This window comes from Streptomyces sp. NPDC088910 (assembly GCF_044749865.1).
Classification (GTDB): Bacteria; Actinomycetota; Actinomycetes; order Streptomycetales; family Streptomycetaceae; genus Actinacidiphila.
Window position 1 is genome coordinate 57,672 of sequence record NZ_JBIVIV010000019.1, and the last position, 56,355, is coordinate 114,026.

Annotated in this window: 51 protein-coding genes and 1 pseudogene (2 of these 52 running past the window's edge); 32 read left to right on the plus strand and 20 right to left on the minus strand. The window is 72.1% G+C overall.

The window, feature by feature from the left end; all coding sequences use genetic code 11:
* The 4 genes from ACIP4Z_RS33235 to ACIP4Z_RS33250 form a co-directional block, all read left to right on the plus strand.
* On the plus strand, nt 1-1,314 hold the 3' portion of the coding sequence (locus ACIP4Z_RS33235; protein WP_401314134.1) for a sugar ABC transporter ATP-binding protein. Its footprint begins 297 nt before the window's first position; only the last 1,314 of its 1,611 coding nucleotides appear in the window; the start codon falls outside the window, past its left edge; the stop codon is at nt 1,312-1,314.
* Nucleotides 1,311-2,330, plus strand: a complete 1,020-nt coding sequence (locus ACIP4Z_RS33240) for an ABC transporter permease (protein ID WP_401314136.1) — start codon at nt 1,311-1,313, stop codon at nt 2,328-2,330. Before ACIP4Z_RS33235 ends, ACIP4Z_RS33240 begins: the two co-directional genes overlap by 4 nt.
* Nucleotides 2,331-2,419: 89 nt before the next feature.
* Entirely contained in the window at nt 2,420-3,481 is a 1,062-nt protein-coding gene (locus ACIP4Z_RS33245) for a substrate-binding domain-containing protein (RefSeq protein ID WP_401314137.1), read from the plus strand.
* A gap of 68 nt (nt 3,482-3,549) precedes the next feature.
* Nucleotides 3,550-4,758: a Gfo/Idh/MocA family protein gene (locus ACIP4Z_RS33250; RefSeq protein WP_401314139.1), complete on the plus strand. Its 1,209-nt coding sequence runs from the start codon at nt 3,550-3,552 to the stop codon at nt 4,756-4,758.
* Between the two features lie 42 nt (nt 4,759-4,800).
* Here ACIP4Z_RS33250 and ACIP4Z_RS33255 read toward each other — a convergent pair whose 3' ends face one another.
* Nucleotides 4,801-7,035, minus strand: a complete 2,235-nt coding sequence (locus ACIP4Z_RS33255) for a glycogen debranching N-terminal domain-containing protein (protein WP_401314141.1) — start codon at nt 7,033-7,035, stop codon at nt 4,801-4,803.
* Between the two features lie 165 nt (nt 7,036-7,200).
* Here ACIP4Z_RS33255 and ACIP4Z_RS33260 point away from each other — a divergent pair, with 165 nt between their 5' ends.
* From ACIP4Z_RS33260 to ACIP4Z_RS33280, 5 genes are all read left to right on the plus strand, one after another.
* Nucleotides 7,201-8,286, plus strand: a complete 1,086-nt coding sequence (locus tag ACIP4Z_RS33260) for a LacI family DNA-binding transcriptional regulator (RefSeq protein WP_401314143.1) — start codon at nt 7,201-7,203, stop codon at nt 8,284-8,286.
* A gap of 221 nt (nt 8,287-8,507) precedes the next feature.
* Nucleotides 8,508-9,749, plus strand: coding sequence for an extracellular solute-binding protein (locus tag ACIP4Z_RS33265; RefSeq protein ID WP_401314145.1), 1,242 nt, complete (start codon nt 8,508-8,510; stop codon nt 9,747-9,749).
* A gap of 49 nt (nt 9,750-9,798) precedes the next feature.
* Complete coding sequence (locus ACIP4Z_RS33270; protein WP_355343533.1) at nt 9,799-11,016, plus strand: sugar ABC transporter permease; 1,218 nt, start codon at nt 9,799-9,801, stop codon at nt 11,014-11,016.
* A complete protein-coding gene (locus ACIP4Z_RS33275) occupies nt 11,013-11,930 on the plus strand; it encodes a carbohydrate ABC transporter permease (RefSeq protein ID WP_401314147.1) in 918 nt (305 codons plus the stop codon). Before ACIP4Z_RS33270 ends, ACIP4Z_RS33275 begins: the two co-directional genes overlap by 4 nt.
* A gap of 188 nt (nt 11,931-12,118) precedes the next feature.
* The gene (locus ACIP4Z_RS33280) at nt 12,119-13,390 is read left to right on the plus strand and encodes an isocitrate lyase/phosphoenolpyruvate mutase family protein (RefSeq protein ID WP_401314149.1); all 1,272 of its coding nucleotides are present in this window, start codon (nt 12,119-12,121) and stop codon (nt 13,388-13,390) included.
* Here ACIP4Z_RS33280 and ACIP4Z_RS33285 read toward each other — a convergent pair.
* The 3 genes from ACIP4Z_RS33285 to ACIP4Z_RS33295 all read right to left on the minus strand — a co-directional run bounded on the left by ACIP4Z_RS33285 (nt 13,370) and on the right by ACIP4Z_RS33295 (nt 15,301).
* Nucleotides 13,370-14,170 carry an SAM-dependent methyltransferase gene (locus ACIP4Z_RS33285; RefSeq protein WP_401314151.1) on the minus strand — a complete coding sequence of 267 codons (801 nt, stop codon included), beginning with the start codon at nt 14,168-14,170 and terminating at the stop codon, nt 13,370-13,372. The two genes, ACIP4Z_RS33280 and ACIP4Z_RS33285, sit on opposite strands and share 21 nt — an antisense overlap.
* Nucleotides 14,171-14,193: 23 nt before the next feature.
* Nucleotides 14,194-14,604 (minus strand): MazG nucleotide pyrophosphohydrolase domain-containing protein, encoded by a 411-nt coding sequence (locus tag ACIP4Z_RS33290; RefSeq protein WP_355343521.1) that lies wholly within the window; start codon nt 14,602-14,604, stop codon nt 14,194-14,196.
* Nucleotides 14,605-14,722: 118 nt separating this feature from the next.
* A complete protein-coding gene (locus ACIP4Z_RS33295) occupies nt 14,723-15,301 on the minus strand; it encodes a CGNR zinc finger domain-containing protein (RefSeq protein WP_401314153.1) in 579 nt (192 codons plus the stop codon).
* 56 nt (nt 15,302-15,357) lie between these two features.
* Here ACIP4Z_RS33295 and ACIP4Z_RS33300 point away from each other — a divergent pair, with 56 nt between their 5' ends.
* From ACIP4Z_RS33300 to ACIP4Z_RS33335, 8 genes are all read left to right on the plus strand, one after another.
* The gene (locus ACIP4Z_RS33300; RefSeq protein WP_401314155.1) at nt 15,358-16,557 is read left to right on the plus strand and encodes an MFS transporter; all 1,200 of its coding nucleotides are present in this window, start codon (nt 15,358-15,360) and stop codon (nt 16,555-16,557) included.
* Between the two features lie 43 nt (nt 16,558-16,600).
* Nucleotides 16,601-17,785 carry an NAD(P)/FAD-dependent oxidoreductase gene (locus tag ACIP4Z_RS33305; protein ID WP_401314157.1) on the plus strand — a complete coding sequence of 395 codons (1,185 nt, stop codon included), beginning with the start codon at nt 16,601-16,603 and terminating at the stop codon, nt 17,783-17,785.
* On the plus strand, nt 17,782-18,042 hold the full coding sequence (locus ACIP4Z_RS33310) for a (2Fe-2S)-binding protein (RefSeq protein WP_401314159.1): 261 nt from the start codon (nt 17,782-17,784) through the stop codon (nt 18,040-18,042). The genes ACIP4Z_RS33305 and ACIP4Z_RS33310 overlap by 4 nt, the downstream gene beginning before the upstream one ends.
* Entirely contained in the window at nt 18,029-19,585 is a 1,557-nt protein-coding gene (locus tag ACIP4Z_RS33315; RefSeq protein WP_401314161.1) for an FAD-dependent oxidoreductase, read from the plus strand. The genes ACIP4Z_RS33310 and ACIP4Z_RS33315 overlap by 14 nt, the downstream gene beginning before the upstream one ends.
* Complete coding sequence (locus ACIP4Z_RS33320) at nt 19,582-20,511, plus strand: dihydrodipicolinate synthase family protein (RefSeq protein ID WP_401314163.1); 930 nt, start codon at nt 19,582-19,584, stop codon at nt 20,509-20,511. Before ACIP4Z_RS33315 ends, ACIP4Z_RS33320 begins: the two co-directional genes overlap by 4 nt.
* A 75-nt stretch (nt 20,512-20,586) precedes the next feature.
* Entirely contained in the window at nt 20,587-22,035 is a 1,449-nt protein-coding gene (locus ACIP4Z_RS33325) for an aldehyde dehydrogenase (NADP(+)) (RefSeq protein ID WP_401314165.1), read from the plus strand.
* A gap of 57 nt (nt 22,036-22,092) precedes the next feature.
* Nucleotides 22,093-22,308 carry a hypothetical protein gene (locus tag ACIP4Z_RS33330; RefSeq protein WP_355343497.1) on the plus strand — a complete coding sequence of 72 codons (216 nt, stop codon included), beginning with the start codon at nt 22,093-22,095 and terminating at the stop codon, nt 22,306-22,308.
* Between the two features lie 64 nt (nt 22,309-22,372).
* Complete coding sequence (locus ACIP4Z_RS33335; protein WP_355343494.1) at nt 22,373-23,050, plus strand: GntR family transcriptional regulator; 678 nt, start codon at nt 22,373-22,375, stop codon at nt 23,048-23,050.
* A gap of 11 nt (nt 23,051-23,061) precedes the next feature.
* On the opposite strand, the gene ACIP4Z_RS33340 is transcribed toward ACIP4Z_RS33335, so the two are convergent.
* The 3 genes from ACIP4Z_RS33340 to ACIP4Z_RS33350 form a co-directional block, all read right to left on the minus strand.
* Nucleotides 23,062-23,598 (minus strand): TetR/AcrR family transcriptional regulator, encoded by a 537-nt coding sequence (locus tag ACIP4Z_RS33340; RefSeq protein ID WP_401314168.1) that lies wholly within the window; start codon nt 23,596-23,598, stop codon nt 23,062-23,064.
* The gene (locus ACIP4Z_RS33345; protein ID WP_188282846.1) at nt 23,595-23,918 is read right to left on the minus strand and encodes a multidrug efflux SMR transporter; all 324 of its coding nucleotides are present in this window, start codon (nt 23,916-23,918) and stop codon (nt 23,595-23,597) included. Before ACIP4Z_RS33345 ends, ACIP4Z_RS33340 begins: the two co-directional genes overlap by 4 nt.
* Before the next feature lie 182 nt (nt 23,919-24,100).
* Nucleotides 24,101-24,505: a MerR family transcriptional regulator gene (locus ACIP4Z_RS33350; RefSeq protein ID WP_355343487.1), complete on the minus strand. Its 405-nt coding sequence runs from the start codon at nt 24,503-24,505 to the stop codon at nt 24,101-24,103.
* Nucleotides 24,506-24,936: 431 nt separating this feature from the next.
* On the opposite strand from ACIP4Z_RS33350, the gene ACIP4Z_RS33355 reads away from it, so the two are divergent.
* Complete coding sequence (locus ACIP4Z_RS33355) at nt 24,937-26,439, plus strand: SulP family inorganic anion transporter (RefSeq protein WP_401314170.1); 1,503 nt, start codon at nt 24,937-24,939, stop codon at nt 26,437-26,439.
* Between the two features lie 48 nt (nt 26,440-26,487).
* Here the strand turns inward: ACIP4Z_RS33355 and ACIP4Z_RS33360 are convergent, their stop codons facing one another.
* Nucleotides 26,488-27,294, minus strand: a complete 807-nt coding sequence (locus ACIP4Z_RS33360; RefSeq protein WP_391051742.1) for a tat (twin-arginine translocation) pathway signal sequence — start codon at nt 27,292-27,294, stop codon at nt 26,488-26,490.
* Nucleotides 27,295-27,807: 513 nt separating this feature from the next.
* Here ACIP4Z_RS33360 and ACIP4Z_RS33365 point away from each other — a divergent pair.
* From ACIP4Z_RS33365 to ACIP4Z_RS33400, 8 genes are all read left to right on the plus strand, one after another.
* Entirely contained in the window at nt 27,808-29,040 is a 1,233-nt protein-coding gene (locus ACIP4Z_RS33365; protein WP_391164298.1) for an ROK family protein, read from the plus strand.
* Nucleotides 29,041-29,045: 5 nt separating this feature from the next.
* Complete coding sequence (locus ACIP4Z_RS33370; RefSeq protein ID WP_391051737.1) at nt 29,046-30,332, plus strand: extracellular solute-binding protein; 1,287 nt, start codon at nt 29,046-29,048, stop codon at nt 30,330-30,332.
* Nucleotides 30,333-30,348: 16 nt separating this feature from the next.
* A complete protein-coding gene (locus ACIP4Z_RS33375) occupies nt 30,349-31,329 on the plus strand; it encodes a sugar ABC transporter permease (protein WP_355343472.1) in 981 nt (326 codons plus the stop codon).
* A complete protein-coding gene (locus ACIP4Z_RS33380) occupies nt 31,326-32,168 on the plus strand; it encodes a carbohydrate ABC transporter permease (RefSeq protein ID WP_355343469.1) in 843 nt (280 codons plus the stop codon). Before ACIP4Z_RS33375 ends, ACIP4Z_RS33380 begins: the two co-directional genes overlap by 4 nt.
* Before the next feature lie 65 nt (nt 32,169-32,233).
* A complete protein-coding gene (locus ACIP4Z_RS33385; RefSeq protein WP_401314174.1) occupies nt 32,234-33,703 on the plus strand; it encodes a glycoside hydrolase family 3 protein in 1,470 nt (489 codons plus the stop codon).
* Complete coding sequence (nagA, locus tag ACIP4Z_RS33390; RefSeq protein WP_401314175.1) at nt 33,700-34,872, plus strand: N-acetylglucosamine-6-phosphate deacetylase; 1,173 nt, start codon at nt 33,700-33,702, stop codon at nt 34,870-34,872. Before ACIP4Z_RS33385 ends, nagA begins: the two co-directional genes overlap by 4 nt.
* Nucleotides 34,873-34,988: 116 nt before the next feature.
* Entirely contained in the window at nt 34,989-35,357 is a 369-nt protein-coding gene (locus ACIP4Z_RS33395) for a VOC family protein (RefSeq protein ID WP_401314177.1), read from the plus strand.
* A 218-nt stretch (nt 35,358-35,575) separates the two neighbouring features.
* Entirely contained in the window at nt 35,576-35,827 is a 252-nt protein-coding gene (locus ACIP4Z_RS33400) for a hypothetical protein (RefSeq protein WP_401314179.1), read from the plus strand.
* A gap of 222 nt (nt 35,828-36,049) precedes the next feature.
* Here the strand turns inward: ACIP4Z_RS33400 and ACIP4Z_RS33405 are convergent, their stop codons facing one another.
* Nucleotides 36,050-36,229 (minus strand): hypothetical protein, encoded by a 180-nt coding sequence (locus tag ACIP4Z_RS33405; protein ID WP_401314181.1) that lies wholly within the window; start codon nt 36,227-36,229, stop codon nt 36,050-36,052.
* A gap of 40 nt (nt 36,230-36,269) precedes the next feature.
* Between ACIP4Z_RS33405 and ACIP4Z_RS33410 the strand changes: the two genes are divergently transcribed.
* Nucleotides 36,270-36,803 (plus strand): AAA family ATPase, encoded by a 534-nt coding sequence (locus tag ACIP4Z_RS33410; RefSeq protein WP_401314183.1) that lies wholly within the window; start codon nt 36,270-36,272, stop codon nt 36,801-36,803.
* Nucleotides 36,804-36,952: 149 nt separating this feature from the next.
* Here the strand turns inward: ACIP4Z_RS33410 and ACIP4Z_RS33415 are convergent.
* Nucleotides 36,953-37,766 (minus strand): annotated as a pseudogene (locus ACIP4Z_RS33415) (transposase); the annotation flags it as partial.
* 176 nt (nt 37,767-37,942) lie between these two features.
* Entirely contained in the window at nt 37,943-38,443 is a 501-nt protein-coding gene (locus tag ACIP4Z_RS33420; RefSeq protein WP_401314185.1) for a hypothetical protein, read from the minus strand.
* 240 nt (nt 38,444-38,683) lie between these two features.
* Here ACIP4Z_RS33420 and ACIP4Z_RS33425 point away from each other — a divergent pair, with 240 nt between their 5' ends.
* The 5 genes from ACIP4Z_RS33425 (at nt 38,684) to ACIP4Z_RS33445 (ending at nt 46,219) form a co-directional block, all read left to right on the plus strand.
* On the plus strand, nt 38,684-39,265 hold the full coding sequence (locus ACIP4Z_RS33425; RefSeq protein ID WP_401314187.1) for a dihydrofolate reductase family protein: 582 nt from the start codon (nt 38,684-38,686) through the stop codon (nt 39,263-39,265).
* A 1,278-nt stretch (nt 39,266-40,543) separates the two neighbouring features.
* Nucleotides 40,544-40,786, plus strand: a complete 243-nt coding sequence (locus tag ACIP4Z_RS33430) for a hypothetical protein (RefSeq protein WP_401314189.1) — start codon at nt 40,544-40,546, stop codon at nt 40,784-40,786.
* 968 nt (nt 40,787-41,754) lie between these two features.
* Nucleotides 41,755-42,795, plus strand: a complete 1,041-nt coding sequence (locus ACIP4Z_RS33435; RefSeq protein ID WP_401314191.1) for a hypothetical protein — start codon at nt 41,755-41,757, stop codon at nt 42,793-42,795.
* A gap of 1,322 nt (nt 42,796-44,117) precedes the next feature.
* Nucleotides 44,118-44,537, plus strand: a complete 420-nt coding sequence (locus tag ACIP4Z_RS33440) for a hypothetical protein (RefSeq protein WP_401314192.1) — start codon at nt 44,118-44,120, stop codon at nt 44,535-44,537.
* A gap of 1,235 nt (nt 44,538-45,772) precedes the next feature.
* Nucleotides 45,773-46,219 (plus strand): hypothetical protein, encoded by a 447-nt coding sequence (locus tag ACIP4Z_RS33445; protein ID WP_401314194.1) that lies wholly within the window; start codon nt 45,773-45,775, stop codon nt 46,217-46,219.
* A 279-nt stretch (nt 46,220-46,498) separates the two neighbouring features.
* Here ACIP4Z_RS33445 and ACIP4Z_RS33450 read toward each other — a convergent pair whose 3' ends face one another.
* The 9 genes from ACIP4Z_RS33450 to ACIP4Z_RS33490 all read right to left on the minus strand — a co-directional run.
* On the minus strand, nt 46,499-47,212 hold the full coding sequence (locus tag ACIP4Z_RS33450) for a helicase associated domain-containing protein (RefSeq protein WP_401314196.1): 714 nt from the start codon (nt 47,210-47,212) through the stop codon (nt 46,499-46,501).
* Nucleotides 47,213-47,458: 246 nt separating this feature from the next.
* Complete coding sequence (locus tag ACIP4Z_RS33455) at nt 47,459-48,004, minus strand: hypothetical protein (protein WP_401314198.1); 546 nt, start codon at nt 48,002-48,004, stop codon at nt 47,459-47,461.
* Nucleotides 48,005-48,430: 426 nt separating this feature from the next.
* The gene (locus tag ACIP4Z_RS33460; protein WP_401314200.1) at nt 48,431-49,504 is read right to left on the minus strand and encodes a TniB family NTP-binding protein; all 1,074 of its coding nucleotides are present in this window, start codon (nt 49,502-49,504) and stop codon (nt 48,431-48,433) included.
* Nucleotides 49,498-51,654 carry a transposase gene (locus tag ACIP4Z_RS33465; RefSeq protein WP_401314202.1) on the minus strand — a complete coding sequence of 719 codons (2,157 nt, stop codon included), beginning with the start codon at nt 51,652-51,654 and terminating at the stop codon, nt 49,498-49,500. Before ACIP4Z_RS33465 ends, ACIP4Z_RS33460 begins: the two co-directional genes overlap by 7 nt.
* A 56-nt stretch (nt 51,655-51,710) precedes the next feature.
* Complete coding sequence (locus tag ACIP4Z_RS33470) at nt 51,711-53,225, minus strand: hypothetical protein (protein ID WP_401314203.1); 1,515 nt, start codon at nt 53,223-53,225, stop codon at nt 51,711-51,713.
* On the minus strand, nt 53,186-53,866 hold the full coding sequence (locus ACIP4Z_RS33475) for a hypothetical protein (protein ID WP_401314205.1): 681 nt from the start codon (nt 53,864-53,866) through the stop codon (nt 53,186-53,188). Before ACIP4Z_RS33475 ends, ACIP4Z_RS33470 begins: the two co-directional genes overlap by 40 nt.
* The gene (locus ACIP4Z_RS33480) at nt 53,863-54,531 is read right to left on the minus strand and encodes a TnsA-like heteromeric transposase endonuclease subunit (RefSeq protein ID WP_401314207.1); all 669 of its coding nucleotides are present in this window, start codon (nt 54,529-54,531) and stop codon (nt 53,863-53,865) included. Before ACIP4Z_RS33480 ends, ACIP4Z_RS33475 begins: the two co-directional genes overlap by 4 nt.
* A 193-nt stretch (nt 54,532-54,724) precedes the next feature.
* Nucleotides 54,725-56,134, minus strand: a complete 1,410-nt coding sequence (locus ACIP4Z_RS33485) for a DNA-binding protein (protein ID WP_401314209.1) — start codon at nt 56,132-56,134, stop codon at nt 54,725-54,727.
* Between the two features lie 205 nt (nt 56,135-56,339).
* Nucleotides 56,340-56,355: the 3' portion of a hypothetical protein gene (locus tag ACIP4Z_RS33490; protein ID WP_401314210.1), read on the minus strand. 1,058 nt of this gene lie beyond the right edge of the window; 16 of the gene's 1,074 nt are visible here — the last part of the coding sequence; its start codon lies beyond the right edge, outside the window; the stop codon is at nt 56,340-56,342.

A 56,355-nucleotide genomic window follows, 5' to 3' on the forward strand; every position in this document is an offset into this window, starting at 1 on the left:
GCCGGGATCGCCACCATCTACCAGGAACTCGACCTCGTCCCGCACATGACCGTCGCGGAGAACGTGCTGCTCGGCCACGAACCGCGCACCGCGGGATTCGTCCGCAGGCCCGGCATGCGCGAGCAGGCCCGCGCCGTCCTCGGCCGCCTCGGCCACGCCGAGATCCCCGTCAACCGCACCATCGACAAACTGCCCGCCGCCGCACGGCAGATCGTCAGCATGGGCCGCGCCCTGTCCCGCGAGGCCAGGCTGCTGGTCATGGACGAACCGAGCGCGGTCCTCGCCCACGACGAGGTCGCCAACCTCTTCCGGATCATCCGCGAACTGCGCGGCCAGGGCATCGCCGTCATCTACATCTCGCACCGGCTCGACGAGATCCGCGAGATCTGCGACCGCGTCACCGTGCTCAAGGACGGCCGCACCACGGCCGCCGACCTGCCCGCCTCGACCCCCACCAAGGAACTCGTCGGCCTGATGACCGGCCGCTCCCTGGAGTACGTCTTCCCGCGCCGCCCCACCCTCTCCAAGCGGTCGGCCGCCGAGCGCGCCGACCGCCAGGAGCCGGAGACCGAACTGCTGCGGGTGGAACACCTCAGTCGTCAGGGCGAGTTCAGCGACGTCTCGCTCACCGTCGCGCCCGGCGAGATCGTCGGCATCGCGGGACTCGTCGGCTCCGGCCGCTCGGAACTGCTGGAGACGGTCTTCGGCGCGCGCCGCCCGGACCACGGCCATGTCCTCGTACGGGGGCGGCGGTTGCGGCCCGGCAGCGTCCCCGCCGCCGTGCGCGCCGGGCTCGGCCTGGCGCCGGAGGAGCGCAAGAGCCAGGCGCTGCTGCTGGACGAGGCCGTCCAACGCAACATCGGCCTGGCCTCGTTGACCCGGCACACCACCGCGGGGTTCGTACGCGGCGGCGCCGAACGCACCGCCGCGCGCGGCATCGCCGACCGGCTCGACCTGCGCCCGCGCGACGTCGGACGCAAGGCCGGCACCCTGTCCGGCGGCAATCAGCAGAAGGTCGTCGTCGGCCGCTGGCTGCTCGGCGGCACCAGCCTGCTGCTGCTCGACGAACCCACCCGAGGCGTCGACGTCGGAGCCCGCGCCGAGCTGTACCGGGTGATCAGGGACCTGGCCGACGAAGGCGTGGGGGTGCTGCTGGTCTCCAGCGAGGTCCCCGAGGTGCTGGGCCTGGCCGACCGGGTCCTGGTGATGCGCGAGGGCCGGATCGTACGGGAGGCCCCGGCGCGCGAGCTGGACGAACACCTGGTCCTCGACCTGGTCATGGCGGGGGCACTGCTGGAAGGGACGGACCAGTGACGACCGACCTCACCTCGCCGCCGCCGGCGGCGAAGACCGAACCGACGAGTTGGTGGAGACGGGACGCGGCCGAGCCCGTACGGCGCAATCTCGGACTCACCGCGGTCCTGGCCGCACTCGTGGTGATCGGCCTGATCAGCGCCAACGACCGCTTCCTGACCAGCGGCAACATCCTCAATGTGCTCACCCAGGCGTCGGCGATCGGCGTGATCGCCATCGGGATGACCTTCGTCATCATCGGCGGCGGCATCGACCTGTCCGTCGGGGCGCTCACCGCGCTGGCCGCCGTGTGGTGCACGACGGTCGCCACCCAGGACTTCGGCGTGCCCGGCATGGTCTTCACCGCCGTGATCGTCGGCGCCGTCGCCGGTACGGTCAACGGCCTGCTGATCGCGTACGGCCGCCTCGTCCCCTTCATCGCCACCCTCGCCATGATGGTCAGCGCCCGCGGTCTGGCCGCCAAGATCTCCGACAAGAAGACCCAGGAGGTCGACGTCGGGGCCGTCAACCGCTTCGCGGAGAACAAGTTTCTCGGCATCCCGCTGCTGGTCTGGCTGTTCGCGGCCGTCGCCGCCGTCGGCTGGGTGCTGCTCAACCGCACCGCCTTCGGCCGCCGCACCGTCGCCGTCGGCGGCAACGCGGAGGCGGCCCGCCTGGCGGGCATCAACGTCCGCCGCCAGACGGTCTATCTGTACGCGCTGTCCGGCGTGTGCTGCGGCATCGCCGCGATCATGGTCGTCGCCCAGGCCAACGCGGGCTCCTCGGGCCAGGGCGACCTGTACGAACTCGACGCCATCGCCGCCGTCATCATCGGCGGGACCGTACTGACCGGCGGCCGGGGCACCGTCGTCGGCTCGCTGCTCGGCGTGGTGGTCTTCACCACCATCACCAATCTGTTCATCCTCAACAATCTGCCGACCGAAGTGCAGAACATCGTCAAGGGCGCCATCATCGCGGGCGCCGTCCTGGTCCAGCAGTTCCAGCCGAGCAAGCTGCTGCTGCGCCGCCGCCCCTGACCGCCACCGGCGCTCTCCTCCTTCCGGTCTCTCCCAGCCGCCCGCCGTACGCCACGCGCACGGCACCACCCACCCTCGCGGAGGACGAAATGTCTGAAAAGTCAAGAAGCTCCCGTGTCTCCCGCAGAAACATCCTCTTCAGCGGCGCGGCCGTCGGTGCCACCGCCCTGGTCGCCTCCTGCACCTCCAACAGCGAGGACAAGCCGTCCGCGCAGACCTCCTCCCCGGCCGCGCCCGTGGACAGCGGCGCGCCCGGCAAGGCCATCACCATCGGCTTCTCCGCCCCCGCCGCCGACCACGGCTGGCTCGCGGCCATCACCACCAACGCGCAGCGCCGCGCCAAGCAGTTCTCCGAGGTCACCTTCAAGGCCGTGGAGGCGGGCGAGGACGCCACCGCCCAGCGCGCCGCGATGGAGACGCTGATCCAGTCCAAGCCCGACGTCATCGTGGTGCTGCCCTTCGACGGCGCCCAGCTCACGGCCACCGGACGCAAAGCCATGCAGGCCGGTATCCCGGTGGTCAACCTCGACCGGCAGTTCTCCGACGAACAGGCGTTCCGGGTCCTGATCAAGGGCGACAACTACGGCATGGGCGTGGCCGCGGGTCACTTCATCGGCAGCCGCCTCAAGGCGGACGGGAAGACCAACGCGACGATCGCCGAGATCGCCGGGATCGACAATCTGCCGCTGACCCAGGACCGCAGCCGCGGCTTCAAGGAGGCCCTGGCCACGTACGGCATGAGCGTCAAGCACCGCGTCTCGGCGCAGTTCACCATCGACTCGGGCCACCAGGTCACCTCCGACCTGCTCCAGGCGGCGCCGAAGCTGGACGCGGTGTGGAACCACGACGACGACCAGGGCGTCGGCGTGCTCGCCGCGGTCAAGCAGGCCGGGCGGGACGAGTTCTTCATGGTCGGCGGGGCGGGCTCGCGCAAGGTCATGGAGCAGATCCGCGACGACAACACGGTGCTCAAGGCCACCGTCACCTACAGCCCGACGATGGCGGGCTCGGCCGTCTCGCTCGCCCGGCTGCTGGCCAACAACCGCGGCATGGCCGACCTGACGGAGCTGGGCGTGCCCAAGGAACTGCGGCTCGCCTCGGAGACCATCACCCAGTCCAACGTGGCGGACTACCTGCCGCTGGGCTTCTGACCACGGCGGCTCCCCTTCCTTTCACCGCGCGCTTGCGCGCACCGAACCCCGATGAGCAGGGAGACCACATGACCACTCAGCGGCTACGCGTCGGCATGGTCGGGCACGCCTTCATGGGCGCCGCGCACTCACAGGCCTGGCGTACCGTCGACCATGTCTTCGACCTGCCCGCCCGTGTCCATATGGCGGCGCTGTGCGGTCGCGACCCCAAGCGGGCCGCGACCGCCGCCGAGCGGCTCGGCTGGGCCGAAAGCACCGCCGACTGGCGGGAGTTGATCGCCCGCGACGACATCGACCTGATCGACATCTGCACACCGGGCGACAGCCACGCCGAGATCGCCGTCGCCGCGCTCGCGGCGGGCAAGCACGTCCTGTGCGAGAAGCCGCTCGCCAACTCGGTGGCCGAGGCCCGCGCGATGTGCCGGGCCGCCGACCGGGCGCGGGAGTCGGGCGTCCGCGCCATGTGCGGCTTCACCTACCGGCGGGTCCCGGCGCTCGCGCTGCTGCGCCGCCTCGTCGCCGACGGCCGGCTCGGCCGCATCCGGCACGTACGCGCCGTGTATCTCCAGGACTGGATCGTGGACCCGCGGTTCCCGCTGGTGTGGCGGCTGCGGCGCGAGCACGCCGGATCGGGCGCGCTGGGCGACATCGGCTCGCACATCATCGACCTCGCCCAGCACCTGACGGGCGACCGGCTGTCGGGCGTCGCCGCGCTCAGCGAGACCTTCGTGCCGACACGACTGCTGCCCGGCGCCGTGCCCGCCGCGCGGGGCGAGGTGACCGTGGACGACGCGACGGTGTTCCTCGGCCGTTTCCACGGCGGCGCGCTGGCCACCTTCGAGGCGACCCGTTTCGCCACCGGCCGCAAGAACGCCCTGCGGATCGAGATCAACGGCTCCCTCGGCTCCGCCGCCTTCGACCTGGAACGCCTCAACGAACTGGAGTTCCTCGACGCCGCCCAGCCACCGGCGGAACAGGGCTTCCGCCGCATCATGGTCACCGAACCCGACCACCCCTACCTGTCGGCCTGGTGGCCGCCGGGTCACGGACTCGGCTACGAGCACGCCTTCACCCACCAGGCCCGCGACCTGGTCACCGCCATCGCGGAGGGGCGCGACCCCGAGCCGTCCTTCGCGGACGCCCTGGAGGTCCAGCTCGTCCTGGACGCGGTCCAGCGCAGCGCCGAGCACGACGCCGCCTGGACCCCGCTCCCTGCCCGTACCGCCGAGAACACCGGCCCCGGACCGGGACCGAAGCCCACCGACCGGGGGCAGTGACCGAAGGAACGGCCCCTCGCGGCTACGCGGGCGCGGCGGCGCTCAGCCCGCCGCGCCGAAGCGGTCCGCGCCCTCCACCGTCAGGGTGTCCGGAGCGTCGGCCCCCGCCCGGCCGTCCGCGTCGAGCCGTACGGCCAGCGGCTGTTCGCCGACCCGCAGACCGCTCATGGTCAGCGGGCCGAGACGGCCCGCCGCCAGCGGGGACATCCGCAGCGACCCGCCGGGCACATCGGCCTCCAGCCCGAGCGCGGCCTGGACCAGCAGGACGGCGGAGGCCGCCGACCACGCCTGCGGACGGCAGGCCGCCGGATACGGGGCGGGCGCGCTGTCCAGCTCGGAGCCGTGTCCGGCGAAGAGCTCCGGCAGCCGTCCGTCGAAACCGGCGGACGCGGCGATCAGGCCCTCGGCCAGCTTGGCGGCCTCGCGGGGGAATCCGGCGCGGACCAGGCCGTGCACCGCGATGGCGGTGTCGTGCGGCCAGACCGAGCCGATGTGGTAGCCGAACGGGTTGAAACCGGTGGAGTCCGGGCTCAGCGTGCGCAGCCCGAAACCGCAGTCCAGCTCGGGTCCCGCGATCCGGGCGGCCAGCAGGGCGCTCTCCTGCGGGTCCAGCAGCCCGGTGCCCAGCAGGTGGCCGAAGCCGGAGGTCACGGCGTCCACCGGACGCTTGTCGGCGTCGAGGGCGACGGCCGGGTAGCGGCCCTGCTCGTCCTCGACCCAGAAGCTCTCCCGGAAGCGGCTGCGCAGCCGGTCCGCCCACTGCTCCCAGCGCTCGGCGCCCGGCCGGTCGAAGGCCCGCAGCAGCGCCGCGCCCGCCATCGCCGCCTCGTAGCCGTACGCCTGGACCTCGCACAGCGCGATCGGCGCCTTGGCGAGACGGCCGTCGCGCCAGCGGATCGAGTCGCCGGAGTCCTTCCAGCCCTGGTTGGCGAGCCCGTGGCCGGTGGTGTCGATGTACTCCAGCAGCCCGTCGCCGTCCGCGTCGCCATACGTGGCCAGCCACTCCAGGGCGGCCTCGGCGTGCGGCAGCAGCTCGCGCACCTGCTGCGGGTCGAGACCCCAGCGCCACGCGTCGTGCAGCAGGATCACCCACAGCGGGGTGGCGTCCACGGTGCCGAAGTACACCGGCGGGAGCTTCGCGCCCTCGGCCAGGTGCAGGGTCTCGCGGCGCACCTCGTGCAGGATCTTGCCGGGCTGCTCCTCGGTACGGGGATCGGTGACGGTGCCCTGGCGGCGGGCCAGCGTGCGCAGCGTCCCCGCGGCCAGGTCCGTGCCCAGCGGCAGCAGCATCCGCGCCGCCCACAGCGAGTCCCGGCCGAACAGCGTCAGGAACCACGGCGACCCGGCGGCCAGGAAACGGTCCTCGGGATGCAGCGGGTCCGACAGAAGCAGCCGCTCCAGGTCGCCCACCGACCGGGCCAGCAGCCGGTCCAGACGGCCGTCGGCGCTGCGCAGCTCGGTGGGCGACCACGGTACGGCGTCCCGTGCGACGGCCGGGAACTGGTCCGGCTCCGCGTCGCTGACACCGCACTCGACCGTCGCCCGCCAGGTGCCGCCCGACGGCAGCTCCACGGTGTAACGCAGCTCACCGCTGTCGGCGTCGACCAGCGGCTCGCGCGGTCCTGAACCGTCGCCGGAGTCCTGTTCCGGCATCGGCGCGCGGCCGGACGCCGGACCCGAGACCGTACCGGCACCGGCACCGGCACCGGGAGCGGTCACGGCCACCGACACCGGCCGCAGCCGTACGGTCAGCTCGTCGTCGCCCCAGGTCAGCCCGGTGTCCTCGGCCCTCGCGGGGAGCGCGGCGACCGTGCGCCCGGACTTGACGTCGGTCATCCGCGCCAGGTCCGTGGCCGCGGCGACCACCACGTCGAGACGGATCCGCCGCAGCCCCGCGTTGACGATCTCCAGCTCCTCGCGGAGCGTGCCCGGCGCCACCGAGCGGACCCGGCGCAGCGTGACCGCGGGGTCGGCGGTGTGTTCCCCGACACCGCGCAGGATCGCGCGGAAGGCGGTCCTGTCGGCGGGGCCGAGGGTGTGGCCGACCGGGATCAGGGGGACGCCCTCGACCCGGACCGCCAGGCTCGACAGCACCCGGCGGTCGCCGTGGAAGAAGCCGTCCGCACCGGCGGAGATGTCCCCGCCTGGTCGGGACAGCACCAGGCTGGGCGCGTAGAGCGTGGTGCAGGCGTCGTGCAGGAAGGGCTGCAAGCCCTCGGTGACGACGTCCGTGGGAGACGGGTTCGCGGTGCTGTGCCCTTGGACGGCCGTGTTCACAGGGTGGTGCCTCTCGTCGGTGGACCGAGATAGTGCCTCAGAATTTGGATCGATCAAAATTCACTCTAACCCTTGCCAACCAGCAGTGAAAGGGAGTTTTATCGATCCATCGAAGATGCAGCGCCGCATTTCGAGTGGTGCGGCGCATGGACAACGGAGGCCGTGGTGCCGCGTACGACCAGCTCAGGCGGGCGCAACAACAAGCCGGTGACACTGGCTCTGGTCGCCCAGCGCGCCGGCGTGTCCGTACAGACCGTGTCCAACGCGCTGAACTCGCCCGATCTGCTGGCGCCCCGCACGCTGGAGCGGGTCCGTGAGGCGATCACCGAGCTGGACTACCGGCCGCATCAGGCCGCCCGCTCGCTGCGCACCCGGTCCAGCCGGCTGATCGGCTATGCCATCCAGCCGACGTTCGCGGGGGAGTCCACCCCCGTGCTCGACGACTTCCTGCACGCGCTGTCGGACTCCGCGGACAAGGCGGGGTACCGTGTGCTGCTGTTCGCGGCGCGGTCCGGCGCGGACGACGAGGTCGACCGCTACGACGCGCTGCTGCGCGACCACTCGGTCGACGCGTTCGTGCTGAGCAACACCCACCGCGGCGACCGGCGCCCGGCCTGGCTGCACAAACGTGGCGTACCCTTCGTGGCGTTCGGCCGGTCCTGGTCGGCCCGTGACACCGGCGACTGGGTCGACGTGGACGGCGCGTACGGTACGTCGGCGGCCGTCGACCAGCTCGTGGCCGCCGGACACACCCGGATCGCCTTCCTCGGCTGGCCGCGTGGCTCGGGCGTCGGCGACGACCGGGCCGCGGGCTGGCGAGAGGCGATGCGGCGCCACGACCTGCCGGTGCGTGACCTGCGGGTCTCCTCGGTGGGTGACGTGAACGCGGCGCGGGACGCGGTGGCGCGGGTCCTGCCCCGCGTGACCGCGGTCGTCACGGCCAGCGACACCCTGGCACTGGGCTGCTACCGGGCGCTGCGCGACAGCGGCCGGACCCCCGGCCGGGACGTGGCGGTGGTCGGCTTCGACGACTCCCCGGCGGCCGGTCTGCTCAGTCCTGGCCTCAGCAGCGTCCGTCAGCCGCTGGAGGAGGTCGGCCGGGTCTGCACCCGGCTGCTCATGGCGCGCATCGGCGACCCGCAGGCCGATCCCGAGCATGTGCTGCTGACGCCGGAGCTGATCGTCCGGGAGAGCTCCGCGGCGGGACCGTCCGCCGCGACGTCGCCCGACGACCGGCCGTCGGCCCCCTAGTTCCCGACGGACCGCCTGGTCCGAAGGGTTGAAGGACCGTGGGGTGACATGGACCGCGCCCCACGGTCCTGACCTGGCAGACCGGACACGTCTGTCACGCCATAAAGCTACAAAGCGATAAAGCGGCACGGCCACGCTGGCCACCGCATCGGGCGCTCTCATCGCCCGGCTCGCGGAGTTCCGTAGGTTCCGGATGATCCGGACAGTCCTGGAGAGAAACGATGACAGTACGCAGAGCCGCGACCGCCACCGCCGTGTGCGGGGTGTTCTTGGTCGCCGGGTGTTCGTCCAACTTCGGCAGCGACAGCAGCGGCAAGCAGGACTCGGGCGGCAAGCAGAGCCTCACGGTGATGATCGGCTCCTCGGGCGACAACGAGACCAACGCCGTGAAGCAGGCCGCGACCGCGTGGGCGAAGAAGACCGGCAACACCGTCTCGGTGATCGCCGCCCAGAACCTCGACCAGCAGCTCGGCCAGGCCCTCGCGGGCGGCAAGCCGCCGGACGTCTTCTACGTCGGCTCCAGCGTCTTCGCCAACTACGCCAAGGGCAACTCGCTGTACGCCTACGGTGACCAGCTCTCCGACAAGGACGACTTCAACAGCGCGCTACGCGCGTCCTTCACCTACGACAACAAGTTCGTCTGCGCGCCCAAGGACAGCTCCACGCTGGCGCTCGCGGTCAACGCGGCCATGTGGAAGGACGCCGGGCTCACCGACGCGGACTACCCCAAGACGTGGGACGACCTGGAGAAGGTCGCCAAGAAGCTCACGACGAAGAAGACCACGGGTCTGGTCGTGAACGCCTCGTACAACCAGCTCGGCCCCTTCATGAAGCAGGCCGGCGGCTGGGTCACCAACGCCGACCAGAGCAAGGTCACCGCGGACAGCCCCGCGAACGTCGAGGCGCTGACGTATGTGAAGAAGCTGCTCAACGAGGGCGTGATGAAGTTCCCCAAGCAGGTCGACACGGGCTGGGGCGGTGAGGCACTGGGCACCCAGAAGGCCGCGATGACCATCGAGGGCAACTGGCTGACCGGCGCGATGACCGCGGACTACCCGAAGGTCGGCTACAAGGTCGTCCCGCTGCCCGAGGGCCCCAAGGGCAAGGGCACGCTGTCCTTCAGCAACTGCTGGGGCGTGGCCAACAAGAGCGCCCACCACGACGCGGCCGTCGATCTGGTGAAGGCGTTCACCACCGTCGACCAGCAGTTGTCCTTCGCCGACGCCATCGGTGTGCTGCCCTCGCGCGACAGCGCGCTGGCGACGTTCAAGGAGAAGCACCCGGCGAGCGTGGCGTTCGCCGACGGCACCGCCTTCGCGCAGGGTCCGGTGACCGTCCCCGGCTTCACCAAGGTCCTGGCCCAGTTCGACACCGACCTGTCCGGGCTGGCCACCGGCGATCCCAAGAAGATCCTGTCCAGCCTCCAGACCAACGGCGACCAGGTACTCAAGAGCGACAACTGACCGTACCGGCCGGGCAGCACCGCGGGGGCAGGAGCAGGAGGAGAAAGAGATGAGCCAGCACGGCAGCGGCGCCGTCGCCGCACCGGCGGGGCCGGGAGCCCCGCCGGGAGGCACGGGCACACGGGGCGCCCGCGGCGGCGGGACGGCGAGCGCCGGTACGCGCCGCGGTCCCCGCTTCGGCGGCGGGCGCCGCGACCGGGCGATCAAGGGGCATCAGGGCCTGTGGGGCTGGCTGTTCGTCAGCCCGATGGTGGTCGTGCTCGGCCTCTTCCTGCTCCTGCCCATCGGCATGGCGCTGTGGGTCAGCCTGCTGCACTGGAACGGGCAGTCGAACCCCTTCAGCGGCGCCGCCGACTTCGTCGGGGTGCGCAACTACTCCGATCTGCTGACCCGGCCGGGTCAGGACCGACAGCTCTTCATGACGTCGATCCGCAACAATCTGTACTACGTCCTGCTGGTCGTCCCCGTCCAGACGGCCCTGGCCCTGGCTCTGGCCGTGGCGGTCAACAGCCGCCGCGTCAAGGGCAAGAGCCTGTTCCGCACGGTCTTCTACTTCCCGTCCGTGACCAGCTCGATCGCCATATCCACGGTGTTCCTGTTCCTCTTCCAGGGCAGCGGCGCGGTCAACGCGCTGCTGAAGTGGGTGGGCATCACCGGACCGAAGTGGTTCACCGACGCGCACGGCCTGGTGTGGACCGTGCTCGGCGGCCTCGGCATCGTCGACCCGGACAAGCCCGTGCCCGCGCTCGCCGCGCACGGCTTCCTCGGACTGTCCTGGTGGGACTGGCTGGCCGGACCCTCCATCGCGATGTGCACCATCATCATCCTCGCGATCTGGACCAGCTCTGGCACGTACATGCTGATCTTCCTCGCCGCGCTCCAGGACGTACCCGCGGAGCTGGAGGAGGCCGCGCTGCTCGACGGCGCCAACCGCTGGCAGTCGTTCCGCAACGTGACGCTGCCCGCGCTGCGCCCGGTGCTCTTCCTGGTCGTCACCCTCGGACTGATCGGCACCTGGCAGGTCTTCGACGCGGTGTACGTCATGAGCCAGGGCGCACCCGCCAACACGACCCTCACCCCCGCCTACCTGTCGTACACGGCGGGATTCCAGGACGCCGACTACGGGCGCGCGGCGGCCATCGCCTTCCTGCTGCTGGCGATCATCCTGGTGATGACGCTGGTGCAGCGCGTCCTGCTGCGCGACCGCGACGCGGTCACACGATTCAGCCGACTGCGGGCGCGGCTGGTGCGAGGGAGGACGTCATGAGCGCCGGGACGATGGAACGACGCTCCTCCGGCCGGTCGGCGAAAGGCCGTCCCGGCAGCCGGTCGTCCGGCAGCCCGGTGCTGCGGATCGTGGTGTACGGGCTGCTGATCGGCATGGGACTGCTGTACGCCCTGCCGTTCTTCGTCCAGATCGCGACCTCGCTCAAGACGGACCCGGACGCGGCGGCCCATCCCCTGTCGCTGCTGCCGAACCCGTTCTCGCTGGACTCCTACCGGCGCCTGTTCGGCCTCGGCGGCACCGGCGACGCGGTGCCGTTCACCCGCTGGCTGGCCAATTCGATCGTGGTCACGGTCTTCATCACCGCCGGACGCGTCTTCTTCGACTCGCTCGCCGGATACGCCCTGGCCCGGCTGGACTTCCGGGGCCGCAACCTGCTGTTCAACGGGCTGCTGACGATCATGTCCGTGCCCGGCGTGGTCCTGCTCATCCCGAAGTTCCTGGTGCTCAACCAGCTCGGGATGTTCGACAGCTACGCCGGAATGATCGTGCCGCTGCTGGTCGACGCGGCCGGGGTGTTCATCATGCGGCAGTTCTTCGTGTCGGTGCCCAAGGAAGTGGAGGAAGCGGCGCGGATCGACGGCGCGGGCGTCTTCCGCACCTTCTGGTCGGTCGTCCTGCCGATGGCCAAGCCCGCGCTGATCACGCTGACCATCCTGTCGTTCCAGGGCTCCTGGAACGAGTTCACCCACTTCCTCGTGGCCACCCAGTCCCCGCAGTACGAGACCCTCACCACGGGCCTGGCCCACCTGGTCTCCGGCGGCCTCAGCGCGGGTACGCAGTATCCGCTGAAGCTCACCGCGGCTCTGCTGTCGACGATCCCGGTCGCGCTGCTGTTCTTCGTCTTCCAACGGCACTTCGTCCGCAGCGCGAACTCGGGCGCGGTCAAGGAGTAGCTTCCCGACCCGCACTCCGCACCCCGCCCACGGCCTTCGGGCCCCTCAGTCCCCCCGGCGGGCGCCCACCTGACAGGGCGCCCGCCGGGTGTGGTGTGCCGGCGTCCGCGTCGGGCCGCCGAGGGTGCCGCGGCGCGGCGGGGACGCTTCGGCCGGCGCCGAAACGATCCGGTCGTAGCGTCGGGGCCATGAGGCATCAGACGCATGAGTTCGACCGCTGGGCGGACGTGCGGGCGGCGCTCGCCGATCCGGCGCTCGTACCGGAACCGCCGGCCGGGGACGTCGGGTCCGCCGGGGCGAGCGTGGCGTGGCTGCGGTCCGCCGCCGCCCGCTTCAGCTCCGGGCGGACGCACCGCCGACGGCGCGCTCTGGTCGAGGCGGAACTCGCGCGGCTGGAACCCGTGACGCTACGGGACGCGGCAGCCGCCGAGGGCTCGGAAGGTTCGGACAGCGAGACCCGAGTGCGGGTGCTGCGGGAAGCCACGCCGGTGCGGGTCATGCGGCGCGTCGCCGTCGCGGCCACCCGGATCGCGGGCCGCGAGATCGCCGCGGGCGACACCGTGCTCCTCGACCTCGCGACCGCCAACCGCACCCACCCGGTACCCCTCACCTTCGGCGCCCCGCCCCGCGTCTGCCCCGGCCGCGCCCACGCGCTCGCCCTGGCAGAAGGGCTGCTCCGGCGCCCGCTCACCCCCTTCGCCCGCCTGCACCACCAGGCCGCCCCGCTGCTGCTGCCCAATGCCTGGGACTACGCCAGCGCCGCCGCCCTGGCGGCGGGCGGCTTTCCCGCCATCGGCACCACCAGCCTGGGCGTGGCCGCGGCCCTCGGCCTGCCGGACGGCGCCGCCGCCACCGCGGACGCGACCGTGGCCCTGGCCCGCCGACTCGGCCGCGGCTCCTTCCTGTTCACCGTCGACGCCGAGGGCGGCTTCAGCGACGACGTGGCCGAAGTCGTCGCACTGGCCGAGCGGTTGTACGCGGCGGGCGCGGCCGGGATCAATCTCGAGGACGGCCGCGCCGACGGCACGCTCGCCCTCGTCGCCCTGCACGCCGCGAAGATCGCCGCCGTCAAATCCGTCGTACCGGCGCTGTTCGTGAACGCACGCACCGACACCCACTGGCTCGGCCGCGAGCAGGACACGACCTCGTCCCGCCTCGCGGTCTACGAACAGGCCGGTGCGGACGGGGTGTTCGTCCCCGGACTGTCGGACCCGGACGAGATCACCGCCCTGACGTCGTCCCTCGTCGTACCGCTGAACATCCTGTACGCGCCGAGCGGACCGCCCCTCGCCGAACTGGCCGCGATGGGCGTACGCAGGGTCAGCCTCGGCTCCCTCCTCTACCGAGGAGCCCTGGCCTCGGCGGTCTCCGCCGCGACGGCCATTCGGGACGGGCGGCCGACGGATCTCACCGCCCCCTCGTACGCCGAGGTCCAGGGGCTAAGTGACCCGGGCGAGTAGCGCGTAGAGGTTGACCTGCTCGGCCGGTACGGGGGCGTCGCCGGGGCCGGGGCGCCAGTCGGCAGGATTGACGACACCGGGGGAGACAACGTCGAGTCCGCCGACGAGCGCTTCGATCTCGGCGCGCGAGCGGGCGCCGCCGTCCGTGACGTCCTCGCGGTACAGCCGGACGAGGGCGTCCATGACCTCCGGCGCCCAGTCGCGCGTGATGTGCGTGAGGGTGAGATGCGAGCCCGCCGCCAACGGCCCGGTGAAGGCTTCGACCAGCCCGTGCGCCTGGGCGTCGTCCGCGAAGAAGTGGAGCAGCGCGTTCATGCCGAGCGCGACGGGCCGAGTGAGATCGAGGACGCCGGTGATCTCCGGACGCTCGTACAGCGCCGCGCCGTCGGTGACATCGGCCTCCACGTACACCGCCCGGCCCCGCGGTGTGCTGGTCAGCAGCTCGGCCGCGTACGCGCGGACGGCCGGGTCGTTGTCGACGTACACGACACGGCAGGCGGGGTCGACGGCCTGCGCGCTCTCGTGCAGATTCGGGTATTCGGGCGTACGGGTCGGGATGCCCGACCCCAGGTCGAGGAACTGCGTGATCCCGCGGGAGCCGACCAGATACCGCACCGACCGGTCGATGAACCGCCGGTTCACGCGCGCGCTGGTGATCAGATGCGGATTGACCTCCAGCATTCGCCGCGCGGCGGCGCGGTCGGCGGCGGTGTGCAGGGTGCCGCCGAGATAGAAGTCGAGCATGCGTCCCGCGTGCGGCCTCGCGCTGTCGGCGTCCATGGACGGCGATTATGCCGGAGTCCTCAACTCGCGCCGCCGGGCGCCCAGCCCTGGCGGCGCAGCACCGCTGACACGTCCGGAGCTTCGTAGTGCTCCCCCTTGAGCACCTTGCCGTCGGCCCTGCGCGAGACCTGTCCGTCGGGGCCCAGCTTGGTCATGTTGGACCGGTGGATCTCGGCGATGACCGCGTCGAGGTCGATCCCGTGCACCAGGGCCGTGCCGTACGCGATGTAGACGACGTCGGCCAGTTCGTGCGCCAGACGGTCCAGCGGACCGGTCACCGAGACCTCGGCGACCTCCGTCGCCTCCTCGGCGAGCAACTCCCCGCGATGCGCGGCGAGAGCGGGCGACACCTCCGTCGGCGTATCGCGGACGTCGAGTCCGAAGGCGCGGTGGAACGCGCGGACCAGGTCGGCGGGTGAGGAAGCGCTCATGCGCCGACTCTAGCCAACCGCGTTGCCGACACGGGCTGTTGGTGTTCGCCGCCCGTCCGGGGCCGGTCCTCGCGCCCCGGAGCGCGCGGACGGTCCGCCGGTCGGCGCCCGCGACGCGCTACGTGACCTCGCCCGACTGTCCGGTGGCGTGCGCGCGCCGATGGGCCGCGACGCGTTCGCGGGTCGCGCATCGGCGGGAGCAGTAGCGGCGTTCGGGACCGCTGCCCTGCGCGAGGAAGACGTTCCGGCAACTGGGGGAGGCACAGGTCCCGCCGGGCGGGCGCTGGCGGTCCCAGACGAGAACGGTCAGGGCCATGCACGACGACGCGAGGAGCCATTCGTCCCAGGGGGCTTCGTCGTCGTGGTCGAGGTGCGGATGCCACGGCGTGCCGCCGCCGTGCGAGGACAGGCGCAGCGGTCCGGTGTGGTCCTTGAGCAGGCGGTTGAGGACGGCCGCGGCGGCGTCGGCGTCCTCGGCGGCGAAGGCGGGTCGCAGCAGGGCGGCGGCCGCGCGCATGGCCGCGACGTCGCCGGTGGTCAGGTCGATCGGCTCCGCCTCGCCGTACGCGCGGAGCGTGTCGGCGACCCCGGCCGGGTCGGGGCGCTCGTCGGCGAGGACGTTGAGCAGGGCGGCCGTCCGCCGCGCGGTGGCCAGCACCGAGTGCCGGGTGGACCAGTCGTTGCTGTGGGAGGACATCTGTCGAATGTAACGCATCTTGCCGACATTTGAGTTACGTGCGTAACGTCCTGGAGATGAGTAACCGTTACACGCTCCGTCGCTATCTCACCGGAGCGGTCGCCGCCCGTACCGGCGACGAGATGTCGGGACCGGCCCTGATGCTGGCGGGCTTCGCCCTCGCCGGTTCGACCACCGCCGCGTCCTCGCTGCTCGCGGGCATCACGGTCTCCGCCGCGGTCGGCGGGCCGCTGCTCGGCGCATTCCTCGACCGAGCCGTACGACCGGGACGCCTGCTCGCCTGGGCCCTCGCCCTCTACGCGACCGGGCTCGGCGTGATCCTCGCGGGGCTCGCCCGCCTGCCGTTCCCCGTCACCATCGTGATCGCCGTGGCGACCGGACTGCTGGGACCTGCCCTGTCCGGCGGATGGACGGCCCAACTCCCGCGCGTGGCAACGGGCGACCGCCTGCCCCGCGCGAACGCCCTCGACGCGATGACCTTCAGCGCCGCGAGCCTGGCCGGTCCGGCTCTCGCGGGCGGTGTGGCGGTGGCGCTCGGCGCCTCGACAGCCGTGGTCGTCTCCCTCACGCTCATCGCCCTGGCGCTGCCCGCCGCGTGTACACTGCCCGGCCGCCCGGGTCCGGCGCGTGGTGTCCGGGCCACGTCGGTGCTCCACGACCTCGCCGCCGGAACCCGGGTCATCCTCGGCCGACCCGCGCTGGCCCGGGCGACCCTCACCTCGGTGATCTCCTGCGTCGCCCAAGGCATGGTGACCGCCTGCCTCCCGCTCCTGGGCGAGCGGGTCCTGGGCGGCGCCGGCCGCGGCGCCCTCCTGCTGTCCTGCGCGGCGGTCTCCGCCCTGCTGGCCACCACCGCGCTCGCCCGCTTTCCCCGTGCGGCGGCCCCCGACGCGATCATCTGGGCCGGGGCCCTCGTCCAGTCCGCCGCCTGGGCCCTGGCCGTAGGGGGCCACCCGGCCGCGCTCGTCGCGGCCTTCCTCCTGGCGGGAATCGGCGAAGGCCCCCAACTCGCCGCCCTGTTCGCCGTCCGCCACCGCGAGGCCCCCGCGCACCTGCGAGGCCAGATCTTCACCACGGGCGCCAGTCTGAAGATCACCGCCTTCGCCCTGGGGGCGGCCACCGCCGGACCCCTGGCGAGCCGGTCCCTCTCCTGCTCGCTGACCCTCGCCGCGATCACGGCGCTGCTGGCCGCCCTGGCGTTCTCCGTCATCCCTGCGTCGGGCCGCGCGCCCGGTGGCCTGCGCGTATCGCCCTGAGCCACGTCTATCAATGACGCGTGACATGTGACATGCTACTGAAATGCGGAGTGCGGACGTCGTCATCGTGGGGGCCGGGATCATCGGGGCCGCCGTGGCCAGGAAGTTGGCCATGGGCGGATTCCGGGTGACCGTCCTGGACCGCGGCGCGTCCGCCGGAGGGACGTCGTCCAGCGGGGAGGGCAACATCCTGGTCTCCGACAAGGGCCCCGGCGCCGAACTCGACCTCGCGGTGCTGTCCGGCCGCCTGTGGACCGAATTCGCCGCCGAACTGGGGGAGGAGCTGGGGCCCGGCTTCCCGGACCTCGAGTTCGAGGCGAAGGGCGGCCTGGTGGTCGCGACGACGGGGGCGGGGGCGGACGCGCTCCTGGCATTCGCGTCCACCCAGCGGAAGGCGGGCGTGGACGCCCGTGCGGTGACGGCGGCTGAGGCCGCCGAGCTGGAACCCGACCTGACGCCGCGCGTCGAAGCGGCCGTCTTCTATCCCGGCGACGCCCAGGTCCAACCGGCCGTCGCGACGGAGGCGCTGCTCGCCTCTGCTCGTCGGCACGGCGCACGGGTACGACAGGGCGTCACCGTTCTCGGCGGCGTCGTGGACCGCGGACGGCTCGTCGGTGTGGAGACCACGGCCGGGCGCTTCGCCGCCGAGCACACGGTCGTGGCCGCCGGACCCTGGTCCGCCGAGGTCGCGGCCGGCCCCGGCGTCCGCCTCCCGGTGCTGCCCCGACGCGGGACCGTCCTGGTCACCGCGCGCATGTCGCACCGCGTCCGGCACAAGGTGTACGACGCGGATTATGTCGGAGCCGTCGAGTCGGGGGACGCGGCCCTCCAGACGTCCAGCGTCGTCGAGTCGACGGCGGCCGGGACCGTACTCATCGGCTCCTCGCGCGAGCGCCGGGGATTCGACGAGCGGATCGAGGCCGCGGTGGTCGGCGAACTCGCCGCCAAAGCCATGCTGCTCTTCCCCTTTCTGGCCGACGTTCCGGTCATGCGCGCGTACGGCGGCTTCCGGCCGTTCGTACCCGACCACCTCCCGGTCATCGGGCCCGACCCCCGGCTGCCCGGCCTGTGGCACGCGACCGGACACGAGGGCGCGGGCATCGGGCTCGCGCCCGGCACAGCGGAACTGATCGGCGCGCTGATGACCGGCGCGGAGCCCGAGATCCCGGCCGCCCCGTACGCCGTGACCCGACCGTCGCTGGGACTGAAGGAGGAGACCACCGGATGAAGATCTCCGTGACGCTGGACGGCGAACGGCTGTCCGCCCCGCAGGGACAGACCATCGCGGGACTGCTGATGACGCGGGGCCGGGTCTCCTGGCGCACCACCGCCGGCACCGGTCGGCCCCGCGGCCTGTTCTGCGGCATCGGCGTCTGCTTCGACTGCCTGGTGACGGTGAACGGCCTCGGTGACGTGCGGGCCTGCCAACGGCTGGTGGCCGACGGCGACATCGTCGAGACGGGGGCGAGCGATGTCGAGCGTTGACGTGCTGGTGATCGGAGCGGGACCGGCAGGGCTCGCCGCGGCTCGGGCGGCCCGGCTCAGCGGGGCGCGGGTCGTCCTGCTCGACGCGTCGGCCGTCCTGGGCGGCCAGTTCTGGCGACACGCGGCGACCGGGAATTCCGCCCCGGAAGGCCACGCGGTGGCTGGGTATCCCGACGAGGACAGCCACGCGGCGGCCGGGACTTCCGGCCCGGACAGCCACGCGCCGCAGCACAAGTGGTCCCGGTTCACCGCGCTGCGCGCCGCGCTGACGCGGGACGCCGACTGCGAGATCGTCACCGGCGCCCAGGTCTGGGCGGTGGACCGCCGAGACGCGGGGCCGCCGGTCGTCCACACGCTGGTCGGCCCGGCCGACGGCGCTGACCGGCGCCGCCGGGTCTTCGAACCCCGCGCCCTGGTGATCGCCACCGGAGCACACGAGCGCACGCTGCCGTTCCCGGGCTGGGACCTGCCGGGCGTATACACGGCGGGCGCCGCGCAGGCGATGGCCAAGGGCGACGGCGTCGCCGTGGGCAGGCGGGTCCTGGTCGCGGGCACCGGCCCGTTCCTGCTTCCCGTGGCCACCGGCCTCCTCCACGTGGGCGCGAGCGTGGTCGGCGTCGTCGAGGCGAGCAGTTGGCGGCGGATCGCCCGCGGCTGGCTGCCCCGCCCGTACGAGATGCGGCCGAAGGACGTGCTGTCCAAGTCCACCGAACTCGGCGGATACGTCGGCGCGTTGGCCGTACGGCGCGTCCCGTACCGCACCGGCGCGGCCGTCGTGGCCGCGCACGGCGACGACCGGGTGACAGCCGTCACCGTCGCCCGGATCACCGACGACTGGACACCGCGCGAGGGCACCGAGCGGCGTATCGAGGTCGACGCGGTGTGCGTCGGCCACGGGTTCGTCCCGCGCACCGAGATCGCCATCTCGGCGGGCTGCGCGCTCACCGTCGACGGAAGCGTGCGCGTGGACGACGAACAGCGGACCTCCGTACCCGGTGTCTACGCGGCCGGTGAGATCACCGGTATCGGCGGCGCGGATCTGGCCCTCGCCGAGGGCGAGGCGGCGGGACGAGCCGCGGCCGGTCGGGCTGCGGCCGGTCGGCCCGCTGCGGGCCGGGCCGGTGGCACCGCTGAGGTGACCCGCCACCGCGCCTTCGCCGACCGCATGCACCGCGCACACGGCATCCGGCCCGGCTGGCGGTCATGGGTCGACGACAGCACCGTCGTGTGCCGCTGCGAGGACGTGACCGCGGAGCGGTTGCGCGCCGCGGCCACCGCCACCGGGAGCTGCGGGCTGCGTTCCCTCAAGCTCAGCTCCCGCGCGGGTCTTGGCATGTGCCAGGGCCGCACCTGCGGCCGGAACGTCGAGGACCTTCTGCCGACCGCGCCGCTGGACCAGGGACGTATGGCCCAGCGCCCGATCGTCGTACCGGTCCGGCTCGGCGACATCGCCACGGTCCAGCCGGCGGCGGCCCCATCGACCACCACCCCCCTTCCCGCCGACCGACCTCAGAACACCCCACCGATGAAAGGCAGACCATGACAAGTGAGCACTTCGACCTCGGCGGCGTCATCGTCGCGACGGCGCTGCCCTACAAGCCGGACAGCTCCGCCCCCGCAGGGCTCGCCGTCGACTACGAGCGATACGCGGAGCACTGCGACTGGCTGATCAGCAACGGCTGCCGCGGCGTCGGGCCGAACGGCTCGCTCGGCGAGTACTCGTCGCTCACCGACGAGGAGCGCCGCCGCGTGGTGCAGGTGGCCGTCGAGGCCGTCGGCGGGCGCGGACTGGTACTGGCCGGTGTGCACGGCGCGGGCTGGCACCAGGCCGAGCACTGGGCCGAACTGGCCAAGGCAGACGGCGCGGACGCCGTACTCGCCCTGCCGCCCACCCTCTACCGGGCCAGCGACGAGCAGGTGGTCGAGCACTACCGGCACATCGCCGGGGTCGGCCTGCCGACGATGATCTACAACAACCCGGTCGACACCAAGGTCGACCTCGTGCCGCCCCTGATCGCGGAACTCGCCGAGATCGACGGGGTGGTCGCGGTCAAGGAGTTCAGCGGCGACGTCCGGCGGGCCTTCGAGATCAGCGAACTCTGCGACATCGACATCATCGCGGGCGCCGACGACGTCCTCCTGGAGCTGATGCTCGACGGCGCCGTCGGCTGGTTCGCGGGCTTCCCCAACACCTTCCCCGCCGAGTCCGTCGCGATCTACGAGCACATGGTCGCCGGGCGGTACGACCAGGCCCGGGAGCTCTACAAGCAACTGGTCACCGTCTTCCGCTGGGATTCGCGGACGGAATTCGTGCAGGCCATCAAGGTGGGAATGGACATGGTCGGCCGATACGGCGGCCCGTGCCGCCCGCCGCGCGGACCGCTCACCCCTGACCACGAGAAGCAGGTGCGCGCCGCGATGGACCGCGCGATCTCCGGCATCGAGGCGCTGTCCGCGGAAGCGGCCTGACATGCGGGCGCGACGACGGCTGCGCCCGGCAGCCGGCCCGTGTCCGGCGGCTCTCACGCCGTCCGAGGAGGCGGCATGGATCTGACCGAGACCTCCCCGGCCGAGCGCGCGGCGCTGCTCAACGCGATCGCGGACGCGCTGTCGTCCGCGGCCGACGAGCTGATCCCGCTCGCCATGGCGGAGACCGGACTGGCCGAGGCACGCCTGACCGGAGAGCTGAAGCGCACGGTCGTACAACTGCGGATGTTCGCCGACGTGTGCGCCGAGGGGGAGTTCCTCGACGTGCGGCTCGACGCGGCCGACCCGGACTTCGTCCTGGGCCCCCGTCCCGACCTGCGGCGGTTCAATCTGCCGGTGGGGCCGGTGCTGGTGTTCGCCGCGAGCAACTTCCCCTTCGCGTTCTCCGTCGCCGGAGGCGACACGGCTTCCGCGCTGGCGGCCGGCTGTCCGGTGATCCTGAAGGCGCACCCCGGCCACCCGCGGCTGTCGGCGCTGACCGCCGAGAAGGTGCGGGCCGCGGTGGCCACGGCCGGCCTGCCCGCGGAGACCTTCGACGTGGTCCACGACCAGGACGCCGCCGTGCGGCTGCTGCGCGACGACGACCGGATCGCCGCGGCGGCGTTCACCGGCTCCTACAAGGTCGGCCGACTGCTCGCCGCGATCGCCGCCGGACGTGAGCGCCCGATCCCCTTCTACGGCGAACTGGGCAGCGTGAACCCGGTCGTCGTGACACCAGGCGCGCTGGCCGAGCGGGCCGACACCCTCGCGACCGGCTTCGTGGCCAGCGTGTCCGGCTCGGCGGGACAGCTCTGCACCAAACCCGGCTTCCTCTTCCTTCCGGACGGCCACGGCCTCGCCGACACGCTCGGCTCGGCGGCGGGCGCGGTGCCCGGCCACCCGCTGCTGCACGAGGGCATAGCCGCCGCCTACGCCGCGCGCCGCGCCGCCGTGCTCGCGACCCCGGGCGTGTCCGTACTGGCCGAGGGATCGGTGGAGACCGAGCCATCCGGCCGGAGCCTGGCCGCACCGACCCTGGTCGAGGTCGGACTCGGCGATCTACTGAAGCACCGCGCCACACTGCTCGACGAGGCGTTCGGCCCCCTGTCGGTCGTCGTGCGCTACGACCCCGACCGCCTCGACCTCCTGGTGGCGGCGGTCGGGGAGTTGTTCCCCGGCGCGCTCACCGCCACGGTGCACCGCGCCGCTGGGGAGAGCGACGCGTGGCTGCGCGGCCTTGTCGCGGTGCTGAGGGAACGGGTGGGCCGCCTGCTGTTCGACGGCTGGCCGACCGGCGTCGCGGTGACCCCCGCGATGCAGCACGGGGGGCCATTTCCCGCCACCACCGCCCCGGCGACGACGTCCGTCGGCACGGCCGCGATCCAGCGCTTCCTGCGCCCAGTGGTCTTCCAGGACTGCCCGCCGGAGCTGCTGCCTGCGCCGTTGCGCGACGACAACCCCTGGCGGGTTCCCCAGCGGCGCGCGGCGGCGGGTGCGTCGCAGAACTGGGGACACCGCTCCGCCTGACAGCGGCTGGCGGCGTTCACCGGGCGGAACCGGAATCCGGACACGTCGATCGCCGCCATGGCGCCGGGCAATCAGATCCGGCGCACCGCCCAGGTGGCACTCGACGCGACCCGTCCGTTCCACGACCGGGACACCTACCGCCGGTTCGCCGAGGACGCGGCAGCGGCCGGATTGGACGGACTCACCGTGCGCGGGCCACGCCCCGACGGCCGGGGCGTTCCGGCCGCCGCATTCGACACGGTCGTCCCGACACACGCCGCGTGCGGGACCTGACCGATCGGTAAGATGTGCCATTGCACTGACAGGGAATGGCTGTCGACTGGTGATGGGGACGATCATGGCGATTGAGGACAGCACATCTCTGGGGCTGCTCACCCCCTCGACCAGCCTGCGCGAGCGGGTCGAGGAGGCGATCGCCGCGGCCATCGTCTCCGGTCAGATGCCCGCGGGCGAGGTGTTCTCCGCGCCGACCCTCGCCGCCCGCTTCGGCGTCTCGGCCACCCCGGTCCGCGAGGCCATGCTCAACCTCGCCAAGCGCGGCATGGTCGAGATCCTGCGCAACAAGGGCTTCCGCGTCACCGCCGTGAGCGAGGACGATCTGCGCGCGATCGTCGACGTCCGCCAACTGCTCGAAGCCCCGGCGGTCCGCCGCCTGTCGGGCCGGCTCACCCCCACCGACCTGGCCCATCTGCGCGGCCTCGCCGAGGAGATCGTGCGCGGCGCCCGTGACGGCGACCTCGCCCGCTACCTCCAGGCCGACACGACCTTCCACCTCACCCTGCTCAAGCTCGTCGGCAACACGCGCCTGCACGACATCGTCGCCGACCTCCGCGCCCAGACCCGCCTCACCGGCCTCGCCGACCTGGTCGCCACCGAAGAACTCCAGGCATCCGCCCGCGAGCACCTGGAGATGCTCGACCTCCTCGAAGCGGGCTCCGCCGACGCGTGCGAAGACCTCATGGTCCGCCACATCGGCCACGTCCTCGGCTGGTGGTCCGGCCACACCGAAGCCTGACTTCTTCCCCCTTAGCCGAGCAGGGCGGCGAGGGTCGCCGACAGCGAAGCCGCGCTCAGGGGCTCGTCGCGGGTGAGGGCGTGGAGGAGAGCGCCGTCGAGGTACGTGACGGCCGCTCGCGCGGCTCGCGGGCTGGCGTACGCGGTGAGGATGTCGGTGAGGCCGTCGGCCCAGACACGTGCGGCGGGGCGGAGTTCGGGGCGGTAGGCGGCGGCGAGGTAGAGCTGCATCTCGGTCAGGGCGCGGGGACGGTCGGCGAGATAGGCGGCGGTCAGCTCGGCCAGCGCGGCCGGAACGTCGGCGCTGTCGTGGAGAGCCGTCTCCCAGGCGCGCAGCTCCTCCGCCGAGAGGTCGGCGGCGTAGCGGAGCGCGGCGGCGGTGAGGTCGTCCAGGCTCGCGAAGTAGTACGTGGTCGCGCCGAGCGGCACCCCGGCGCGCGCGGCGACGAGGCGGTGCGTGACGGCGTCCACCCCGGACTCGGCGATGACCTGGCACGCGGCCTCGGTGATCCGCCGCCGACGCCCCTCGGGATCGCGCCGCCCGGTCAATGCGCACCGCTGAGGTTCAGCACCGCGACCCCGGCGACCACCAGGGCCACCCCGAGGACCTTCACCGCCGTGACCGGCTCGCCCAGGAAGAGCGCCCCGATGATGACGATCAGCGTCGTCCCCAGCCCCGACCACACGGCGTACCCCACACTGACCTGCAACCCCTTCTGCACGGCCACCGCCAGGGCGACGAACGCGCCCGCGTACGCGACCAGGCACACCACCGTCGGCCACAGCCGGGTGAACCCCTCGGTGCTCTTGAGCAGGCTGGTGCCCAGCACCTCCGCCACGATGGCCAGACCGAGCAATACGTACGGCACGCCGGACGCCCTCCCGAGTAGTACGGATGTACAAGTACAAACGTACTACTCGGTGGTCTCACGTCGTGGCCCGGGCGCCGGCGAGAAGACGCGCGAACGGCGGGACAGAGGTCGGCGAGCGCCCTCCTGAGGGCCGCTCACGGCGGGCACCGCTCCGGGTCCGGACGGGCGGTGACGGGAGGTCAGGGCCGGGGGGCGCGGTCCAGGCGTACGCGGAGGGTCGCGGCGAAGTCCTCGGCGCGCGCCAACTGGACGCGCAGATCGTGGATCTTCTGGACGGCGGCCTGCTCGTAGGCCCTGACGCGCTCCAGGAGCGCGTCGCGCTCGGCGCCCGGAGCGAGGTCCGCCGCGTCGAGCCGGTCCGTGGCGTCGAGGAGGTCGCGCATTTCCTCCAGGGTGAAGCCGAGCGGCTTCATCCGGCGGATGACCATGAGGCGGGCGACGTCGGTCTCGGTGTAGAGCCGGAAACCGCCCTGGGACCGGGCGGAGGGGGTGACCAGTCCGGCCTCCTCGTAGTGCCGGATCGTCCGCAGGGACAGCTCGGTTCGTTCGGCGACCTCGCCGATCTGCATGTGTGTGCTGCCCACGACCGTCTTCTCGGCCCCTTCTCGTCGCGGGACGCCGCCCCGGTGGTGAACCGCCGCGTCCCGTGCGGCCCTGAACCCATCTCTACCCTAACGTTAGGGTAGAGTCGCTGCTGTTGAGGACGACGTGCGTCGTTCCCCAACGGTGCGCGGCTCCGTCGTGTCCGCCCACCGCCGTGTCGGGGCCGACGACGCCCCCGCTCATTTCGCGAGCAGGAGAGACGAAGCGTGCGCATGCCACAGCCGTACGCCGCCTGCTGCCCGCCGTGACATCACCAGCGTACTGAGTCGCCTCCGCCAACTGCCGTGCGGCTCGGCCGCGCTCCCGGACGTCCGCCCGCGCCGACGGGCGATCCGCGCACCGCCGTCCCGGCCCTGCGCCCCACGACCGCGCTGCCCCGACCGGCCGCGCCCGAGCACGACAGGTCACCCCGGTGTTGCCGACCTCCTTCCCGTTCCCGTCCGCGCGCCTGCGCGCTCTGCCCCCGCCCCCGTGGCTGTCCCCGAAGGTCTTCCGCGTCGAGGTCCTGGCCGGTCTGGTCGTCGGACTCGCGCTGATCCCGGAGGCGATCTCGTTCTCCGTCATTGCGGGCGTCGACCCCAAGGTCGGCCTGTTCGCCGCCTGCACGATGGCGATGGTCATCGCGTTCGTCGGCGGCCGGCCCGCGATGATCTCCGCCTCCACCGGCGCGGTCGCGCTCGTCGTCGCTCCCGTGGCCCGCCAGCACGGGCTCGGCTACCTCATCGCCACGGTGATCCTCGCCGGGATCATCCAGATCGCGCTGGGTGCGCTCGGCGTGGCCACGCTCATGCGGTTCGTGCCGCGCGCGGTGATGGTCGGCTTCGTCAACGCGCTCGGCATCCTGCTGTTCGCCGCGCAGATCCCCAACCTCCACGACGTGCCCTGGCAGGTCTATCCGCTGGTCGCGGCCGGTCTGGCGATGATGGTCTTCTTCCCCCGGCTGACCAGGGCGGTGCCCGCGCCGCTGGTCTCGATCGTGATCCTCACCGTGGTCACCGTCGCCGCCGGTATCGCGGTGCCCACCGTCGGGGACAAGGGCAAACTGCCCTCCTCGCTGCCGGTGCCAGGACTGCCGGACGTGCCCTTCACCGTCCACACCCTGACCGTCATCGCCCCCTACGCGCTGGCGATGGCGCTGGTGGGGCTGATGGAGTCGCTGATGACCGCCAAGCTCGTGGACGAGATGACCGACACCCACTCCAACAAGACCCGTGAGTCCATCGGGCAGGGCGTCGCCAACATCGTCACCGGCTTCTTCGGCGGCATGGGCGGCTGCGCGATGATCGGCCAGACGATGATCAACGTCAAGAACGGCGCGCGGACCCGCCTGTCCACCTTCCTGGCCGGGTTCTTCCTGCTCATCTTGTGCATCGTGCTCGGCCCGGTCGTCTCCCACATCCCCATGGCCGCCCTCGTGGCCGTCATGGTCCTGGTCTCGGTCGGCACGTTCGACTGGCACTCGATCAAGCCCGCCACCCTCAAACGGATGCCGGCCGGGGAGACCGTGGTGATGGCCGTGACCGTCGCGGTCGTCGTCGCGACCAGCAATCTGTCCATCGGCGTCGTCGTCGGCACGATCACCGCCATGGTGATCTTCGCCCGCCGCGTCGCCCGCTTCACCGAGGTCACCGCCGTCACCGACCCGGATGGCGACAGCGTCGTCTACGCCGTGACCGGCGAGCTCTTCTTCGCCTCCGCCAACGACCTGGTGACCCGCTTCGACTACGCCGCCGACCCCCGTACCGTCGTCATCGACCTGACCGACGCGCACATCTGGGACGCCTCCTCCGTCGCGGCCCTGGACACGGTCACCGCCAAGTACGCCGCCCGTGGCAAGAGCGTGGAGATCGTCGGCCTCAACCGGGCCAGCGCCCAGATGCACGGCAATCTCACCGGTGAACTCACCAGCAAGTGACACGCGTGTCCGGGGCGGCCGACCTCAGCGGCGGTCGCCCCGGACGGGTCACCACCCGCCGGCGAAGAAGTCGGCCAGCGCCTGCGGCGAGTGCGCGGCGCTGCTGGCGTTCGCGAAGGCGATGACGAGCACGATGAGCGTCATCGCCGCGCCGGCGGCGACGCCGAACGTCATCGTGCGCTTCGACCGGGCGTCGGCCGCCGCCCTGGACCGCCTCCACAGCAGGACGCATCCGACCGCCGCCGCGAGCGCGACGAGCGCGGCCATGGCGGCCAGGACGGCGTGGTAGACGGCGAAGTCGTTGACCATGACGGTGAGCGCGGGGGAGTGCTGACCGGCGGGATAGTCGGCGAGTTGCCTGCGTACGTCGGTCAGGGTTCCGTCGAGTGCGCGGTCCGTGCCGCCCCCGGTCAGCATGGGAAGCAGCGAGGCGAACGGCGCCGTCGCGCCCTGCACGTTGGCCACCAGCGCCACCAGGGCGAAGAGCCCGAGGAGCGTGACGACGGCCCCGGGCGCCACGACGGACAGGCGTCCCACGCGCCCGCCGGTCCGCTGCCTGGCCTGGCGCCACAGGACGACGCCCAGCGCCACGACGGTGGCGAGGAGCAGCGCCGAGACACCGGCTTTCACCACGTGAAAGCGGAACCAGAAGCTCACCGTCGCGTCCAGTTGGCCCGGAAAGCCCTCCCTGCCCGAGCCCCAGTAGGCGACCATCCCGCGGCGGAACGTGTCGCCGACGTTCCCGGTGTTGACCGAACTGCGGGCGAGCGCGTTCGGCGCGATGAAGAAGGCGACCAGAAGCGCCCCGGTCAAGGCGGTCAGCGCCCCGGCCTGCCGTCGGGGCGTGGCGGTCAAGCGGGGCAGAAGTCCCAAGCTGTTCATGTAGATCTTCCCGAGTAGGAGCGTGCGCCGTTCCGCGCGAGGTCCGGGAGCCGCGTCTCCTCCGCGATCCCCGCAACCGGAAGCTATCGAGATCGCGCCCCGCCGGTCTGTGGGGCCAGCCTCCAACTCGGGGTGGGGTTAACCCCCTTACGCGGGCGGCGCGGACGTCTCCCCGGTGCGCGTGCGTACATGGCGACGCCGACCTGCGGTGCGCCAGGCCCGCGTTGGCTCCACGCGTCAGACGCCCCGCGCCCCCCGACCCGCTCCCGCCCGGCCGTCAACTCCCCCGAACAACTGCGCGCTCCGGCCCCGGGCCCATCACACACCCCGCACGCCTCCGCGGCACGAGCGGCTCCGCCGCACCCCGGAGCCGTCACCATCCGTGACCACTCGTGCTTTACCGGAATGTGATCCGCATGTCTGGATCTGTTCGCCGATTGGTCGCTACAGTAAGCGCATCGAATTAATCTCAGCCTGAGAGGAATTGTGGCAACTACCTCGCTACCCCGAGCGTCCAACCGCAGCGCGGTCCTGGCGGCGCTGCTCTCGGGTGCCCAGATGGACCGTCAGCAGTTGATCGCGACCACCGGCCTGAGCCGGGCGACCGTGTTCCGGATCGTCGACGACCTGATGGAGGACCGGCTCGTCCACGAGGGCGAAAGACTGGTGCGCGAAGGCCCCGGCAGACAGTCCACCGCAGTCGGGTTCAACGCCGACTCGGCTCTGGTCTGCGGAATCGACCTCGGCGGCACCAACTGCCGGGTCGTGGTCGCCGACGCGCTGGGCCGCGCGGTGATCAGGAGCCGGGACGCGACTCCGCGCGGCGCGACCGACGAGGAGCTGGCCCGGTGGGTCGCCGACCGGGTCACCGGCCTGGTCGCCCGGTACCGGGAGGACGCGCCTTTGCGGGCGGTCACGATCGGCCTGCCCGGTGTGGTCAGCGGCGACGGCACGACCGTCCTCGCGTCGCACAATCTCGGCCAGATCAAGGGCACCGCTTTCATCGACGCGGTCTCCGACTTCGTCGGAGTTCCGCTTACTGTCGGTAACGACTCCAATGTCGCCATGCTCGGTGAGCTCCAGTACGGATCGCTCCCCGACCGGGAGACCGCGGTCCTGCTGGCGATGGGCACCGGCCTCGGCTCCGCGGTCTCGATCGACGGGCGAGTCCTGCTCGGCGAGCAGGGGCTGCTGGGCGAGTTCGGACGGCTCCCGCTGCCCGGCCGCGCCGAGCGGCTGCGCGATCTGCTGTCCGGCGCGGACCTGGTCGCGTACGCCGCCACCCGCGGCGTACAGGTCCGCGGCGCCCAGGAACTGTTCGCCGACCCGGTGACGTACGCCGATCTCCTCGCCGAGGTGCACGCCTCGCTCGCCCACCTCGTGTCGATCGTCGCGCTCGCCTACGAGCCGAAGACCGTGGTGCTGACCGGCGGATTCTCCGAGTCGTTCGGCGCCGACGCGCTCACGGCCATCAGCGACCAGGTCGCGGAGACCGTCGGGGTGCGCAGCGCGGTCAGGCACTCCGACCTGGGCGACTCCGCGGGGCTCCTCGGCGCCATGGCGTCCTCCCTCGACCGGCACTACACGTCGCTCGGCATCAGCGCCGAGCACATCGCGGGCATCGACGTCGACCGGCACCTGGTGCTCGAACGGCTCGGCGCGTGCCCCACAACCAGCACCACGCAGGGCGACCAGCCCACCCCAGCAGCAGAAAGGTGAGAAGGATGAACCGTGCACGGTGGCGGTACGCGGTCACGTCGGTCCCGGTCATGGCGCTCGCGCTGACGGCCTGTGGCGGCAGCGGCGGCGCGGACGCCGCTTCCGACGGCAAGCTGACGGTCTGGATGATGACCGGCGGCCCCGGTGACAACGCGCTCATCAAGGACGTCAACGCCGCGTTCGCCAAGCAGCACCCCGACATGAAGGTCGACGTCCAGATCCAGCAGTGGGACGGCATCGCCACGAAGATCACCACGGCGCTGGCCAGCGGCAATCCGCCGGACATCGTGGAGATGGGCAATACGCAGACCCCGCTTCAGACGTACTCCGGCGGCCTCGCCGACCTCACCGCCGAGAAGGCCGGCTTCGAGAACTCGGCGAAGTGGCTGGCGGGGCTATCCGGCCCGTCCCAGTACGACGGCAAGCTCTACGCCACACCGCTCTACGGCGGCACGAAGGTCGTCATGTACAACAAGAAGCTCTTCGCCGACGCGGGCATCCAGCAGCCGCCGACGACGGTCGCCGAGCTCCAGGAGAACTGCGGGAAGCTGGCGGCGGCCAACAAGAAGACGGCGAATTTCTCCGGCTTCTACCTGCCCGGCCAGTACTGGTTCAACGGCATGCCGTTCCTGTTCGGCAAGGGCGGCACCATCGCCACGCAGAAGGACGGCACCTGGAAGGCCGAGATGTCCTCACCGGCCAACCAGGCGGGCCTCGCCGCGTGGCGCACCTTCCAGAACACCTGCTCCACCAAGTCCTCGGTCGGCGTCAACACCGACAGCCCCGACCAGGACCAGCTCTTCGCCGACGGCAAGGCCGCGATGGTCTACGTCAAGGCGTGGGAGCCCGCGGCGGTCCTGGAGAAGAACCCCGCGCTCAAGGACGACATCGGCTTCTTCGCGATGCCGGGCTACACCGCGGACAAGACCATGCCGGTGATCGTGTCCGGCTCGACCATCGGCATCGCGGCGAACAGCCCCGACAAGAAGGCCGCCCAGGACTGGCTGCGGATCATCACCGGCAAGCAGTTCCAGCAGAAGATGGCGCTCACCCTCAATCTGCTGCCGATCTCGCCGGACTTCACCCCGACCGGTGTTCCCGAGCAGTTGACCGTCGCGTCGAAGGCGGCGGAGATCAGCCAGCCGCTGCCGGGCAGTCCGGGCGAGGCGACGCTGGAGACCGAGCGGTACAACGAGCAGTTCTTCTCGAAGATCGCGGGCGGCGCCGATATCGCCAAGGCGTCCGCCGACTACGACAAGCACGCCACCGACGCATTCAACTCGCTCCACTAGGACCTCGGGGAACCCGATGGCAATGACCGAAAAGCGGAGCGCCCGGCGCGCTCCGACCGGTGTCCGCCCCCGGCCGCAGGCCCGGGGCGGCGCCGCCCGGCGGCGTCTGCTGCCGTGGGCGATGATCGCCCCCGCGGCTGTCGCGCTGCTGTTGATCCAGGGGTATCCCCTGCTCCGCCTGCTGGTGCTGTCCACGCAGGATTTCGGCCCCCGGTCGCTGTTCACCGGGCACGCCGATTTCGTGGGCGTCGACAATTTCACCCACCTGTTCTCCGACGCGGACTTCCGCTCGGTCCTGCTGCGCACGGTGGTCTTCACCGTGGTGTGCGTGGCACTGCTGATGGTGCTCGGATTCCTGATCGCGCATCTGCTGACCGGCGTCTCGGCGTGGGCCCGCGTGGTCACGACCGTGTCGCTGGTCCTGGTGTGGGCGATGCCGATGGTCGCGGCGACGCTGGTGTGGCAGTGGATGTACCAGCCGCAGTACGGGGTCGCGAACTGGCTGCTCACCAAGGTGCGAGTCTTCGGAGACCTCACCGCGTACGACTGGTTCTCCCACCCCCACCAGGCGCTCGGGCTCGTCATCCTGCTCACGGTCTGGAAGGGCCTGCCGTTCGTCGCGCTGACGCTCTTCGCGGCGCGCGGCCAGATATCCGAGTCGCTGTACGAGGCGGCGCGCCTGGACGGTGCGGGGACGCTACAGACATTCCGGCACATCACGATTCCGGTGCTGCGGCCGGTGCTGGCGATCCTGACCCTGCTGGAGGTCATCTGGTCGGTGAATTCGTTCACCCCGATCTGGGTGCTGACGCAGGGCGGGCCCGACGGGCAGACCACGACGCTCGGGGTGTACGCGTACATCACCGCCTTCAGCCGCAACGACTACGGCAGCGGCGCGACGATCGCGGTGGTGACCGTACTGATCCTCGCCGTGTTCTCCGTCGCCTACGTCCGCAGGACGGCGAAGCAGGGAGACGACCAGGGAGAGACGGCATGAGTATGCGCATGACCCCCGCGCGGCGCCGCCGCAGCGTCAACAACACGATCGCCGTGGTGATCTCCGCGGTGATGCTCTTCCCCGTCTACTGGATGGTGGCCACCGCGCTGAAGCCGCGCGGGAAGATCCTCAGCGCGGTGCCGCAGTTCATTCCCTGGCCGATCAGCCTGGGCAACTTCCAACGCGCCCTGGCCAAACCGCACTTCTGGGTGTTCGTGCGCAATTCGCTGACGGTGACCCTGTCGTCGGTGGTGCTGTCGCTGGTCATCGCGCTGTTCGCGGCGATCGCCATCGCCCGTTTCCGGTTCGCGGGGCGGAAGGTGCTGCTGGCGATCCTCGTTCTGGTGCAGATGATTCCGGCGGCGGCCATGGTCATCCCGGTGTATCTGATGCTGCGCTCGATCAACGCGCTGGATTACGTACCCGGCCTGGTGCTGACGTACATGACGTTCGTGCTGCCGTTCACGATCTGGACGCTGCGCGGCTTCGTGGACGGGGTCCCGGTGGAACTGGAGGAGGCGGCGCTGGTCGACGGGTGCGGCCGGTTCCAGATGTACGTACGGGTGCTGCTGCCGCTGCTGATGCCGGGCATCGTCGCCACTTCCATCTTCGCGTTCGTCAACGCGTGGGACGACTATCTGTTCGCCTACGTGATCATGAAATCGCAGGGCAATTACACGCTCCCGGTGTGGCTGGTGTCGTTCAAGACGTCGGAGAGCGTCGATTACGGCGCGATGATCGCCGCCTCCACCATTTTCTCGCTGCCGGTCCTGGTCTTCTTCCTGCTGGTGCAGCGCCGTCTTGTCGGCGGTATGACCAGCGGCGCGGTCAAGGGATGACCCGCGTGCCGCGTACCGGACCGGCTTTCGCTGTAGGGCTTACCGATCGAAGGAGTGAGGATTCCATGACCGAGCTGTCACGCCTTGCCCATGGCGTGCTGTTCCCCGCGCTGGGGCGCAAGACCGTGCCCCGGTGGGCCCGCGCCCGTGTCGAGGAGGGACTCGGCGGCTTCGTCCTGTTCGGCAAGGACATCGCCTCCGCCGAGCAGATCCGGCAGTTGACGTCCGACCTGCACGGCCTGCGTGAGCATGTGCTGCTGTCCGTCGACGAGGAGGGCGGTGACGTCAACCGGCTGGAGTCGTACGGGGGTACGTCGGTGCCCGGCAATCACGCGCTGGGGCGGCTGGACGATCCGGAGTCGACGCGTGAGGCGGCGTACCAGATCGGGCTGTCGCTGGTGGCGGCCGGCATCGACTGGGACCTGGCGCCCGCCGTCGACACCGCGGTCAATCCCCTGAGCCCGAACGGCATCCGCTGTTTCGGCGCGGACCGGACCCTGGTGGCCCGGCACGCCGCCGCGTGGGTGGAGGGTCTCCAGGCGGCGGGGGTGAGCGCGTGCGCCAAGCACTTCCCCGGCCACGGGCTGAGCTCCACCGACGCCCACCTGGGCACGCCCACCGTCGACCTCTCCCGCCAGGAGCTGGTCGACCACTATCTGGACCCGTTCCGAGCGGCGATCGCGGCGGGCGTCGACAGCATCATGGTCTCCCACGTGCTGCTGACGCAGCTCGACACGGTGCCCGCCACGATCAGCCCGGCGGTTCTGACGGGTCTGCTGCGCGGTGAGCTCGGGTACGACGGGGTCGTGATCACCGACGCGCTGGAGATGCGCGGCATCAGCGATGTGGCGGGGCTGCCGGAGGCGTCGGTCCGGGCGATCGCGGCGGGCGCGGACGCGCTGTGCCTGGGCGCGTGGGCGTTCGGCGACGACGTGGACGCGGCAGCCGCGGCCCTGGTCGCGGCGGTCGAGGACGGCAGGCTCCCGGAGGAGCGGCTGCGCGAGGCCAACGCCCGTATCGCCAAGCTCGGCACGCGCCCCAGGGCGACCGGCGCCGTGCACGACGACGCGGTGGGCGCGCGGCTGGCGCGCGAGGTGGTCGAGGTCCACGGCGACCCGGCGCTGCGCGGCCGGAAGGTGATGGTGGTCCGGCTGGACCCGACGCATTCGCCCGCTCAGGGCGGTGCGTCGTGGGGGATCGCGGAGCCGTTGCGGGCGGCGGGTCTTGAGGTGGAGTCGGTGGCGGTGGCCGGTGACACGTACAACGCGGAGGGAGTGATCAGGGCCGAGATCGGCCTGTACCTGGACGAGTTCGGGCCGGACGCCGACGTCGTGCTGCTGGTCCGCAGCCCGCACCGCTTCCCCTGGCAGCGGCCGGTCCTGGACGAGGTCCTGGCCCGGTGGCCGGAGTGCGTCGTGGTCGACATGGGCGTGCCGGGCGACGACTTCGGCGGATTCCGCGGCTGGGTGCGGACGTTCGGCGCCTCCGGGGTGTGTGCGCGGGCAGCGGTGGACGTGCTGCTGGCGGCCGGGTGACCGGCGGCGGGCAGGTGCTGACCGGCGGGCGCTTCGTGCGGGCCGACGGCGCTGTGACACCGGGGTGGCTGCTGGTCCGCGGCGGTCTGATCCATGCCATGGGCGAGGGCGGTCCGCCCCCGGTGCCGGAGCCGGTGGTGGATCTGCGGGGGCGGCTGGTCGTGCCGGGGTTCGTCGATCCGCACTGTCACGGCGGGGCGGGCCGTTCGGTCTACACCGGCAACGCCGACGACGTGCGGATCGCCGCGGCCGGGCACCTCGCCCGCGGCACCACGTCGATGCTCGCGTCGGTGGCCAGCCTCGCCCTGCCCGCGATGGAGGCGGCGGCGCGCGCGGTCGCCTCGGTCATCGACGACGGATCCGCGCCCAACGTGGTGGGCATCCATTTCGAGGGGCCGTTCCTGTCGCCGGGCCGCCGCGGCGCGCAGAGCCCGGACGCGCTGCGGGCGCCGGACCGTGCGGTGGTCGAGCGACTGCTGGCCGCGGCCGGGGGCCACGCGGTGTCGATGACGGTGGCTCCGGAACTGCCCGGTGCGCTGGAGCTGATCAGGGAGTACGCCGATCGTCTCGTGATCAGCCTCGGCCACACCGAAGCGTCCGCGGCGGTCTTCGCGCGGGCGGCCGGTGCGGGCGCCCGCTCGGTGACCCACCTGTTCAACGCGATGCCCCCGCTGGACCACCGGGAACCGGGCCCCGTCGCGGCGGCGCTCCTGGACCCCCGGCTGTCCTGCGAGCTGATCGTCGACGGCCACCACCTGGCCGACGACACGGTGCGCCTGGCCCACCGCACGGCAGGCGCCGACCGCCTGCTCCTGGTCAGCGACGCGATGCCGGCGGCGGGCATGGGCGACGGGACGTACCGTTTCGCGGACCGTGAGGTGACGGTGTCGGGAGGCGCGGCCCGGCTGTGCGGCACGGACACTCTCGCGGGTTCGACGCTCTTCGTGTCCCGCGCGTTCGGTCGCTCGGTCACTACGGTGGGTCTGCCGCTCGCGGACGCGCTCCGCATGTCGTCCACCACCCCGGCCCGGCTGCTGGGCCTGTCCGACCGCGGTGCCCTGCGCCCGGGCCTGCGGGCGGACTTGGTCGAGCTGGACGCGTCCCTGTCCCCGTCCCGTGTCTGGCTGGGGGGCCGCCCGGTCCTGCCCGGCGGCGGCGCGGGGCGGTAGGGGAATGCAGTGCGTGGGCGCCCGGTGCCGGTCCGGGTGCCCGCGTGCTGGGTCCGATGAGTTCGCCGTCGCCGAACGGTCTACCCAGCGACACGACCGTTCTCGACAGGAGTGCCATGTCCACCATCCAGCCCGTGATCGTGACCGCGAACCAGGACGTTCTGCTCGGCTTCTATACGCAGTTGTTCGGCGCTGAGGAGATCTTCCGGGAGCCGGCGGAAGGCCCGGCCTTCTACCTCGGCTTGCGCATCGGCGACACCGACCTCGGGCTGGTGGCCAAGGCGGACCCGGGTACGCCTGCGGCGCCGCGGATCCTGCTCAGCATCGGTGTCGCCGACGTCGATGAGACGTTCGGGCGGGTGGAGGCGCTGGGCGGCTCGGTCCGCGGCGGCCCCACCGACATGCCGTGGGGACAACGTGTCGCCCACATCTCGGATCCTGACGGCAATCCGGTGAATCTCACGCAGGCGGTCCCGTCCTGCTGAGGCTGCTGTGGGGTGTGTCCTGGAGGTGGTGGTTGTCGTGTATTTGATTCGCGGTGGGTGGTGGTCTGTGCGGCGTCCCGTGGCTTCGTGATGCGGGGCGGTATCTGTGCGGGTCAGGGGGTGGGGCGGCCGGTGAGTGTGTCAGAAAGCCGGGCGGTGCGGTCCGCCCTGCGCCGCCACGACCCCGGGGCAGCATTCTCCTGATGGAGAAAAGGGGCATGACAGCACTGATGTTCAAGGCCGCGTCGGCGTCGATCGGCGCGCTCGCTCCGGTGTGCGGGGCGTTCATCGTGGGTCCCGCACAGAGCGCTTCCGCCGCGGGCTGCGGGAGTTGGGGCAGCACCGGCACGGCCGGGGACATCGCGGGGGCCTGCACGCACGGGGAGGGATGCACCGCTGGGCAGCGGCAGGGTCCAGATCGGCGTCACCGTAGGGGCACCAAGGGCGAGGGCAAGGGGGCCTGCGCGTAGTTCCACGCTACGTATGCCGACGGTGGGACCCGGGATGAGTGGGTGTACGCCGCGGGGGCCGGCCACACCCTGGACACGTCCTTCAGCTATGCCTCCAGCGTCCGCGACATCTGGGTCCGGGAGGGCCTGGGCAACAACGGTAAGTGCACCCGGATGGCCGGGGGCGTACACACGGTCCGGCCCACGTAACAGGGGCCCGTTTCCCCGGTGGGCGCGGCAGCGCTACACCCGCCCGGATCTCGCCGAGTGCCAGGGGCCGGACTCCGGGGCCTGGTCCCTGCCGCCGTCTCCCCGTACGCCGACCGTGACCTCGTTGCCCGGCAGTTCGCCCGCGAGGAGGAGAGGCTCGGCCGCGACGGGTCGGGCCAGCGTCCCGGTCCGGCACCAGCGCTCCCAGGGCACCGCCTGCTTCGTGGCTTTCCGGCTCCGGCAGGATGGGGGCATGCTCATTGTGATCGGCGGACTCCCCGGCACCGGCAAGACCACCCTGGCCCGGCTGGCTGCGGCGCGCATCGGCGCGGTCCACCTGCGTATCGACACCATCGAACAGGCCATCGTCCGCTCGGGGCTGGCACAGCACCCCGTCGGACCGGCGGGCTACGTCATCGGATACGCCCTGGCCGAGGAACATCTCCGGCAAGGACTGACCGTGATCGCGGAATCCGTGAACCCCATGGCGGTCACCCGCGACAGCTGGCAGAGCGCGGGGACCCGGGTGGCTGTCCCCGTCGTCGAAGTGGAAGTCATCTGCTCGGACCCCGCCGAGCACCGCGAGCGCGTGACCACACGATCGATCGACATCCCCGACCTGCCCCTGCCCGACTGGCAGCAGGTCCTCAACCGCGACTACGAGCCGTGGAACCGGGAACATCTCGTCATCGACACCGCCGGACAGGACCCGCAGCAGTCACTCGCCCTGCTCCTTCACCATCTTGATCGCTCCGGCGGGATGCCAACCGAGGCCACCGAAGCCTGACGCACCGCGCTATGTCATGACCGGCTCAGCAACAGGCTCTTACCTTGTTTTTTTAACCAGTTCGCCGGGGTTTGGTGCCGACCTTGTGGTGGGCCGGTCGTTGGTATGCCTCGCTGCCGGTGAGGACTCGTCCCACGTCGTGGCGCGGTGAGCCATGCGGCCCACTGGGTCAGCCTGGGGTGCAGCCTGTCCCACGCCTGGGCGGCTGCCGTGCCGTGGTGCCGGGTGTCGGTGACGGCCTACTTCTGGCCCCAGGTGGCGGGGTCGCCGAAGACGAACTCCCCGCCGTGCTTGGGCAGCCGGTCGCCCTTCGGGTGTGCCCGGTAGAACTCCTCCCACGAGGGTGCCGGCCGACGCATCACCCGGTCCGAACGGGGTCGGCCCAGGACCTCGACCGGCAGACCGGACAGCGGGTAGGCGATGCGCGGCGCGTCTAGCCGGCGTCCGGAACGATCAGGATGTCCGGATCCCCTTCACCCGACTGACCTGCGGCGATGAGGCGATCGATGACCTCACGGACCTGGGCGGCGGTAGTGGCGGCAAGGTCGACGCCGGGGGGTGGGACGGACCGCGTCCAGGGGGGGCGGACCAGGAGGTGCGGCCGGTCTCCAGCGCGACGATGACCGAGTACGGCCAACCGGGCATCATCTGATGCTTCGCGCCGCCGCGGCCGTAGGTGTGGCGGAACGAGCGGTCCGGCACGGTGCCGGCGTCCGGCCGTAGCCACGGTCAAACGTCGACGGCCAGGACCAGCCGGCCGCCGGCCGCTCGCGGCAACGGCACCCCGGCCAGAGCCCGCAGCCGGGCGACATCGAGCCCGCCGCGGTTCAGCCCGGCGTAGAGGGAAGCATGATCCCGGCGATGCTCCGGCGTCAGGGCGAGATCGATCAGCGACCGCACCGGCCCGTCGGTGCACAGCACCGCGTCGGCCAGGTCGAACAGCGCGTCGGCACGGGCGGTCAGGCAGTTCTAGCAGTCCGTCCGGAACCGGGACAACCCAGCCAGGGACTCGACGCGGACAGCGTCGTGCAGCAGCCTCACCTCGCGGCCTTGGCATGATCGACAACGCACATGATCACACCAATGCTGCGCCGCTTTCCGGAAAAGGTGGGAACGCTCCTGGCGCTGGCAGGAGACCGTCAGGCACAGACCAGTGATGCGCGGATTCGAGCGATGCCGCGCAGGATCTCGTCCCGATTCTTCGCGCGCTTGATCCACAGTGGCAGACGGGCGACCAACGTCATCTTCTTCCCGGTGTCGTACCAGGGCGCTCGTTCGCGCAGCGACGCTTGGACGAAGCGCCGCAGCAAGTCGAGGTGTTCCAGGTCGTAGGCCCACAACCACCCGTGTCGAGTCTCAATTTGGAGCCACAACGGCGCGCCGAAGTATGGATCCGTCGCTGGCGCGGCGGTGCCCCGGGAGAGGGTGACAGCACGGCCGCTCCACAGCCGTGACAAGCCGCAGCTATGGCAGACCAGACGCCTCGGCCTGAACAGGGTCCGACCTCCGCAGCCAGAGCTGTCGGCCGCTGGAATGACAAGGGCGGCTTTCGCGCAGCCAGGGCATCGCACCATGATCGAGCTAAGGAAGTCGTACTTGGTGCTGCGCGGATCTCGGAACCGACCGGAGGACGAGGCCATGCGGTGAGTGTGCAACTGCCCACGGAGCTAGCGCACCCCGATTCGACGCCTCGTGTGCGACCCCCTGCCATCCCCGCCGAGAGCCACGCGAAGGTTGAACAACAAGCGTACGGCGAGTGTGGGCCGCCGCAGGTCGGGCTTCCTGGCTGTGGATTGACCGGGATCAAGGCACGGCAAGTCCGGAGGCGACAGTTCACGACACGCTAATTTTGCGGCACCCCAACAGCAGAGGAGAGCCCCGTGGGCAAGGTGGTCATGTACAGCTCGGTGTCGGTGGACGGCTTCGTCGCCGACGACAAAGACCAGCCCGGACCGCTGTTCGATTGGCTGTCCAGCGGTGACGTCCCGCTGGACGAGAGCGGCGTGCTGACGGTGTCGCAGGCGTCCTACGACTACATCCGGCCGTACTGGGACCAGATCGGAGTCACCGTCGTCGGCCGCCACGTCTTCGACCTGACGGACGGCTGGGACGGGAAGCCGCCGAGCGGGATCGACCACGTGGTCGTCGTGATCCACCGGCCGATGCCCGAGGGTTGGGACCCCGAGGCGCCCTTCCACTTCGTCGGCGGCGTCGAGGCAGCCGTGGCCAAGGCACAGGAGCTCGCGGGTGACCGCCTGGTCGAGGTCGCCGCCGGCGACGTCGGTGGCCAGGTGCTCGCCGCCGGCCTGGTCGACGAGGTCCGCATGGACGTCGTGCCCGTCGTGTTCGGCTCCGGCAAGCGCTACTTCGGTTCGGCCCCCGCGCAGCACCTGTTGGAAGACCCTGACGTGGTGATCCAGGGCAACCGCGTCCTTCACCTGCGCTATCAGGTGCGCCGCTGACCGACCTGACCGGACTCCGCGAAGAAGTCCACCGCGATCGAACACACACAGGGCGCCCCCCTCGTGGCCAGACACAATGCGGTCCCCAGACCCGGTAGTTGACCTGCGGCGGGTTCGAACCCCGCTGACGCGAACGACTCCCGGTCCAATTGTGTTGGCACGCGCCCGAGCTTCGGTGTCACAGGACAGCGGGGGCTACCAGCCTGTTTTGTGGCGGTTGTCGGGGTTGGCGGGGCTGTGGGCGGGGCAGCGCTTGCTTAACGGGCACGGCGGATGGGGGTTGCCGGTCAGGGTCGGCTCGTGGTGCTCGGGCGGCTGCTGGACCGGGAGGGCCAGGCCGTTCAGAGCAACCGAGAACTTTATGCCGGGCTCAGTGCGGCTGTCCGGGCGTGTCGCGCTGGGGGCAGGGACGTGGTGTTTGCTGTCAGGGGTGAGGAGTCCGTGGTCGCGGACGCCGTCGGTGCCGCGCGGCAGGTGTGTTACGACCGGTACGTCCGGGCCCCGGATGGTCCTCGGCGCGGCGGTTCTCGAGATAGGCAAAACGGTCGGCCGGTGCGTGGGTGCCGGCTGTCGCCTCGTCCGGCGCCTGCGGCTGATTCTCTCGGGAGGGGGGCCTGTCTGCCGTGCGGACGCGCGGCTTGTTCGGGCGAAGGGGTGGTTCGCGGGGTCCTCGTCCGGTGCGGTGTATCTGCTCCGGGATGCGTTGCGTGCCGAACTGGGTGTGCACGGTGCGCTGTCCGTCGAACAGCTCGGAGCCAAGGTGGTGGCGCTGTCCGGTGCCCGCGTGGCCCTTCAGCAGGAACGACGGCGCCTCCAGGCCCGACAGTCCGAACTGGCGGGCCGGGGCCGGTATCCGCGCCCGGCCACTGTCCGCTGTGTGGCCGCTGCGCGTTCCTTGTCGGGTTCCGCAGTACGGGGCGGGTGCCCTTTGCCGGCGGATCGTCTGCGGCTGTGCGCGGGTTGTTGGCCGGCGGGCTTGGGTGCCAGGGCGTGCTGGGCGTGGGTGCAGGTGTCGGACCACCCCCAGGGCCTCGTCGCGGTTCCTGAGGGTGTGGACGTCCTGCCGGGCGGTGTCGGCCACGCTGGCGATCTCCCCGCGGGGCGCAGGGGGCAGCGTGGTGGGTAGACCGTTTCGATGGTGCCGGAGCGGATCTTGCCGACCACCGGGTTGACGCCGCCGCCGTGCAGCGGGACGGAGTCCTGCATCGCGTCCTTCCCGGTGGTTTCCCGAGGGTTCGCCGGCGGTTTGGGGGTCAGGTGCGGGGGCATCCGGCCGCTATGGCCGATGAGACGACTGGAACACCCGCCGAAGACCACCTCCTCCTCAGTGTCGACACCAACGGTGACGGAAAACCCGACGTATGGATGACCGACACCACCGGTGACGGCAAGCCCGACCTCTATCAGTTCGACACGACCGGTGACGGCGCGGTGGACGTGACTATCGTTGAAGAGCCCGGTGCGGGGGAAGCGGAACGCACCGTCATCGAGGGCGACGGAGGTCACCCCGTTTCTTCCTGACTGTCGTGCCTGCCCCGCCCCCTGTGTTCCCGGGGGCGGGGCAGGCGGGTGTGATGCGGGGTGCGGGGTCTGACTCGTGCTGCGCGTGGTCGCTCTGGCCGCCCGGAGGCGGCAGGCCGGTCACCCGTGCAGCCGGCCTGATGGGCCGCGACCCCAGCGGTCTGCGCCGCTCCCTTGCCGAACTTTGTCGAGTTTCTGCTGCCGCGCCGCCGTTATCGCCGCGCGGGGTGCGGGCGCGGACGGCCGGCTGTGCCCTGCTTGTTCGGGCCATGTCCGGTACGCGGCTCGCGGTGGGCTGCTGTCCTGCTCCGGGCTGTGTCCGGTATGCGGCTGCCCCGGTGTCGTGGGCGCCCCCCGGCAAGAATGTCGCCGCGCGCCGGGTGTGCGAGGTGCGCCGGGACGGGGCGACAGCGCGGGGTGAAGATAGCCGCGTTGTCGGGCGGCGTCGTGACCGAGGCCCGCGCCCGGTAACGGGTGCGCCGCCGCCCGCCGCCCCGCCCGCACGGACAGGCGGGCGCGCGGGCGGCGGGGGGATCCGCCGGATCGCCGGGCGCCTGCCCCCTGGCACTTGCCCCCCCGGGGCCTGGGCCGGCCGGTGACGCGCGGGCCTGCGGGGCGGCTCCGGCGCATCGCCTCCGGGGGCTTCCGGGCGGTCTGCTTCAGAGGCCCGCGGTCCGCCGCGCGGCGGACCCTGAGGCACAGTCCACAGGCATCGGTTCCGTCGGGCTCGGCTTCCAGCAGCCGGCCCGTGTGGGCCATCGGCTGCCGGGCCCGCACGGGCGCGGCGTGTTGTCTCCGGGGAGGGCGGGGCGGGACGTACCTGTCGGGGTATGACACGACGCACACGAACAGTCACAACGGTGGGCCTGGCGGCGGCCGTCTGCGCGATGACGGCCGGGGCCGGCCTCGCACCGGCGTACGCCGGGACAGCGGCGGGGACGGCCGGGGACAGGGGTCTCGTGGTCTCGATGGGTGACAGCTTCATCTCGGGTGAGGCGGGGCGCTGGCAGGGCAACAGCACCGCGGTGACCGGCAGCCGGAACGGCACCGACCGGGCCTACCGGAACGGGGCCTACCTGCCCGCGCTGGTGTACGGGGCAAGCTACGCCGACCACTGCAACCGTTCCGACTCGGCGGAGATCGACAATGCGCCGTTCACCGACGGCGCCCCCGAACGCGTCAACCTCGCCTGCTCCGGCGCCCTGGCCAGGGCCGTGTACGCGAAGGCGGACGGCGGAGAGCGGTTCAAGGGCGAGGAGCCGCAGGCGGACCAGTTGCGCGCGGTGGCCGCCGGGCACCGGGTGAGGCTGATCGCGTTGTCCGTCGGCGGCAACGACATCGGCTTCTCGGACGTCATCCTCACGTGCGCCAAGGAGTTCCTGAAGCCGGGCAGCAGCCACACCTGCGCCGCCGCCCAGCAGAAGGCGGTGGAAGGCCGCTTCGCCCGGATGCGCGAGGAGGCCGGCAGAGCCGTGGACAGCATCCGTGCGGTGATGCGCCAGGCGGGACAGCAGGACGGCTCCTACCGGCTCGTCCTGCAGTCCTACCCCTCCCCGCTGCCCGACGCCGCCCGGAACCGGTACCGGGCCAGGGGCTACAAGCGCTTCACCACGGGCGGCTGCCCGTTCTCCGACACCGACCTCGACTGGGCGCACGACACCCTGGTGCCCGAGATGACCGCGGAACTCGCACAGTTGGCCACCGCGCGGCACACCGAATTCCTCGACCTGTCAGCGGCCTTCCAGGGCAGGGAGGTCTGTGCCGACCAGGCCCGCCAGGCGACCGCGGGCGAACCGCCCGCCCCCGCCGCCAGTGAGTGGGTCCGCTTCCTGGTCACCGGGCTCGCACAGGGCGAGCGCCAGGAGAGCCTGCACCCGGACTTCTACGGCCAGCTCGCCCTGGGCCGCTGCCTGGCCCTGGCCGCCGGCGAACAGCAGAGCGAAGGACACTTCCGCTGCGCCAACACCGCCGACAAGGGCCCCGAAGCGATGACGCTCGCACACGAGTAGCACACCGCGCGGGCGGCAGCTGTCAGCCGGCGGGTGACGAGCGGGGGCCGCACAGCCGGCAGGACCCCGCCGCCGCCGGCCTCCTGGACTCCGGCCTCCTGCCGGACGTCAAGAGCGCACAACGCCCGCACGAACCGCCCGAGAAGACCGTCCGGCAGCTGCTCGGCCGCCTGATGCCCGACACCGCCGGTCTCCACCGCGTCGGCGCCGTCGGCCTGCACCGCGGCCGACGGCGCGGGACCGGGCGGACGCGCTTGCGGGTGCCGGTGCGCTGAAGGCGGCCACCGCCGCCCGGATCATGTTCCTGGTGCGCGCCCGCACCTGACGGGACGGCAAGACGCTGCGCAACGCGCTGCTGGACCTGGAGGCGGCGGGCGGGGCCGTCTCGGAGGGGCAGAGGGCGGCCCCGTCCTGGCGGCTCCGGCGGGGAGCCGTCGCGGAGGCTGTGGGGCCTAGCCGTCCCGGAGCCGGCCGCTGCCGGGGCGCGCCCCGAAGGAGAGGACGTGGGGCCGGTACGGGGAGGAGAGCGGGCTCTGGGGTTCGCGCGGCAGGCCGGAGACCATGCGGCTGCCCTTGTCCGGAACGAGGTATCGGGCGAACGCGGTCACCGCGCGCTGGAGCCGCTCGGGCCGGGAGCGGGCCGCTCCCGGCCGGGCCCGGGCGCTCTTCGGCCGTCTCGGTTGCTCACCTGCCTGCCCCCGAACTCTCCTGCACCGGCGGAGAAATATATTAAAAGAGATTAGAACGGGGCAATCGCGGTGTTGTGGATTCCGGACGATGCGGGCTGCCGACGGGCGTTCGGCCGTCGGCAGCCATGGCAGCGCGCCCTGGACGCAGCCGCCCCTGTCGGCTTTCCCGGACGGCGTCACGGGCGTGGAACTGCCGGGCGGCCCGGATGCCGGCACCCCGCACGCAGACCGGCAAGTGAGCGGCCGGGGGCCGCTCCTCGGGCCTTCGCCGGGCGAGGCGGAGCGTGTTTCCCAGGCGTCCATGGCATGGCAGTGCGGGCAGCAGCGCAGCGGATGCGCGCCCGGGCCGGGGCCGGCGAGGGGGCGGGCGTCGGGTTCCGCACTGCTCCCGACGGTGTCCGGAGCGCTTCATGACCGGTACCAACCCCGGCTGGCCCGGCACCAGGACGAATCTAGGACGGGCCAAGGACTCGTGATCGTAGCGTCGGGTCAGGCAGAAGGGGGACCGGGGCAACAGCTTGGGGCTGAGGCCGACAGGGGCGGCCTCGAGTTCGGAAGTCCCCACCGCCCGGCCTCCGCGGGAGGCGACAGCCAGCTGTCCCGGTACGGGGCATCAACGACGGGGAGGAACCCATGCTGAAACGTGGGAAGAACAAGCGGGCTATCGTCATGGCTGCCGTGGCACTGGCTCTCGCCGGCGGTGCCACCGTCGGCCTCGGCGGGTCCGCCGGCGCCGCGGCCTATGGCCCGCCTCCGGCGAGCACGGACTGGTTCTCGCTCTACGTCACCAATAACGCGGGCGGCCGGTATTACCTGGTCTGCAACGAGCAGTCCGCCGCGAACACGGTCTACGTGGGCGCCGAGGAGGGCCGCGACGGGAACGCCGTGGAACTCAAGGACGTCAACACGGGCTGGACGACTTACGGTGCGAACATCAGGTTCAACGCCGGCGCGTGCGAGGAGTTCACCTTCGTCGGCTACGACGGCCGCGGGCTCGCCGGATACATCAAAACGCCCGCCTTCTACACCACGGGCTGGGTGGACTACAACTGACCTCGCCGCAGTCCGGACGGCAGCCACCCAGGCGCATGGTGGCGGGCATAGCATCATGGGCCGGGCCCGGACTCCTCCATGAGTCCGGGCCCGGCCCTTCGCCGCGCGGCTCCACCCGCGCAACCCCGGTGCATCGGGTTCCGCTCGCCGTCCGGGACTGAACTTGCCGGCCCGCCGGCGGCTTGGCGACGAATAGCCCGATCCTGTATTAGATCCCGCCCACGGCTTCCATGGCCTTTTTCCGTCCCCGGACCTTCCTGCTGCCGTTTACCAGCGCATCCCTAGCGCGTCGAATTGCCCGCGCCGCTCCGCGCTCAGCGTGCCGGCCCGCCTGCGGGCGCTGTCGAGGAACCTGCCGAGCCTGTGCCCGACACCGTCGACTTCTCCGACGTGCTTCCTGGGCACCCGGAAGCGCCCCTCACAGGTGTGCAACTGCCGGGCGGACGGGCCATGTTCGCCGCCCATTTGCCGGCCTGCGTAGGGGGGGCGCCCGCGGCCGTGCCTCCGGCGCAGCGGGGGAGAGGCGGAGCATGTGCTCAAGCATCCACTGCTGCGCGGGCAGCAGTTGCTCCCAGTCCAGGCGCTGCGCCAGCGCCCACACCCCGAGGTCTTCGCCCTGCACCATGGCCTCGCCCGGCCCCGGAAGCGGGGCACCGGCCTCGATGACACCCCGGCACAGCGTGTAGCAGCGCTGCCAGGCCACCGCCCAGGCCGGACACCATGACGGGCCGATCGCCTCGAACGCGCCCCTGCGTTCCTCGGTCAGCGCCCCGGCGGTGGAGCCGACCGGCAACCCCTGAAGTGCCCGTGTTCGGCCGCCCGTCCCCGCGCTGCTGACAGCCCCTCGGTGGAAGTGGGCGCCATGGCGTCAGCGGTTGTGCGCCAGCGGTGTTCAGCTGCTGATTGCCTGGTCATTTTCTGTGGAAGCGATTTAGTCCCCTGTCACGGGGTGACCGATTGGCTCCTGCTTTCCGACGGGCGTCAGATCGGCCGGCTGTCATGGAAGTGGCTGCTCACACAGTGTGGTCGGCCGGCAGGAGACGCATCGGCAAGAGCCGGCCACGCATCGTCAAAGCAGCAGCGCGTGCAGGACATAGCATCACCGAGGCGCGCGCTTTGCTGCGGGGCGCACTCGGAGTTGTTGACTGAGAGGAGACTCGTGGATACGCCCTCTGCGGTGCAGTAAGCAAATCCCGGGTCCGAGAAAAAACGATGCGCAATCCAAAAGGGGAGAAATGAAGAAGTTGAGCCTGGCAGCTCTCGGGATGGCACTGGTCGGCTTCATGGCTGTTACGCCTTCTGCTTCCGCCTATGACACGGCCACACTTGAGCGGCAGCAGACCATAGCCGCCAACCCGGCGCCCTCGGCACAATCGTGCCAGACCAGGAACATCACCCTGGCTTCATACTGGTACGAGTGGTCAAACTTCATGGACAACACCTTCAGCATCGGAGGCCAGACACCGCGTCCCGTTTATCTCGTCAGCGGCACATATAAATGGAAAGTGTGCCTGTATTTCGCTGGCACTAGAACATACGAGGAGCAGTCCTACTTGGATCCGGTTGATCCCTCGTACGACACGGTGTGGCTGACGGATCCCCAGGTCTCCTTCCTGGGATCGGCGGGCAGAACCTCCTTCACCGTCTACTGGGGCAGCCAACTCGTTCCCCTTCACGCGTAGTTACCGAGCCTTTTTAGCATGGCCACCGATCCGGTGACGGCCTCGGCGTCCGCAACGGACAGGGCTCCCCTTTGCGTTGGGCGAGGTGGCAGACGTCTTGACCTGCCGGTCCAGGAGCCCTGTGGGTTTCCCGTCCTGCCACACTCCCGTGTGCCGCTCTGGTGCCGGCAGCCGGGCGGGGCTGTGTCACCTCGCGCCTGCGGGGCAGCCACGGTAGTGCACAAGGGCCGGCCCGGGCCCCTAACGGGATGCCCGGGCCCGGCCCTTGGCTGCGCGCTGCTACCAGCGCATGCCCAGCTCGGTTAGCTCCTGGCGCCGCTCGGGGCTGAGCTTGTCGGCCCTGCGGCGGGCGTTGTCGACGAACATGCCGAGCTTGTGTTCGACGCCGTCCACGACTTCTACAGCCTTCCTGGACGGCTGTAGGTGGCCCTCACGGGCGTGGAACTGCCGGGCCGCCGCCATGTTCGCGTTCCACTTGTCCGCCTGCGTACGAGACGCCGGCGGCCGCTCGTCAGGCCCGGCGGGGGACAGGTTGAGCATGTACTCGAGCATCCACTGCTGCGCGGGCAGCAGGGCGTCCCAGTCCAGGCGCTGCGCCAGCACCCATGCGCCGAGGTCTTCGCCCTGCACCGTGGACTCGCCCGGCCCGGGCAGCGTGGCGCCAGCCTCGATGAGGTTCCGGCGCAGTTTGTAGCAGCGCTGCCAGGCCACCGGCCAGGCCGGGCACCACGACGGGTCGATGGCCTCCAGCGCGTCCCTGCGTTCCTCGGTCAGCGCCCCGACGGCGGAGCCGACCGGCAGCCCCTGCTTGCGCCGCGCCTCGATCTCCGCCGCCTTCCTGCCCGCCGTCCTCAAATTCTTGGCCCATACCCCTACAGGGTGTCCGTTCCAGGTGGCCGTGGTGGGCGGGAGGAAGTGCCCGTGTGCGGCCGCCCACCCCTGCGCTGCTGACAGCCCCTCCTGAAACGCGACGTCCCAGTGCGACCAGACCATCCGCAGATTTTCGAGCTCTTATGGCGTGCCGATGATCATGGTTTTTTTGATCTTGGTTGTGCTGGGGTTGTGCAGTTGTTTCGGGTGGATGAGCGGGGGCGGGGTGTGGCCTGGTGGCGTCTGAGTGGGGGTGGGCGCTCGCTGGGGATGGGGATTGAGCTGGGCTTTTCAGGTGTGTGCAGGTGTTCTGGGTGGGGCGCGGGTTTTGCGCAGTTGCTCTCTCGGTTCCTTGAGGGAGACGCGCGGTCAGCGTGTGTTGATGCGGGTCCAGAGGGGGTCGTGGGTGGCGGGTGTGAGGTGGGTCAACTCCAGTCGGCCGGCGAGGCGGTGGAGGAAGCCTGATCGGTCGTTGTGGGTGAGGCCGTGTGGGGGGATGCGGGTGAGGGCGGCGGCGAGGGTGAGGGTTTCGGGGTAGGTGATCAGGGTCCGGCAGGTCAGGGCGGGGGATGCCGGGCCGTGGCGGGTGTGGGGGTTGGTGGTGGTGAGCCGGGCCAGGCGGGCCTGCCATCGGGTGTGTAGGTGTTGGTGGTGGTCGTACCAGCGGGTGGTGATGGTGGCGGCCCAGGTCAGGGCGGTGGTGAAGGAGGGACTGCGGGCCAGGCGCCGGTGGAAGTGGTGGGCGTGGGTGAGTTCGGGCAGGCCTGCGATGTCGAGCGGGGCGGTGTGCCGGGGGTCGGCGGCGGCTTGCTGGTGGCGGGCGCACAGGGCCGGGGTGTGGTCGGGCGGGTAGGCCCGTGCGGTGGTGGTGGCGCCGCGGCTGCGGTGGAGTACGCAGGCGGTGCACGTGCGCACGGGGCGGTGTGCGGGTTCCAGGGGCTGCCAGTGTGCGGCGGGCGGGCCCGCCGGGGCGCGGCCGGTGTGGGCGGACTGTTCGTGCGGGCCCGGGGCGAGGCGCGGTAGGGCGCGGAGCAGGTGCGGTTGGGGGGGTGCGGGCGTGCGCGGCGAGGCGGGCCGTGGCTGCGGGGTCGAGGTGGAGTTCGGCGGTGGGAAGAGCGCCGCCGGTGCCGCGTGGGCCGGGGTCGAGGTGGATGCCGAGGCCGTCGAGCAGGTGGGGCAGGGCGAGTTGGTAGGCGGCTGCGAGACGGGTGGTGTAGGAGGCGGTGGCCTCGCCGGGCAGCGGCCGCACGCGGAAGACACCCGGTCCGGGCGGGGCCGGCTGCGTCCAGGCGGTTGCGGTACGGGCAGGCGCGGTCTGCGTCCGCGTGATGGCGACGTGGCTCACGCGGGGCGTGGCCCGCTGCCGGGCGGAGGGCCGGTTGCGGCGCGGCGGCGGGTGGGGGTGCGGGGGCGGTAGTGCTCTTCGGCGAGGTGGTCCGCCTTGATGGTGTCCAGGCTGGTGCAGGTGATCTTCTCGGTGCCGTTCAGGAGGGCTTCGATGGCGGCCTGGCGGATGAGGCGGGCGAGGCTGCCGATGCGGCCTGCGGTGCGCTCGTGAAGATAGGGGGCCAGGCGGGGCAGGCTGCCGGGTCGGTGCGCTCGCAGGTCGAGGGCGTTTTCCATGGCGGCGATCAGGTCGCGGAAGGGCTCGCTGCCGGCGTGGCGGGCGGGCAGGACACCGCAGTCGATCAGGGAGGCGCGCCCGGCGAGCTGCGCGCCGCGGACCCCGCTGAACAACGCGGTGCCGGTGACGTCGATGCCGGCGTAGACGAACGTCGCCCCGACGCGTTCGGTGACGTCCTTGAGCCAGTCGGCGGCCTCGGCGCCGCTGGTGGTACGGGGGTTGAGGCGGTGGATCTCATCGAGAAGGACCAGCTGCACGCCGGCGGCGGTGTAGGTGTGGCAGACCGCGCCGGTGATCTGGGCGGTGGTCATGCGGGCGGCGACCGGGACGCCGAGGTAGCGGGCGAACTCCGCGGCCAGGGATTTGGCGGTGGCGGCGGGCGGTACCAGGACGTAGGCGACCGGCACGGTGTCGTCGCCGGGGGCGGCGCGGCGGGTGTGGGCGAGGTGGCAGACCTTGCCGACCTGCAGCAGCGCGGTCGTCTTCCCGGTGGTGGCCGGGCCGGTGAGGATCACCGAGGGCCGGGCGGTGACGCTCTGGTGCCGGCCCAGGATCATCAGGGTCCGCACGCTCGCGGAGAGCGTGTCGATGGCCGGGGTCCGCACGGTCACGAACGCCGAGTGGTAGGCAAGGCGCTGCTCCAGACTGCGCGGCGGTTCACCGGGCCGGGGCGGTGTTGGTGCGGGGGCGGCGGCGAAGCGGGCGAAGCCGTTCCAGGTGGTGACCGCGCCCGGCTCCGTATTCGGCTGCGCCGCGCCCGCGGGGGTGCCGGTGCGGGGGGTGTTCACCACTGGTCGGCCTCCGAAGCGGCGTCGTAGAGCGCGAACGCGCCCCGGTGCGGGACGGGTTCGTCGTGGAGTTCACCGTCCTCCTCGCGGTGACCGGCCCGGGTGGCGGCGGATTCAAGGGCGTCGAGGCTGTCGCCGTGGTCCTGCTCGGCCAGACGCGCCGGTGCCTGGCCGCCGGCCGTGTCCGGTCCGGTCGCAGGGGCGGCGGTATCCGTCGTGGGTTCGCGGTCTGAGGGTGTCTGAGGGGGCATTGCTGAGGTAGCGGGGCGGGCTTGGCGCAGGAGTTGGTCGAGGACATCGGCGAGGTCGGCTTCGTGGTGGTCGCGGTCGCCGCGGCGGGCGAGCGCGGTCTGGATGTGGTGCCAGGCGCGGTCGTTGAAGGGCCGGTGGACGTGGTCGCGGTGGATCCACGGGACTTCGTGGAGCTGGCCGTCGGGCAGGCGGATCCAGATCTGCCGCAGGTCGTGGGGGTGGGTGTGGATCTCCCACCGGCCGCGCCGGGAGGCGGTGGGGGAGGGCTGGCCGCGGTGGGCGTTCAGGCACGGCGCGTCGTAGGTGCGGTGGTCGATGCGGATGCCGCGGTCGGTGACGGCGTTCCACCGCACCGGCAGCAGTTCGAGCCAGTCGGCCCGGGTCAAGGTCAGCGGTACGTACCCGGCGATGCCGAGCAGGGCGCCCCACATCTCGTTGGGGGTGAGCGCGGTCTTGGGCAGGACGGGGTGGCGCAGGGCTTCGTGCCGGCGGTTCTGCCAGCACACGGTGATCCATTCGTCGAGGAGGTCTTGCAGTTGGGGCAGGGTGAAGCGGGCTTCTGCGTCCGCGCGGGGGCCGCGGCGGGTGGGGTTGGAGCCGGTGTAGCCGGCGATGTGCTGCAGGAGCAGGGTGTTGATCGCGCCGAACGTCCGCTCGACCGAGCCCTTGGCGGTCGGGGTGCGGGGAGGGGCGGGCTGGACGCTGGTGCCCAGGGTTTCGCAGGCGGCCAGGAAGGCGTGGGAGATGAACACCGCGCCGCGGTCCACCACGATCGTCTCGGGCACGACGACGGGGCGTGCCGCGGCGTGCTCCAGGCGCTGGTCCAGTGCGAGCAGCCGCTGGTAGGGCAGGTTGGCGTGGGCGATGGCCAGCGCGGCCGGCCAGGTGGGTCGCAGCGGGTGGGGGACGGCCATCTCGGCCAGGAGCAGGGCGGCGTCGACGGCTTTGGTGCCCTCCTCGCACAGCACCGCGGCCAGGACCGAGCGGGTCGCGACGTCGACGGCGATGGTCAGCTCGGGCCGCATCGGGCGGCCGTCGGCGGCGACGGCCATGACATCCAGGCGGGTGGTGTCGACCTGGACCATCTCTCCCGGCCGCAGCGCCACGGTCGTCGTGAACGGCCGGGGCGGGGTGGTGGCGGTGCGGGCGGGCCGGGCGGGCAGCTCCAGCGGGTCGGCCAGGGCGTGGACCAGCCGGTTGAACGTCGAGGCCGGCGGCAGCGCGACCGCGCCGGGGCCGTGCGCGTCGTGAAGGATCTGCCCGGTCAGGGTCCGCAGCCCGGTCAGGGTTCCTTTCGAGCGGCCGCGCTCGCGCCGCAGCGCTTCCCGCACGGCGGCCACCACCCGCTCATCCGCGCGCCCGGTGCGGCTGGCCGGCCGCCTACTGCGCTGGTCGACCAGACCCCACAGGCCCTGCGCGCGGTAGCGGCGCCGCATCCGCCGCACGGTGGCGACACTGGCCTGCGGCCAGCCCAGCGCCGCCAGTTCGTCGGCCTTGGCCTGCTCCCGGTCCGCCAGCAGCCGGCTGGGGTCGTACTCGGGCCGCGGGGTCCCGCCGCTGCCGGGGCCGCCGGGCAGGCCGGTCTCGATCTCGCGGATGTGCCGCTGCCAGGCCAGGGCACGCTCCCGCTCCCGCGCAGGCGCGCTCGCGAACAGCCCCCACCTCGGCGCGGGGGCCGGGCCGGCGGTGCCGACGAACTCGAACGCGGGATCGGCGAACAGGTGGGATGCCAGCACCGACGCGGTGCCGCCGTCCCGCCCGGCCAGCCGCACCGTGGCACCCACCACGGCCACCACCTCCCAGATGCGGCCCTCGAACCTCACCCGGGCACCCAGCTCGGCCCGCCGGGGCCGACGCGTGCGCCGCGCTGCGGGCACCTCGCCGACGTCCGGGGCGGCCATTGTGGCGTCTGCGGCGTGTTCGGTCGTGGCAGTGCCGCCCGCAGGGCCGTGTCCGCTCACCACTGCTCGGCCTCCAGGTCGGCGTCGTACACCGCGAACGCGCCCCGGCCCGTTTCCGGTTGGCCGTCCACACCGCCGCTATCGAGGGCGTCGAGGCTGTCCTCGCCGGTGTCCCAGTGCGCAGGCGCGGTCTGAGCCTGCGCCGGCGTCGTTCGCCCGGCATCTGATGAGCTGCCTTCGTCGTCACCGCCCGCACCGGCCCGGCGGGCGTGCCCGGCCGCCGTCGCGTGGGCCGGCCGCTGTGCCAACGGGCCCGCGCCTGCGAGTGCGACGGATCCGGTGGCGGGTCCGGTCCGGGCGCGGGTGAGGAGCTGCCCTGCGGCGTCGGTGAGGTCGGCCTGGTGTTGTGCGCGGGTGGTCCGCTGCTCCACCACCTGCACGGTCTGCCGCCGCACGGCGTCGTCGAACGGCCGCTGCGCGTAGTCGCGGTGGATCCACGGGACTTCGTGGAGGTGGCCGTCGGGCAGGCGGATCCAGACGTGCTGCGGGTCGTGGGGGTGGGCGTGGATCTCCCATTTCCCGCCGCGGGAGGCGACAGGCGAGGGCTGGCCGCGGTGGGCGTCCAGGCACGGGTGGTCGTAGGTGCGGTGGCCGATGCGGATACCGCGTTCGGTGACGGCCTGCCAGCGCACCGGCAGCAGTTCGGGGTAGTCGGCGCCGCTCAGCGGGACCGGCACGTATCCGCACCAGGCCACCAGCGCGCCCCACATCTCGTTCGGGCTCAGGGCCGCGCCGCTGATCGCGGGGTGGCGCAGGTCCTCGTGCCGGCGGGTCTGCCAGCAGGCGGTGATCCATTCGTCGAGCAGGTCCTGCAGCTGCGGCACACTCCACGGCGCCTGGTGGGCGCCGCCGCGGGTGCGCGGGCCGGCCCTGCCGGTGGTATCGGGCGGCCCGGCGACGTGCCGCGCGAACAGCGTGTTCACGGCGGCGAGGGTGCGCTCGGCGGCGCCTTTGGTCCCGGGCCGGCGGGGCGGGGCCATCTGAACGCTGACACCCAGGGTCTGGCACGCGGCCAGGAAACCGCCGGACCCGGTTGTGCCTGCGCCGTCGACGACCAGGGTCTCGGGCACCACCACCGGCCGTGCGGCGGCCGCCTCAAGCCGCGCGTCCAAGGCCAGCAGCCGCTCGTAGGGCACGCTGGCGTGCCCCATCTGAAGCGCCGTCGGCCAGTTCGCGCGCACCGGGTGCGGCACCGCCATCTCCGCCAGCAGCACGCCGGGATCCACCGGCCCGTCGCCCTGCGGGCACAAGCCGGCCGCCAGGAGGGAGCGGGTCGCCAGGTCCAGCGCGATCGTCACCTCCACCGCCACCGCGCGCCCGTCATCGCCCACCGCCGTCACATCCAGGCCGGCGGTGGCGATCTGGACCCTCTCACCGGCCCGCAGTGCGGGCTCGGGCACGGACCCGCGGCGCGTCGCGGTGGCGGTCCGCGCGGGGCTGCCGGGCCGCTCCAGCGGATCGGCCAGGGCGTTCACCAGCCGGTACAGCGAGGAGCGGGCCGGCAGTTGCACCTGCCCCGGCCCGTGGGTGTGGTTGAGGATCTGCTCCGTCGCTCGATGATCTGCCGGATGCTGGTCCTGGACCGACCGCGCCGCCGGCGCAGTGCCTCCAACACCGCGGCAGCCACGCGTTCGTCGCCGCGCCCCCGGCCCGCCGTCTGGCGCATGGAGCGTTTGTCGACCACGCCCCACAGCCCCTGCTTGCGGTAGTCCAGGCGCATCTTCTGCACCGTGGCCCGGGAGACCCGGCTCCAGCCCATGCCGGCCAGTTCTTCGGCCTTGGCCTGCTCACGCATCGCCAGTGTCCACCGCCCGGGGTCGTACTCGGGACGGGGCACGCCACTGTCGCCGGGCCCGCCGGGCAGGCCGGTTTCGACCTCACGGATGTGCCGCTGCCAGGCCAGCGCCCGCTCCTGCGCGGGCAGCGGAACGGTCTGGAACAGCCCCCATTGCGGCGCCCCGGCCAGAGGAACTCCGACCACCTGAAACTCCGGGTCGGCGAAGAGCACGGACGCCAGCACCGAGGCCGTGACCCCCTCCTCGTCGATCAGCCGGACCGTGGCACCCACCAGGGCGCCGACCTGCCAGGTGCGGCCGTCGAAGACTACCTGCGCACCGGGCTCCACCCGCCGCGCACCGCCGTTGCTGCTCACCGCGCGCTGCGCTCCCGCCCCTGGTTCCGGTCGTGTTCGGACGTCTGCGCCGGTTTCCCCGGGCCGACGAGGGACCGCTGGTGCAGCGGCCGGTCCAGGGCCGTGTCCAGCCGGCCGGTCCACAGGGCGTGGAAGACGACGGGCAGGACCGCGACCGGGTCGCCGCATGCGGCCGCGCCCTCCTCCAGCGGAGCGGGCTCGGCGAACGCTGCAGTCACGGCGGCGACCAGGCCGGGTGTGCCGGCGTTGCGGGGGTGGCGGTAGCCGACCGGCCACCTCAGGTTCGCCGTCACCACCGGACCGGGCAGGGCCAAGCGCCGGTAGGACCAGCCCACCGCCGTACACGCCGCGGCCACGATCTGTGCGGCCCGCAGCGCCCGGATCCCGCCCGCGTCCGGTACGGCAGGGCAGTCGGCGAGCAGCCCGGTGCCGTCGGCGTAGCGGGCGAACAGCTGCGGCACCCACGACCTGGGCCGCCCGTCGCCCGGGTCGCGCCACACCAGCCGCACCGGCCGCGCCGCAAGCCACACCACCGCAGGGTCGCGGTCCAGGACCATCAGCTGGGTGCGCATCGCCACCGAGCCGTGCATCACGTGCCCGCCGGTCGTCGCCGACCACCACCCCGGACCCCAGCTGCGCCCGGGCACCACCGGGAACCGGGCCACCGCCGGCTGGTCCTCCCACCGCACCGCGCCGGCCGCCTGATCCCACCGCCGCTGCACCAACTGCCCGCCGGGCCTGCGAAGACCGCCTCCGCCGAGGCCGCCGCCCGCTCCGCTTCGGCCGGAGGCCACGGTAACGGCTGCGGGGGCGGGGGTAAGGCGGGGCCGCCGGGCCCCGGCGGGTGGTGCGTGTCGATCATGTGCTCCAGTCAAGCGTGCCCGTGCGCGCGGACCGCCGAATTCGGCCAACTTCCGCCGCACACCGCCCGGTTCGCCCGGACTGCCGATGATGGCGCAGGCCGGCTGCCGGTGTCAGTGCAGACCCCTGCCCTGCTCGTGACGCTCCCCCGGCTGCCTGCTGACCACGCCCGTCCCGGTCACTGCGCGGTGTATGCGGCGGCGGCGCGGCCGTGTCGGTCGCGGAACAGGCGCCGGACCATGGGCGCAGCGCAGCGCCGCGGCCCGGCCCGGCACCGCCGCTGCTGCCGCTTCCGCGCGCGGCTGCGGCCTGTTCGGCCAGGGCGCGCAGTTGGACCCGGGCTGAGGCGGGGCGGTGGTCGGCGCGCAGCCACCACGGGTCCAGCCCGTACCCCTGGGGGTGCTGCTGCCCGCGGCGGATGCGGGTGAACGCGCCCATACAGTCCAGCAGCGGCCCGGCATGCAGCGGTCCGCCCAGCACCAGCCCCGTCTGCGGGGCCTGGCGGACGTCGGCCAGCCAGGGCCGTCCCAGCCTGCCTGCGAGTTCGCGGAAAAACTCCCCGTCCGGCCGGAACGGGCGCACCAGCCCGCCCGCCCCGTGGTCCTCCCAGATCCGCTCCTGCATGCCGGGGTCGAGCAGCACCGCGGCCAGCGCCACGGTTTCGGGGAAGACCACTGCGTCGCGGGCGATGATCCGCCACCACCAAAACCGCGGTCCGGCGTCCCCACCTGCGACCGCATGGAGCCGGGCCGGCCAGATCCGCTCCTGCTCCCAGTTCAGGGCCTGTTCCCACCACGCGCAGACCACGGCGTGGGCCAGGGCGAACACCCGCCCGGGATCGGCCCCGGCAGCGGCCGCCTGCCGGGCCACCTGTGGCCAGGCCCGCTGCGCCGCGGCAAGCTCGGGGGCCGCGCGCAGGTCGAGGTTGCGGTGGCGGTGCCCGTCCCCAGCGGTGAGCATCCACCGCTCGTGGCGGGCGCACGCCCGCTGCCACGGCGCGACGTACCGCACCACCACGGTGTCGTGGCCGGTACGCGCCGCCGTGCACAGCCGGCACCCGTACGCCACCGGCCCATGTTCCCCGGCCGAAGCGACTCTCCACCGGCCCGCTGGGCTGCGGGAGTCTTCGGTTTCCCCGGCCTGGCCTGGGGAAACCGCCTCGGCTGGCTGCGGTTCGTCGGCGAACGTGGGCAGCGCCCGGGCCAATGCGTGTTCGCCGAGCCCGCCCATCTGGGCGAGTAACTGCCGGCCGGCCGGGTTCAGCAGCACCTCGGTGTCGTCGCGCGGGCCGGCGTGGTCCCGCGGCCGGGTACCGGTCCAGGTCCACCAGGGCAGCAGCGCGGCGGGTTCCATGCCGTAGCGCCTGGCGAGCCGGGACAGGTACGACCACGTCGTCTCCCCGGTCACCGGGGCGACCCGCAGCATCGCTGGCCGGAGGGCCGGTTGGGCTTGGGCAGCACTGCGGGGACCGGCGGCCTGATCGGTATGTGCCGGGCGCCGCTCCCGCGTCCTGGCACCGGGGACACGGCCCGGGGGAGTGGACTCGGTCATGATTCACCTGCTCCTGCGCTGGTGCCGGGGCGTGCCCAAGACAACGGGCGGCCGGGGAGGGTTACGGCTGGACGGAC

Excerpts from the sequence above, each read along its gene's own strand:
- ACIP4Z_RS33400 (WP_401314179.1), top strand. The coding sequence starts at position 35,576 with ATGACAGCACTGATGTTCAAGGCCGCGTCGGCGTCGATCGGCGCGCTC.
- ACIP4Z_RS33435 (WP_401314191.1), top strand. The coding sequence starts at position 41,755 with ATGGGTGACAGCTTCATCTCGGGTGAGGCGGGGCGCTGGCAGGGCAAC.
- ACIP4Z_RS33440 (WP_401314192.1), top strand. The coding sequence starts at position 44,118 with ATGCTGAAACGTGGGAAGAACAAGCGGGCTATCGTCATGGCTGCCGTG.
- ACIP4Z_RS33280 (WP_401314149.1), top strand. The coding sequence starts at position 12,119 with ATGAGGCATCAGACGCATGAGTTCGACCGCTGGGCGGACGTGCGGGCG.
- ACIP4Z_RS33300 (WP_401314155.1), top strand. The coding sequence starts at position 15,358 with ATGAGTAACCGTTACACGCTCCGTCGCTATCTCACCGGAGCGGTCGCC.
- ACIP4Z_RS33270 (WP_355343533.1), top strand. The coding sequence starts at position 9,799 with ATGAGCCAGCACGGCAGCGGCGCCGTCGCCGCACCGGCGGGGCCGGGA.
- ACIP4Z_RS33265 (WP_401314145.1), top strand. The coding sequence starts at position 8,508 with ATGACAGTACGCAGAGCCGCGACCGCCACCGCCGTGTGCGGGGTGTTC.
- ACIP4Z_RS33370 (WP_391051737.1), top strand. The coding sequence starts at position 29,046 with ATGAACCGTGCACGGTGGCGGTACGCGGTCACGTCGGTCCCGGTCATG.
- ACIP4Z_RS33315 (WP_401314161.1), top strand. The coding sequence starts at position 18,029 with ATGTCGAGCGTTGACGTGCTGGTGATCGGAGCGGGACCGGCAGGGCTC.
- ACIP4Z_RS33375 (WP_355343472.1), top strand. The coding sequence starts at position 30,349 with ATGGCAATGACCGAAAAGCGGAGCGCCCGGCGCGCTCCGACCGGTGTC.
- ACIP4Z_RS33330 (WP_355343497.1), top strand. The coding sequence starts at position 22,093 with ATGGCGCCGGGCAATCAGATCCGGCGCACCGCCCAGGTGGCACTCGAC.
- ACIP4Z_RS33445 (WP_401314194.1), top strand. The coding sequence starts at position 45,773 with ATGAAGAAGTTGAGCCTGGCAGCTCTCGGGATGGCACTGGTCGGCTTC.
- ACIP4Z_RS33285 (WP_401314151.1), bottom strand. The coding sequence starts at position 14,170 with ATGGACGCCGACAGCGCGAGGCCGCACGCGGGACGCATGCTCGACTTC.
- ACIP4Z_RS33385 (WP_401314174.1), top strand. The coding sequence starts at position 32,234 with ATGACCGAGCTGTCACGCCTTGCCCATGGCGTGCTGTTCCCCGCGCTG.
- ACIP4Z_RS33335 (WP_355343494.1), top strand. The coding sequence starts at position 22,373 with ATGGCGATTGAGGACAGCACATCTCTGGGGCTGCTCACCCCCTCGACC.
- ACIP4Z_RS33380 (WP_355343469.1), top strand. The coding sequence starts at position 31,326 with ATGAGTATGCGCATGACCCCCGCGCGGCGCCGCCGCAGCGTCAACAAC.
- ACIP4Z_RS33250 (WP_401314139.1), top strand. The coding sequence starts at position 3,550 with ATGACCACTCAGCGGCTACGCGTCGGCATGGTCGGGCACGCCTTCATG.
- ACIP4Z_RS33290 (WP_355343521.1), bottom strand. The coding sequence starts at position 14,604 with ATGAGCGCTTCCTCACCCGCCGACCTGGTCCGCGCGTTCCACCGCGCC.
- ACIP4Z_RS33325 (WP_401314165.1), top strand. The coding sequence starts at position 20,587 with ATGGATCTGACCGAGACCTCCCCGGCCGAGCGCGCGGCGCTGCTCAAC.
- ACIP4Z_RS33395 (WP_401314177.1), top strand. The coding sequence starts at position 34,989 with ATGTCCACCATCCAGCCCGTGATCGTGACCGCGAACCAGGACGTTCTG.
- ACIP4Z_RS33320 (WP_401314163.1), top strand. The coding sequence starts at position 19,582 with ATGACAAGTGAGCACTTCGACCTCGGCGGCGTCATCGTCGCGACGGCG.
- ACIP4Z_RS33310 (WP_401314159.1), top strand. The coding sequence starts at position 17,782 with ATGAAGATCTCCGTGACGCTGGACGGCGAACGGCTGTCCGCCCCGCAG.
- ACIP4Z_RS33465 (WP_401314202.1), bottom strand. The coding sequence starts at position 51,654 with ATGGCCGCCCCGGACGTCGGCGAGGTGCCCGCAGCGCGGCGCACGCGT.
- ACIP4Z_RS33430 (WP_401314189.1), top strand. The coding sequence starts at position 40,544 with ATGGCCGATGAGACGACTGGAACACCCGCCGAAGACCACCTCCTCCTC.
- ACIP4Z_RS33245 (WP_401314137.1), top strand. The coding sequence starts at position 2,420 with ATGTCTGAAAAGTCAAGAAGCTCCCGTGTCTCCCGCAGAAACATCCTC.
- ACIP4Z_RS33410 (WP_401314183.1), top strand. The coding sequence starts at position 36,270 with ATGCTCATTGTGATCGGCGGACTCCCCGGCACCGGCAAGACCACCCTG.
- ACIP4Z_RS33450 (WP_401314196.1), bottom strand. The coding sequence starts at position 47,212 with ATGGTCTGGTCGCACTGGGACGTCGCGTTTCAGGAGGGGCTGTCAGCA.
- ACIP4Z_RS33305 (WP_401314157.1), top strand. The coding sequence starts at position 16,601 with ATGCGGAGTGCGGACGTCGTCATCGTGGGGGCCGGGATCATCGGGGCC.
- ACIP4Z_RS33295 (WP_401314153.1), bottom strand. The coding sequence starts at position 15,301 with ATGTCCTCCCACAGCAACGACTGGTCCACCCGGCACTCGGTGCTGGCC.
- ACIP4Z_RS33420 (WP_401314185.1), bottom strand. The coding sequence starts at position 38,443 with ATGGCCTCGTCCTCCGGTCGGTTCCGAGATCCGCGCAGCACCAAGTAC.
- ACIP4Z_RS33275 (WP_401314147.1), top strand. The coding sequence starts at position 11,013 with ATGAGCGCCGGGACGATGGAACGACGCTCCTCCGGCCGGTCGGCGAAA.